We start from the raw sequence: 57,671 nt of genomic DNA on the forward strand, positions 1-57,671 counted from the left end.
GAAAATAATGTGTCTTTATATCCAGAAAATAGTTTTGGGCGTAATGCTCATGTGTTCTAGACGTTCTGGTGCTGTAATCGCGCCAATGCAACAAGACTTTATCACAAGGAATGCACTTATAATTGGCTCTGTAAAACCGAAAAGTTAAATCGTAATCTTCAGGATAGCGATTGGGTTCAAAACTTTCACAAGCTGTAAAATCATCTCTATGAAGTAACCAACAAGGCGAAGGAATGACACATTCTTTATAGATTTCAGAATAATTGCTTCCAGTTTCAGTGAGTTGATTAATCCAACGCTCGTAGCGCGCGTAACCATCACTAACACCATCTGTTCTAAAATATTTTACTTGTCCAACAGCAAGGTGTTTTTTGCCATGTTTTAATAAGCTGTTCAGCATTACCTCCAAACGGTCTGGAGTCATAATATCATCACTGTCCATTCGTGTTACATAGTGGCCAGAACTGAGTCTAAAAGCCATTCTTAAAGCTTCAATAATTCCAGAGCCTTCATTTTTATAAAGTTGAATTCGCTCATCTTTTTCAGAAAATTGTTTCACGGTTTTATAGGAGTCATCTTCAGAACCATCATCTACAAAGATAGCCTCCCAATTGGTGTAGTTTTGAGCTAATATTGAATTGATACATTCGGGTAAGAATGCCGAAGTGTTCTTAAAGGGAACAAAAATGCTTACTAAAGGTTTTGCCATTGTGCGAATTTAACAAAACCTTTAGGTTTAAAATAGTAACAGATTGTAGATTTGCCGATCTAGTAAAAAAACTAAAATTTAAAACATGAAGAATTATTTAGCCATTCTTGGCTTAAGTATCATTTTAGTTGGTTGTGGTTCAGCAAAGCCAACTGTAGATGATTTAGCAGTTAACAACCCAATTGTAACAGCTTTAGATTTAACAGCAGTAGATAATGATAGAGTTCCTGTGACTATTAATCCTGGTCGTTTTACTACAGAAACCGTAACCTATAGATTACCTCGTGTGGTACAAGGTACTTACTCTGTTAGTGATTTTGGAAAGTATGTAGATGATCTAAAAGCTTTGGATTATGATGGTAATGAATTGGAAGTTACTAAAGTTGATGATAACACTTGGACTATTGCAGAAGCTAAGAAATTAGATAAAATTACCTATTACGTTAATGATACCTTTGATATAGAATCTAATGGTGGTATTGGTGGTGAACAACCATTTTCACCAGCAGGAACAAATATTGAAGAAGATAACTATGTATTGAATCTTCACGGATTTATTGGTTATTTCGATTCTTTAAAGAATAACCAATACGCTTTAGATGTAACGGCTCCGGCAACATTTGTTAGAACTTCTGCTTTAGAAAATAAAGGTATGAAGTCTAGTGCAGATGGAAAATCTATCACTAGCAGCTATTTTGCACAACGTTATTTCGATATTACAGACAACCCAATGATGTACGGTAAATTGGATGTTGAAGAATTTATGGTAGGTGATATCAAAATTGTGTTGAGTGTGTATTCACCAAACGGTGTACATACAGCAGCCAGCCAAAAAGAGACTGTTTTTAAAATGATGCAAGCTCAAAAGGCGTATTTAGGAGATGTAAACAGTACTCCACGTTACGATATTTACTTGTATTTATCAGAAGGTACGGAAACTTCTCCTAAAGGTATGGGAGCTTTAGAACACCATACATCTACGGTTGTGGTATTACCAGAGTCTTCAACTAAAGAAGGCTTAGCAGCGTCTATTGTAGATGTTGTAGCACATGAGTTTTTTCATATTGTAACTCCTTTATCTGTGCATTCTGAAGATGTACATTATTTCGATTATAACAAACCAACATTTTCTAAGCATTTATGGATGTATGAAGGTGTAACGGAATATTTTGCACAGCACTTCCAAGTGTATGAAGGTTTAGTGGATAGTGAAACGTTCTATAACACTATGTTAGAAAAAATCAACATTTCGAAGCGTATGGACGACGCTATGAGTTTCACTATTATGAGTGAAAACGTGTTGGAAGAGCCTTATGCCTCTAATTACTACAACGTGTACCAAAAAGGAGCATTAATCGGTATGTGTATTGATATTTTAATGCGAAAAGAAAGTAATGGTACAAGAAGTATGTTATCATTAATGAAGGAACTTTCAGCGAAATATGGAAAGGACAAACCTTTTGATGATGATACCATCATTGCTGAAATCACTAAAATGACTTACCCAAGTGTTGGTGAATTCTTAAAAACACATGTAGAAGGTGATGTACCAATTGATTACACTGAATTCTTTACTATGGTTGGTTTAACAACAGGTGAAGTAGAAGTACCAACGAATTTTATTTTTGCTGGTGGACAAAATATCATTTTTGATGCAGACCAAGAAAAAGGGTCTATTTTCTTCTCAGAAATGGCATTAAAGAACTCATTCTGGAAATCTCAAGGAGTTCAAGCTGGTGACGTGATTAAGAAAGTTAACGGACAAGAATTGACCTTGCAGAATGCACAAATGGTTATTGGTAGTATGTTCGGATGGCAAGCTGGTCAGGATATCACTATGGAATTAGAAAGAAATGGTGAGGCAATTAAAATTGAAGCAAAACTGACTCAGCCAACAGCTATGAGTGAAGGTTTAACTGAAGATGAAAACGCTACAGCTGAACAAATCGCAACGAGAGAAGCTTGGTTGAAAGGTTAATTAATATTGTATAAGCATCCTGAATTGTCACGCTGAGCTTGTCGAAGTGTCGTTGTGGGATCTTATTTAAAGTTTATAAAATAAAAAGGCTTCCAATTTGGAAGCCTTTTTGTTTTTTGTAATGTTTGTAACAACTTTGTCTTTCCGAACTTGGTTCAGGATCTTATTAGTGTTGGTGTGTAAGATTATATAGTTTAGATGCTGAAATAAATTCAGCATGACACATCGCGACGAGGTTTGGCACTATAAATTAAAACCCCTCAAAAACTCCCAAGCCAAACAATGCAAAATCATATTTCACAGGATCGGTTGGGTCTAACCGTCTTAAGGACGCATCGAGTTCTGCTAAGGCTTTAGCATCGTTTTGTTTTCGTTTTAATAAGCCTAGTTTTCGTGCTACATTACCAGAATGCACATCCAAAGGACAACTCAATTGCGCTGGACGTAATGACTTCCATATACCAAAATCCACACCATTATGATCGTTACGAACCATCCAACGTAGATACATATTGATACGTTTGGCTGCCGAATTTTTAAGCGGATCGCTCACATGCTTTTTGGTGCGTTCTAAATGCGGTAACTCAAAAAACAACTGTTTAAAATGATGAATACTATGCTGTAACGAATCTGCTGTAGCGTATTTTGCAAAAACAGCTTCTAAACCTTGAAGCTGCTGATAAATGTGTTGTAAGCTTTTTACAAACTGAATAAAATCCTCACCATTAAAGGTTCTATGTACAAAAGGCAATAGCTTTTCTAAGTCGCTATCTTGGTGCTGTGTCACAAACTCAAAAGGGGAGTGGTCTAACAACGTCATCATTTTGTTGGCATTGTTAATAATACTCTTACGATTGCCCCAAGCGATTGTAGCTGCTAAAAAACCAGCGATTTCTATATCCTCTTTTTTAGAAAACTGATGCGGTACTTGTATAGGATCACTCTCAATAAATTTTGGGTTGTTATAGAGTGCGACTTTAGTATCTAAAAATTCTTTGAGTGCTGCTTTTGTAAGTTTCAAAGGTTTGGTTTTGGTTTTAACTACAAAAATACAAGAAGTTTTAAGGAAACTACGTAAAGTTACGTATAGAAACTATGCTTAGAAAAAGCTAACTTCGCTTATCAATCGATATAGTTCATTGAAACGGAACTATATCTTAACGTTGGCAAACATTTCATCAGACAACCTTCTTGAATTCGACATCATCATAGGAGTCTGACAATGGATAATTATCAATTATAAGCTTACAATCTTTTGACAACTTTCTCGAAAAAGACCTAATCGCAGTATTTGGGCTCTCATTTTCTTTTAATGCAGGATTTTCATAAATTAAATCAGCGTGTGCAGGATTTCCAGGTGTATCAGTATAAACTTCAGCTTCTTTAGGCAAGTATTGGAATTTTTCATCTAAAGGCGTAGAGAAAATATCAGCTTCGAATTCATTTCTCTCATTTTGAATATAATTTTGTTTTACTTTCTCAAAATGAGATTTTCTAAAGACTATAAAACCTATGTAGACTTTTCCAATCGCAACACCTTTTGCGAAATCTTTACATTTACTCTCTTCACAATATAAATTCCGTTGAAATGAAACACCACCTTTATTAGGCAAAAAAATATCTTTGGAAACAAGCTTTTCCTCTGCTATAATTTTGTTTTTAAAATTTCGGTCAAAAATAAAATGAACCAAAATTTCATCATCGGCAATTTGTTTTGGTATTAGTATGGGCATTTAAACTGATAAGAAGCTAGATAAATCTTGTAGTAATTCGTTTTTAGATTCATCTAATACTAATGAATCTACTTGCTTGTCATCAGTTCCATTTACTTCTATGAAATATCCAAGTTCTTTAGCACCGATTTCTAATGAAAAAGCATTATCCACATCTTTTTCCCAGTCAAAAACGACAGTACCATATGGCGTACTATAAACATCATCAATTTCTAATTGTTCTAAAACACTCGGGTAAAGATTATCGATAAAAGAATAACATTGAGCTAGAACATCCGCAGATATCTTGACATTGGCATCGGCTGAATTAAAAAAATCTAAAATATGACTTTTTAAAAAGTCTGACTTTTCATTACTTGTAATTCCTGTAAAATGATAAGTATGCTTCAAGTCAACAATTTCTTCTTCAAGGTAACAACTTTCCATTTCGATATTACTTCGATTTAAAAAACTAAACTTTTCGACTTCTGGATTTAAAGTAAACAAACTAGTTAATAATGCCATAATTACTTTAATTTTATTAAATTCTGACTTTCTGCTGTCAATATATCTTTAAGAATTTTTTTGTTCTCTAAATGTGCTGAATCATAAAGAGAGCTAAAATTCTTATGTTCGTTTAAGTTACTAAATAATTTTATATCACCAAACCTTTGAGCGTATTGATGGTCAATTATTATTCTTTTAATATCATTGTTGAAAGTTATTTCAGTTCTTTCTTCATATGTAAAACCACCTTCTTCATTTCCTTGAGAAACTAAAACTAAAGTTCCGTTTTTAGAAGATAAAAATTTCTTGTTTAAAAGTTCTGAATCAATATTAAAAATATCAGCGACAGGTATAGGTGAGTTTCTATCAGTCCATATAAATTCATCTCTATAATTTAAACTTATTGCTTCAACATAGAAGTCATTCACACCAGAGAACGAATTCAAATCTGAACCTAGCTGATTTTTAAATGTATCCCAATCCTTATATTTTCTATTCTCTAATGACAGAACAGATTGATTTTCTTTACTGTTTTCTAATTTAAAAACATTATTTATCGAACCTTTTTCATCATAGCTTTCAAATATAAAACCTTTAATTTGCTCGTTAGTAATTCCTAAATTGTTGTTATTAATATTAATGGTTGTAGCCTTCAACATTCCTTTTTTAGGATAACTCTTAAAACCTTGAACTTCCTTTGTTTTTTCAAAGACATCTTGTGGTTTTAAAAAAGCTTGTGGTATGAATACAGATGCTACAGCTCTACTAATCGAATGATTTTCAGAAATAGGCTTTAAAAATTCTAACATTTAAATTTAAAAATGATTTTGTTTACAAATGTAGGTTTTTATTTGAATTTAATTAAAATATTGAATGAGTTTTAAGAAAGTAATAACTAAAAAAAACGATTTGCCAACACCGTGTAAAATTAATTGCTAGTTTTTGGCTTAATTCCGAAAATTCTTCCGAATTTTCTATTCAGTTTTTATTTGCTAATTTAGGTGCTTAAACACGCAACTAATCTTACACAAACACGATAAGCGCAATCTCCAAACCTACCCATTATACACTTGATTTTCCTGTTCCGCGACACGTATAAAAGTAGTGCGTTTGGTGAGTTCTTTTAAACGTGCCGCACCAACATAGGTACAAGTGCTACGTATGCCTCCCAAAATATCTTGTAAGGTATCTTTAACATCACCTTTGTAAGGCACTTCTACAGTTTTGCCTTCACTGGCTCTGTATTCGGCAACTCCACCAACATATTTATCCATAGCAGTGGCAGAGCTCATACCATAAAATTGTTTGTAGCGTTCTCCGTTACGTTCTATAAGTTCGCCACCACTTTCGGTATGGCCAGCAAACATGCCACCTAACATTACAAAATCGGCACCAGCACCAAAAGCCTTGGAAACATCACCAGGTGTGGTGCAACCACCATCGCTAATAATTTGGCCTCCCAAACCGTGAGCTGCATCGGCACATTCTATAATGGCAGAGAGCTGCGGATAACCCACTCCGGTTTTTACACGTGTCGTACAAACGCTACCAGGACCAATGCCTACTTTTACAATATCGGCACCAGAGAGTAGGAGTTGTTCTACCATTTCGCCTGTCACCACATTACCAGCAATAATGGTTTTGTTAGGGTAAAGATTACGGGTTTTGTTTACAAATTCTACAAAATGCTCAGAGTAACCATTGGCGACATCAATACAGATGAATTTTAATTCAGGATGTTGGTTAAAAACGGTTTTTAGTTTATTGGCATCATCTTGTCCTGTACCAGTACTTATGGCAATAAAGTCTGTAATATTGGTTGGAGCATTGCTTAAAAATGCGTGCCATTGCTCTGGCGTATAGTGTTTGTGTATGGCTGTAAAGAGTTTATGGTCGGCAAGTACTTTAGCGATTTCAAAAGTGCCTGTGGTATCCATATTGGCAGCCATAATTGGGACGCCTTGCCATTCAGCTTTACTGTTTAAAAAGGTGAAATCGCGTTCTAAAGTGACTTCAGATCTACTTTTTAGGGTAGAACGTTTGGGACGAAACATTACATCTTTAAAGCCAAGTTTTACATCGTGTTCTATACGCATCTTTGGAGAAATTTGGTTACTCTCAAAAATACGAGTTCTGTAAAAAAGGAAATCATCAAAAGCACAGAAGCCTTGGTGATTTTTATTAACAATTGTTTATAGTTGGTTTGCTTATAATATGGTTCTCGATACAATTTCTCATGCTACTTCGACAGGCTCAGCAGCCATTCGAAATCACTCGAACTGACGTAAGGCTTTCAATCTATATATACTATTGTTTTATTATTAGGTTACCGTCACTTCGAGTGGAATTCTGGAAGAATTTTGTATCAAGAAGTTATTAATGGTAACCAAATAGTTCTCGATACAATTTCTCATGCTACTTCGACAGGCTCAGCAGCCATTCGAAATCACTTGAACTGACGTAAGGCTTTCAATCTATATATACTATTGTTTTATTATTAGGTTACCGTCACTTCGAGTGGAATTCTGGAAGAATTTTGTATCGAGAAGTTATTAATGGTAACCAAATAGTTCTCGATACAATTTCTCATGCTACTTCGACAGGCTCAGCAGCCATTCGAAATCACTCGAACTGACGTAAGCCTTTCAATCTATATACACTATTGTTTTATTATTAGGTTACCGTCACTTCGGGTGGAATTCTGGAAGAATTTTGTATCAAGAAGTTATTAATGGTAACCAAATAGTTCTCGATACAATTTCTCATGCTACTTCGACAGGCTCAGCAGCCATTCGAAATCATTCGAACTGACGTAAGCCTTTCAATTTATATATGCTATTGTTTTATTATTAGGTTATCGTCATTTCGAGTGGAATTCTGGAAGAATTTTGTATCGAGAAGTTATTAATGGTAACCGAATAGTTCTCTATTCAATTTCTCACATTTATAAATAATCTGAACAGGTATATAATAAGAATTACAACGCCGCAATCATGCTAATTTCCACATTCACAAACTTAGGCAGGTTAGCCACTTCTACCGTTTCTCTGGCAGGAGCTGTATCTTCATTAAAATAGCTCCCATACACCTCATTGATTTGCGCAAAGTTGTTCATATCACTGATGAAAATTGAGGTTTTAATGACGTTGTCAAACGTCATGTCAGCAGCTTCTAAAACAGCTTTCATGTTTTCCATCACTTGTTTAGTCTCGGTTTTAATATCGTCTAAAACCAATTCCATAGTTTCAGGATTGAGAGCAATTTGCCCAGAGGTATATAAGGTATTTCCGCTTAAAACAGCTTGATTATAAGGTCCAATAGGAGCAGGTGCTTTTGTAGTGTTGATTATTTTTTTCATACTATGCTGAACTGTTTCTGTAAAACAGCATTTTTAAAGATTAAACAATAGGTAAATTTAAAAGAAAAATCGGATTAATTTCCAACACGTTGATCTGGTTGACGACGTTGATCGTACTTAAGATCTTTAAGTAGGTTAGAGGAAATCCCAATAAAGAAATTCCAAGAGGCTCTAGTACTAAAAGGTACCCAAGTAAAATTCATTCTCCAGCTTAAAAGGTCACGCTCAAAGCGTAATTGTGTATAAGTGAACCCTTGGTTTAAAAAGTCGTAACCAGACGAGGCACCTATTGTCCATCGAGGGGATAAATCTATGTCTCCTGAGAACATCAGAGAGTGCGAGGAAATCTCATTTTCTCTTCGTGTGTTGTTGTAGTTGGCAGCATAGGCTAGTCGTAAAGACCAAGGCATTTTATAATTGTACAGCTCGTTGTTTTCTTCTTCGTTTTCAGTTCTATCATCATCTGTGAGTCTCCTATCTGCAAAGTCTTCTGTTTTACCAAAGAGTCCGTCGGTTCTACCACCTGAGCGTGCTGCTTCTTGGGCTGAAGCTTTGTCTTTTTCAGATTCCGTACCAGAAAAACTATCATTAGATAACGTATAGCTCATATTGATATTAGCCGAAGTTAATCGGAATAAGCTTCCACCGTTATTGATGTTGTAGGTATTAATTACTCTATTGTTATTATCTAACGCATAAGGATTTAAAGTCATTCCGAAGTTAATACTCATTTTTTTATTTAAAATTTGAGTACCACCAGAAACTCTCACAGGACTCCAGTTTAGTGAGTCGGCAGCAAGGTTGTAAGATGTAGAAAAGTTTAAGTTGTTTAGGATGAAAACTTTTTCAGCTTCTGTTTTGGTTGAATCTTTAGAGCGTACTTTAGCTTCAATATTATTACCTATAGTAATACCCAAACTACTAGAGTAGCGGTTTCCTGGAACACCATAGAGAGAATTTTCAAAACGTGTGTATTCTTCGGTGGTTGTACCGTCAGCATCAATAACCTCATAAGTTTCGTAGTACTGATCGAATGCTGGACTTACAGAATAACTCAACGATGGTCTAATAACGTGCCTTATCGCTTGTATTTTTGGGTCTTTACCTTCACGTTGAAAATTGTACATACCGTATAATGTTGTACCAACACTAGCACCAAAATTATAAGTTAAAAAACGATCGAATCCATTTTGTTCAATATCGATGACTTCATCTTCTATAGGATCGTAGGTTTTTCTTATGGTTTTTAAAGTCCAAGTTTCCTCAAAATTCGCGCTTGTACTTACACTAAAATGGTCAAAGACTTTAAAGTTGGTCGTAACAGGAATACTGTGGCGCATACCAGTAACAGCATCATCAAACATTTCACTTTTTCCAAAAAGAGAATCCGTGGTATTAATGCGGTATTCAGCTCTACTATTCAGCTGAAAATTTATATTTTGAATAGCACCTTTCTTAGTTCCAGTTTTAGGTTCAAAAGGATAAATTCTACTCATAGAACCTTGAAAGGTTGGTAGAGTAAGATTGATAGCTTCTGTTCTTGTATTCTGCGAATGCGTAGCAGACATACTAATGTTTACTTGTGGCTCGCCTTGAAAGGATTTTGAATACGATACTGACGATGCTAAAGTATTATTCAAGAAGTTTGCTTGATTTAGCTGGTTTACCGATTGTTGGTAATATTGACTACTACCCAAGTTTACTGAAGCCGAAAAACGTGAACTAGGATTAGCTTTGGCATCTTGGCTATGTGACCATCTAATGTTATAAATTGTGTTTTTAGCAAAATCAGGGAAGCCACGTTCGCTAGTCAATAAGTTCTCATACCTAAAACTCATATTTCCACGAAACTTATAGCGGAGAGCATAATTACTTTCCATTCGTATACCATAACTACCATTGGTGTAATAGTCTCCTAGAACCGCTAAATCTACATAATCGCTAATAGCAAAATAGTAACCACCATTTTGTAAAAAGTAACCTCTGTCGTTACCAGTATCTTCACCAAACGAAGGAAAAATGATTCCAGATGTTTGCTTTTTAGACATAGGAAAAAAGGCAAAAGGCATTACTAAAGGTGTCGGCACATCATAAATATACATTTGACTCAAGCCTGTAACCACCTTTTTATTAGGAACAATTTTGGCTTTATTCATCTTAATGTAGTACTCAGGATCATCTAAATTTTCAGAGGTAGTAAACTTACCGTCCTTAATAAAATATACCGAATCGTTTTCTTTTTTTGTGGTTTCGGCAATAATGGTTCCACCACTTTGTTCAGTAACCGAGTTGTAAATAAGAGCCTTTTTTGTATCTGTATTAAAGATAATTGAATCTGGCTCTATAACATTAGCACCTTGAGTAAAAACAGGTTTTTGTGAGTAGCCTGTAGAATCTTTTAATCGACCAGCATATACCAAGTTTTTACTGTAATCTATAACAATGATGCCCGATTTAATCTCCATGTCTTGATAGAGAACAACGGCTTCATTGTACATGTATATTTTCTGTTCCTTTTGGTTTATAGAAACATAATCTTTGGCCTTATAGGTTACAATATCTTTAAGGAAAGCATCTTTTTTAACCGAATCTTGATCTGTAGAATCTACTACTTTAGTGTTTACAGGCACATTTAAAAGTGAATCTATAGCAATATTTGTAGAGTCTGCTTTTTGCTTTGCAGGAATTGAAGTACTCTTTTTTGGTAATTCTTGTGCAAAGCTAAAAGTGTTGATAAACACTGTAAAACTCAGGGCAAAAAGTATGTGTAGACTATTTGTACGCAATCCTTTTAAATGTATTTTTGTAAAAGTATGGCTCGGTTTTTGAATCGCAAAAGTACAGATATTTTTTTGTGATTAATTTATTAAAATAATAAAGTTTAAAAATACAGTTTACTTAATAGCACGAGTAATAATCCGAGATTAAAAAACGTTAAATTCAATATGCAAACGACGCGTAAATATATAATAGTATTTCTAGTTTTTACATTTATCACTTCTTTAACATCTTTTGAAGGCTTAAATGCTCAAGATGATAAATTTGTAGTGGTTTTAGATGCTGGTCATGGTGGACATGATTCTGGGAATTTAGGAAATGGCTACAAAGAAAAAAACATTGCACTCAACGTAACCTTGCAAGTAGGGAAAGAGCTAGAAAAGGATAAAAACATCAAAGTGATTTATACTAGAAAAACCGATGTTTTTATAGAATTGCACGAGCGTGCCAATATAGCAAATAGGGAAGATGCGGACTTATTTGTATCTATCCATTGTAATGCACACAGCTCTCAAGCAAGTGGTACAGAGACTTTTGTTTTAGGTGAAAAGAATACAGGACGAAATTTTGAGGTTGCCAAGCGTGAAAACGAAGTAATTTTTCTTGAGGAAAACTATAAAGAAAACTATTCAGGTTTTGATCCAAGTTCACCGGAATCTACTATTGCCATTGGTATAGAACAAGAGGTTTTTGTAGAGCAAAGTATTGTTTTAGCCAGAAAAATAGAAGACAATTTTATTAAAGATGCTAAACGAAAAAGTAGAGGATTAAAACAAGCAAGTCTACTAGTCATTAGAAACACCTACATGCCTAGTGTTTTGGTTGAAGTAGGATTTTTAACTAATAAAAGTGAAGGCGCTTATCTTAATACTAAAGCAGGTCAGTCTAAAATGGCAAATTCTATTAGAGATGCTATTATTTCATATAAAAAAGAACTAGACCAAAACGTTGGTGCGCATCTTTTTGATGTGGGAGTGCCAGAGGTTACTGAAGTAGAAACCAAGCCTATGATTGTTGAAGGAGTAATTTTTAAGGTACAGATTGCCGCAAGTTCTAACGAATTAGAGCCAAAATCTTATAACTTTAAAGGTCTTGAAAATATTTCCCGAGAAAAAGAAGGAACTATCTACAAATATTTTACAGGAAGTACATCAGATTATAACGAAGCCAAAACACTTCAAGATAAGGCGCAATCAGCAGGTTATCCCGATGCTTTTGTTGTGGCTTACAGAGATGGAAAAAATATTGATGTTTCCGAAGCGTTAAAATCTGCTTCTAATTAAAAACATTATTAATATATTTATTCCTAATTTTGTTTTTAATCAAACTATTGCCCATTGAAAGTCTCAAGAGAAGTCAAAGTAGCATTACTAGTTTTACTAGGGATTGCTTTATTTTTATATCTATTTACATTCTTAAAAGGAAAGAATATTTTTTCCGACAACAACACGTACTATACGCAATTCGACTATAATGCTTTAAGCCCTTCATCACCTGTAACTATAAAAGGTAATAAAATAGGTAAGGTAGAAGATATAAGTTATGATTACCAAACTGGTAAAACTATCGTTGAGTTTTCCGTAAATCCTAAATTAAAATTTTCAAAAAATAGTATTGCAAGATTATATCCAACAGGTCTTATGGGAGGCAATGCGCTTTCTATTGTAGATGCCAATGATGGAGATTTAGCAAAACCTGGAGATTATATTCAGTCGGAAGTAAAACAAGGTCTTATGTCATCTTTAGAAAGTAGTTTACCAAAGGTAACTTCTGGATTGGATGGAACTTTGGAGTCTACAGATACGCTGGTGAATAATCTAAATGCACTTTTACAAGATGATTCTGAGAAAGGGCTAAAAAATGCCATTGCAGAATTAAACACAACATTGAAATCTTTCGCAAGTACATCATATTCTGTTCAGGGTATGATAAAGAATAACGAAGAAAAAATTTCATCAATTCTCGATAATTTCGATAAAACCAGTAAAGATTTAAATGCATTAACTACGGAGCTTAAAGATGCTGGGCTTTCTAATACAATAGGTGAGTTAAATAAAATCATCAGCTCACTACAAAATTTATTAGCAACTATTGATAATGGTGAAGGTACTCTAGGAAAATTAATGAAAGATGAAGCGCTTTACGATAATTTAGAAGCAGCCTCTAAAGAATTACAATTATTACTTCTCGACATAAAGTTACATCCTGCAAGATACAGACGTATCCTCTCTAAAAAAGAGATTCCTTACGAGGAACCAACCGAGGAGCAAATAAATAATAATTAGACTGTTTTATTATGGACTACATTCCAAATATTCTTTTTGCAATAATACTAATAGCTGGTATTGGTTACTTTGCTCGTAATATCAAAAAACTCATCCGAAACATTAAGCTAGGAAAAGACGTTGATGTTAGTGATCATAAATCTGAACGTTGGAAAAATATGACACGTATTGCATTAGGGCAAAGTAAAATGGTAAAACGTCCTATTGCTGGTTTTCTTCATATTGTAGTCTATGTTGGTTTCATTATTATAAATATTGAAGTTTTAGAAATCATTATCGATGGTATTTTTGGTACGCATCGTATAGGTCTTCAAGTCTTACCAACATCTGTTTATGGCTTTTTAATAGGTGCTTTTGAAGTTTTAGCAGTTCTAGTTTTAGTATCTGTAATTGTCTTTTGGATACGTAGAAATGTCATAAAACTAAAACGTTTTCTAAGTTCTGAAATGAAAGGCTGGCCAAAAAGTGATGGTAATATCATTCTTTATTTTGAAGTCGTCTTAATGTGTTTATTCTTAGTGATGAATGCTACAGATACTTCATTTCAGAGTATGGCTTCAGGGAATGTTATTTCTCAATTTATTTCACCATTATTTGAAGGTTTTTCAGAAGGAACACTTCATGCCATTGAGCGTACAGCTTGGTGGTTACATATTGTTGGAATTTTAGTATTCTTAAATTATTTATACTATTCTAAGCATTTACATATTTTGTTAGCGTTTCCAAACACCTATTTTGGAAGTGTTGAGCCAAAAGGAAAATTCAATAATCTTGAAGCTGTAACAAACGAAGTAAAATTAATGATGGATCCAAACGCAGATCCGTTTGCCGCTGCACCAGAAGGAGCAGAGGACGAAACTCCTGCAAAATTTGGAGCAAGTGATGTTATGGACTTAAGTCAGGTACAATTACTAAGTGCATATACGTGTACGGAGTGTGGTCGTTGTACATCGGCTTGTCCAGCGAATCTAACTGGTAAGAAGTTATCTCCAAGAAAAATCATGATGGATACACGTGATCGTTTGGAGGAAGTCGGAAAAAATATTGATGCCAATAATGGTGAATTCAAAGACGATGGCAAACAGCTTTTGGGAGATTACATCACTAACGAAGAGTTATGGGCTTGTACTACTTGTAATGCCTGTGTTGAGGAGTGTCCTGTAAGTATTAATCCATTATCTATCATTTTAGAAATGCGTCGCTATTTGGTTATGGAGCAAAGTGCTGCACCAATGGAGTTGAACAATATGATGACCAATATTGAAAACAATGGAGCACCATGGCCGTATAATCAAATGGATCGTTTAAACTGGGTAAATGAATAAATTATGAGCGAAGGACTAAAAGTGCCTACAATGGCAGATTATATGGTAGAAGGAAAACAACCAGAAATCTTATTCTGGGTTGGTTCTGCTGGTAGTTATGACGATAGAGCAAAAAAAATATCAAAGGCTTTTGTAAAGATTTTAAATAAAGCCAATGTAGATTTTGCTGTTTTAGGAGCAGAAGAAAGTAATACTGGTGATGTGGCTAAACGTGCAGGAAATGAGTTTTTATTTCAAATGCAAGCCATGATGAATATTGAAGTTCTTAATGGCTACGAAGTAAAACGTATAGTAACTTGCGATCCACATTCATTTAATTGTCTAAAAAACGAGTATCCTAGTCTTGGAGGAAATTATGATGTTATTCACCACACTCAGTTTATTCAAGAGTTAATAGAAAGCGGAAGATTAAAAGTCGAAGGAGACACTTATAAAGGTAAACGCATCACATTCCATGATCCTTGTTATTTAGGACGCGCGAATAGTGTTTACGATGCACCTAGAAATGTACTTAAAAGTACAAATGCGAATTTAACGGAAATGAAACGCCATAAAAACACAGCCTTATGCTGTGGAGCTGGTGGTGCGCAAATGTTTAAAGAACCTGAAAAAGGAAATAAAGATATCAATGTTTTAAGAACAGAAGATGCTTTAGAAACCCAACCAGATATTATAGCTACAGGTTGTCCATATTGTAATACAATGATGACGGACGGTGTTAAGGCTAAAGAAAAGGAAGGAGAGATTTCTGTTTTGGATATAGCAGAACTCATAGCAAATTCCTAAATGTCTTTTACCAATCATCAAATACAAATTGAAGATCTTCCAAAGATTGAAAATATAGAGTACCATGCTGTTTCTAAGCGGTACTTAACCATTCTTTTTATAAACGCGTTTCTGTTTTTTGGAGCTTTTATTGCGGCTGCAATTGCCATCAAGATCTTTGCTGTAAATGATAGTTCTTTCCACAATGTTTTTTGGTATATTATTTCAGGAATAGTACTATTACTGATTCTTCAAGTTGTAATTCTGAAGCTTGGATTTAAAAAACGAAAATATGCCCTAAGAGAAAAGGATATTATTTACTCTCAGGGTTTATTTATTAATAAAACAACCTCATTACCTTTTAATAGAATTCAACATATAGAAGTATCTCGAGGCTTATTGGAGCGTAAACTGAATATCTCTACTTTAAAAATGTATTCTGCAGGAGAATCTGGAGGAGATATCTCTATTAAAGGACTACCTAAGGATGTTGCCGATGCTCAATACGCTTTTTTAACCAATATTATTAATGAGCGCTCATAATTTTGACACACCTTCACGTCAATCAGCAAAAGGGATTATCGTAATTCTTGGCGTAAGTGCTTATAAATTTATCAGAGCTACAATAATTCTAGTCATAGCTTTTTTATTAAAGTATTTCCAAGGTGATAAATCTATTGATCTAACGAGCCCAATAGTTTTAGCTTCCTTAATTGGAGTACCTTCAATTTTGATTTTAATAGCAGTACTTCGTTACAGAAATTTTGTCTTTCATGTTAGTAAAGACTATTTCATTTTGAAAAAAGGTATACTAAAGAAAGAAGAGATATCTGTTTCAAAGCGAAAAATTCAAAATGTTTACATCAAACAAAACTTACTTCAGCAATTTATAAATGTGGTATCACTCTCTATTGAAACCGCAGGTGATGACAAAACAGAAATTGAAATTATGGCTTTACCTCGTGATAAAGCTAAGGCTTTAAAAAGTTTGTTGTTATCTGATAGTAAAGTAGAGCAAGTAGAAGATGTAGAACAAGAAACTGAAGACAGGGTTTACTTTAAAGCATCCTTAAAACGTATAATTCTGGAAGGTATTAGCGAAAACCATTTAAAAAGTTTTATTCTGGTTTTTGGTTTCCTAATTGGTATATATAATGATGTCAAGGATTTTGTTGAACAACTTAGTATAAACGACCAATTAGAGGAAACATTCAGCTTAGACAGCCAATCTTTAATGGGTTTAATACTGTTTAATGTTACCATTGTTGTAATACTTTCAATAATATCCTTTCTGTTTTCATTGGTTAAGGTTTTAATTCAAAATTTTGATTTAACCGTTACCAAAACAGAAAAAGGTATGGAAATCGCCAAGGGCTTGTTTAATAAAATCAATCTAGGTTTAATAGCTTCGAGAATACAAACTACAACAGTTTCTACAAACCGTTTTAAAAAAGCTTTAGGGTTATACCAATTGGCATTCACACAAGCCATGGTGAATAAAAAACAGCGCCAGAAGTTTAATATTATTGCTTTGAGTTATGATCAAATTCATGAGCTGTTAGATAAATTTTATCCTCAAATAGCTTTGAATAACGAAAAGCATAAACCACACAACTATTATATATACAGAGCCGCCTTTTTAAGTGTTATACCATTAGTAATCATAAATATTGGTTTAGCTTTTTTACCGACAACCTATTTGTTTTTGAATATACCTATAGTACTATTCATTGGTTTTAGTATTTACTTTTCATACAAGAAAAAATATTACAGTATTGATGATCGATACATCACTGTTGGAGGTGGAGGATTGATAGATTTAACCACAAGTTATTTAGAAATTTCAAAAATTCAAGCGGTATCCATTCGGCAGACTATTTTTCAAAAAAGAAGACAATTGGCAAGTGTGAAAATCTTTTCAGCTTCAAAATCACTTACTATTCCACAGATATATTTAGCAACTGCTAATGACATCAATAACTATTTATTGTATAAAGTAGAATCTGAGGACAAAGATTGGATGTAAATCTTTATTTTTGGGGTATATAAATATTATGTATTTGTAGCTAAAGTTTTATAGAGCTTACAGTAACAAAAGCCTTGTAAATCCTATGGAAAGAGAAAAATTGCCTTTAAATATTTTAATTAGAAACGGTATTCTTTTTGGGGTGTTTTTTGCAGTGATTATGGCTTTATTCGACTTTTTTAATCATAAACCATTTTCTGTAAAGCAGTTTATATTTTATGCCATTAGTTATGGTTTTTTTATGTCATTAGCCTTTAGATATAAATACACAAAGAAAAAAGAAGACTAATGTTAGTAGATTTTGATACATTACCAGACGAATCTCGCGTTTGGATTTACCAAGCCAATCGTTCTTTTTCTGAGGAAGAACTTATAGAATTAAACAAACAACTCGATACTTTTATAGAAGCTTGGACAGCACATGGTAAAGATTTAGAAGCAGGTTATAAAATTGTATACAAGCGTTTTATAATAATAGCTTTAAATCAAGATTTGAACAAAGCAACAGGCTGTTCTATAGATGCTTCAGTGCATTTTATTCAAGAACTAGAGAAACAGTATAATGTTGACCTCATGGATAAAATGAACGTATCTTTTAAACAAGGGGAGTTTGTTGCCTACAAGCCGTTATTAGACTTTAAAAAGATGGCGCAACAAAAAGCAGTTTCTAAAAACACCATAGTTTTTAATAATTTAGTAACCAACATTGCGGAATTCAAAGAAAATTGGGAAGTACCTGCAAGTGAAAGTTGGCATAGTCGATTCATTAAATAATTTTTTGAAACACTGATTTGTAAAATTCTTAGTGTTTAAAGTAAATAATTATAATATTCGCAAGCCTAATTATTTTCTTTTCTCAGATAGAATAGTCATTTTTACAACAACTTAATCGTCTTATAATCCATCAATTAATTGTGGCTACAGATATTTTCTTATTAAACATTTCAGGACAAGATAAACCAGGTTTAACTTCAGGATTAACAAGTGTTTTAGCAGAATATGGTGCTAAAATCCTAGACATTGGTCAAGCTAACATTCACGATACCCTATCTTTGGGAATGCTGTTTGAGATTAGTTCAGGGAAAAAATCTGCAGCTGTACTCAAGGATTTACTATTTAAATCTTATGAATTGGGCATTACGGCTAAGTTTACTCCAATTTCTGGTGAAGACTATGAAAAATGGGTAAATCTTCAAGGAAAGGATCGATATATTGTAACGATTTTAGGAGAAAAGCTCACGGCCGAACAAATTTCTGAGGTTACAAAAATCATTTCAGATAAAAATCTAAACATTGACTCCATAAAGCGCCTTACAGGAAGAACATCTTTGGTGAAGGAAGATGAATATCCTAGAGCATCTATTCAACTATCCATAAGAGGAAAAATTGACGATAAAGAAGCGTTTACGTCAAGATTCTTGGAAGTCTCTAAAACTTTAGATGTCGATATTGCTTTTCAGGAAGATTCCATGTTTAGACGCAATAGAAGATTGGTTTGTTTCGATATGGATTCTACACTTATACAAACTGAAGTTATTGATGAATTAGCAGATAGAGCAGGAGTGGGAGAAGAAGTTAAGGCCATTACAGAGTCTGCTATGCAAGGTGAAATAGATTTTAATGAAAGTTTTAGAAAACGTATGAAACTTTTAGAAGGTTTGAGTGAGGATGTACTACAAGACATTGCAGAAAATCTTCCAATAACTAAAGGCGCACAACGTCTAATAGATACCTTGCATTATTATGGCTATAAAACCGCAATTCTATCTGGTGGATTTACCTATTTCGGACACTATCTTCAAAAGAAATTAGATATTGATTACGTCTTTGCGAATCAATTAGAAATTGTTGATGGAAAACTTACAGGTGGTTACATTGGTGAAATTGTTGATGGTGCGAAAAAAGCAGAATACTTGCAAAAATTAGCTGATGATTTGGCTATTGATATCAGACAAACCATAGCCGTTGGTGATGGAGCAAATGATCTTCAAATGTTGAATTTAGCTGGATTAGGTATTGCTTTTCATGCTAAACCAAAAGTTAAGGACAATGCACAAAGCTCTATTTCTAGTATAGGTTTAGATGGTGTTCTATATTTATTAGGTTACCATGATAGGCATATTGATTTGGTTGATTAAAATCTTAAAATCAACATGATGAATAAACGTAGAAAAGTATCTGCAAGCATTGGTTTTAAGAAATACTTCTTGTCTTGGTTTATTTTGGTTGTCGTTTTTCTAATTACATCATATTTTAGTATTGGTAAATTTTGGAGTTATATAGCTTGGATTATCGGCTTTTTTGTGGCTGCTTTATATAGTTCTTTGAAAAAAGTTGAGTTCGATGAAGAAGGAGTGTTTTTTAATAATAAAAAATATAAATACAGTTCAATAATTGGTTTTAAATCATTTGAAATTAATAATAGACTATTTTATATTTTTAAAACAGACTCAAAAAACATATTAAAAAAATACCACTTCACTCAATTAGCTGGATTGAATTATTTTTCATTAGCTAAGACTTTGTTTTCAAAAAAGCGAGTTGAGGACTTACCAATATCTGAATTCTTATCTTTAATAGATGAAAAGTCTAACGTTAAAAAATATAAGAGTTTTTAGTTTTTTTAAAAGTTGAAAAGTGTAACATATATCACATAATTATTTATAAAAAATTACGTTATTTACAGGTATTAATCATTCTGTAAATGAAAAATCTATTCTCTTTCGTCGTGTTGGCAATGATGTTTTCGCTACAAAGCTTTTCGCAAGAATGGCAAACAGATTTCGATACTGCAAAAAAAATAGCTTCAGAACAACACAAAACTATTGTTTTAGTCTTTCAAGGTTCCGACTGGTGCGCTCCTTGTATTAAGCTAGACAAGGAAATCTGGAGTACTGAAGAGTTTCAAAAATTGGCAAAAGATAAATTTGTAATGCTTCAAGCTGATTTTCCTAGAAGAAAAAACAACAAGTTGTCAGAAGAACAACAGCAACATAACAACAAATTGGCCGAAAAGTATAATAACAACGGTTACTTTCCTTATGTGGTAGTTTTAGATGCTCAAGGAAATCAATTAGGGAGTTTAGGATACGAAAAATCCACACCAAAAGAATACTTCAATAAACTTTTAGCTTTTGAAAAGTAAGTTTCTATTATTAATGTGTTTTGTTAGTGCAGTTGGCTATAGTCAAAATGTATATAATAGAACATTGAAGCTAATGGGAAGTCGTTTTGATATAACAGTTGTAGCTAGTGATTCAATTCAAGGGAATAATTATATTGATAAAGCTATTGGTGAAATTAAAAGAATAGAAAGTTTAATTTCCTCTTGGGATGCTAAATCTCAAACTTCAAAAATTAATAGCGCTGCAGGCATTGAAGCGGTAGAGGTTGATAAAGAATTATTTCAATTAATAGAACGAGCTTTAAAAATTTCTAAATTAACAGAAGGAGCTTTTGATATCAGTTATGCTTCTATGGATAAAATATGGAAGTTCGATAGCTCTATGACTGAAATGCCTTCAGAGGAAAGTATTAAAAAGTCTGTTGAAAAAGTAGGTTATAAAAATATTGTGTTAGATGCTTCTAACTATTCTGTATATCTAAAACAAAAAGGTATGAAGATTGGCTTTGGAGCTATAGGAAAAGGTTATGCAGCTGATAAGGCTAAAGCTTTATTAATGAGCGAAGGTGTTGTTGCGGGAATTATAAATGCTTCTGGAGATTTAAATACTTGGGGAACACAGCCAGATGGTAAGGATTGGATGGTTGCCATTGTAAATCCTCTAAATAAAGAAAAAGTGTTTTCTTGGATGCCTGTAAAAAATAGTGCAGTAGTCACCTCAGGAAATTATGAAAAGTACATCAAGTTTGGTGATAAACTTTATACACATATTATAGATCCTAGAACAGGCTATCCAGCATATGGCATTTTAAGTGTAACCATTTTTACTGCAACTGCTGAATTAGCTGATGCTTTAGCAACATCAGTTTTTGTAATGGGAGTAGAAACAGGCCTAGATTTTATAAATCAACTTAAGGGAGTTGAATGTGTCATTGTAGATAAGGATAATAAAATTATTACTTCAAATAATATAGAATTAAAATCAACAAATTAATCATGAAAAAAATTGTTGTATTACTGTTAATAGCTTTTTTCTTTACATCTTGTAATGTTGTAAAGGAATATGAAAAAGTTAATTTAAATGATCCTGATATGACTTTAGCTCAAAAAAAATTGAAGCGTTTTTCTACAAGCTATCAAGTTTATAGAGAAGGAGCCTCAGGAGCTAATGGAGGAAAGTCTGGTGGTGGATGTGGTTGTAATTAATAAGTTATTACAGGTGAAAAAGCTCTCTTTAATACTATTGTTTTTTGTTGTGGCAATTACCAATGCGCAACAAGATTCTACTAAAGTCTATAAAAAGAAAGTGTTAGAAACTACTGAGGTAGATTTTCTAAGTACGTATTATTCTCAAGATGGTAATAATGCCTCGGTTACTGGAGGTGTAGGGACTGAAGAACTAACGGATTTAACAGGAACCATAGTAGTAAGCATACCTTTGAATGCAGATGATGTGTTAACTGTAGATGCTGGTTTTTCTGCGTATACCTCTGCGTCTTCTAGCAATACTAATCCTTTTGATTTATCTAATGGAAATAATTCTGGTAATAAAATAGGAAGTCCTTGGGTAGCTTCTTCCGGAGCTTCAGGTTCAGATGTTTGGTCTAATATTAATATAGATTATTCGCATAGTTCAGATGATAGAAATACTATTTGGAATGCTGACGCTTCCTTTGCTAATGAGTATGACTATAGTTCAATTGGTTTTGGTGGAGGTTTAACAAAATTATATAATGACAAAAATACCACTTTGGGCTTAAGTGCTAATGTATATTTAGATACCTGGAACCCTGTTTACCCAATAGAATTAAGATCGTATAGAGATACAAACGGAAATCTCAATCAAGGATTTTTTCAAGGTATAACTATTATGGATGAATCTGGTAACACATCAACAAATTGGAGTCCTCTTAATGGTTTCGAATCAATAGATAATAAATCCAGAAATTCTTATTCCGTATCGTTTAGTTTCTCACAAATTTTAAGCAAGAATTCACAATTCTCAATCTTTTTAGATGTAGTACAGCAACAAGGTTGGCTAGCTAACCCTTTACAAAGAGTTTATTTCTCTGACATTGACAACTATTATGTAGGAAATGCAGCAAGTATTCCTAATTATATGTCTGCGTCTAATAAAGATGTATTCATGTTGGCTGACGATATAGAAAGACTTCCTGATAGTAGATTAAAGTTACCATTTGGTTTTCGCTTCAATTATTACTTGAATGAAATGTTTGTCATTAGAACATATTACAGATACTATTTTGATGATTGGGGAATAAAATCCAACACATTTAATATTGAAGTTCCTATCAAAATTTCAGAGAAATTTACATTGTATCCTTCATATCGATTTTATAATCAAACAGCAGCAGACTATTTTGCACCATTTGATTCACACTTGTCAACGGAAGATTATTACACTTCTGACTATGACTTATCTAAATTTAACGCCAACCAATTTGGTTTTGGAATCAATTACACAGACATATTTACAAAAGCACATGTTTGGAAGTTTGGTTTGAAGAGTATAGATTTTCAATACAATAATTACAAGAGAAATACAGGCTTGTCCGCTAATTACTTTGGTATAGGGTTTAAATTCATAAAAGACTAGTTTTAGCTTCTATATAAATCTGTCTTAAAGCTTTTCTATTTTCTATTAAATATGCTATTTTGGCATAATATTCGTTGACCTATAAACGATAAAAGATTATACATGCGATATTTTGCCCTCATTCTTATATGTTCATTTTTTCAATTTAATTTCTCTCAAGAAATTATCAATAACCCTTTGCTTTCTGAAGATCCAATTCAACAGAAAAAATGGGTAGATAGCCTATATGGTTCAATGACCATTGAAGAGAAAATAGGTCAGTTGTTCATGGTTCAAGTGTTTTCTAATAAAGACAAAGCACATGAAGCTGAAATAGCAAAACTTATACAAAATCAACATATTGGTGGTTTAATTTACTCTAATGGTGGACCTGTAAGACAGGCTAAATTGAATAACGAATTGCAAGCAGCTTCAAAAATCCCACTTTTAATAGGTATGGATGCAGAATGGGGTTTAAGTATGCGCTTAGATTCTACCTATGCTTTTCCATGGAATATGACTTTAGGCGCAATTTCCAACGACAGTCTTGTGGAAGAAACAGGGCGTTTTATTGGTGAGCACTGTAAGCGATTAGGTGTGCATTTTAATTTTGCACCAGTTGTGGATATTAACACCAATCCTAAAAACCCAATTATTGGAAATCGCTCTTTTGGTGAAGATAGAGACAATGTTACAGCTAAAGCTTTAGCGTTTATGAAAGGTATGCAAAGTGCTGGTGTACTTGCCAATGCTAAGCATTTTCCAGGTCATGGAGATACAGAACAAGATTCTCATAAAACATTACCATCTGTATCTTTTAGTGAAAGTAGAATTGATTCTGTAGAACTTTATCCATACAGAGAACTTATAAAACAAGGCTTGTCTAGTGTAATGGTAGCACATCTTAGTGTACCAAGTTTAGAGTCGCGCAGAGATTTTCCATCGTCACTTTCTAAGCATATCGTCACTGATATTTTAAAAAACAGATTACAATTTAATGGTTTGATTTTTACTGATGCGCTCACAATGAAAGGAGCTGCAGATTATGTGGCAAAAGATGTTGATGGCTTAAGTAAAAAGACCTTGTCTGAAGGTGGTGAGATAGATTTAATGGCCTTTTTGGCAGGAAACGATGTGATGCTCATGTCTGAAGATCCTGAAAAAGGAGTTGCTAAATTTATAGAAGCATACAACAACGGTGTCATTACAGAAGAACGTTTGTCACATTCAGTGAAGAAAATTTTAATGGCAAAATATAAGGTAGGCTTAAATGATTATTCACCTGTTGGAATTTATAATTTAGAAAGCGATTTAAATCGTTTAAAAGATGATTTGCTTTACGAAAACCTAATGGAAAATGCCATTACTGTAGTTAAAAACAATGAAACATTACTTCCGCTAAGGGATTTAGAAACCAAGAAGATTGCCTATGTTACACTTGGTGACGATGACGGATCTGTGTTTTTAGAAGAATTAAAAAAGTACACTAAAGTTCACGAAATAAAGGCTGAGAAATTAGATGATTTAATCGAAAAATTACAAAACTATAATACTGTAGTTGTAGGCTTTCATAAGTCTAATGTCAATCCTTGGAAGTCTTATGAATTTTCACAAAAAGAAATGGCTTGGTTGTACGAGATTGCACGAACTAATACAGTTGTTTTAGATGTTTTTGCAAGACCTTATGCTTTAAATGATTTATTGACTATAGAAAATATAGAAAGTATTGTTGTTAGCTATCAGAATAGTAAAATATCTCAAGAAAAATCGGCTCAAATCATTTTTGGAGCCGTTGGTTCAAAAGGACATTTACCTGTAAGTGCTGGTCAATTTTTTCCTGTAGGTACAGGTGAAACATTTAATTCAATTTTGAATTTAAGTTACGGACTGCCTGAGCGTGTTGGTATGGATTCCGAATTACTTAAAAAGTTAGATTCTATTTCCAACTATGCCATCGATAATAAAATGACACCAGGTATTCAATTGTTGGTTGCCAGAAAGGGTAAAGTCATTTACAATAAAAATTTTGGTTATCATACTTATGAAAAAAAGAATAAAGTTGATTTTGATGATCTCTATGACGTAGCATCCTTAACTAAAATATTAGCAACATTACCTGTGGTAATGGAATTAGAGCAACAAGGATCTATTTCTTTAGATTCTAAGTTGGGTGACTTAATACCTGAGTATAAGAATTCTAACAAACGAAATGTTACTCTAAAAAAAATGTTGTCGCATTATGCGCAGTTAAAACCATGGATACCGTTTTATTATGCAACTTTAGATTCGGTTACAAAAAAACCTGATCCTAAATATTATAGGTCTAAAAAATCAAAAGAGTTTAGTGTAGAAGTAACTAACACACTTTTTATGAGAAATGATTATGTAGATTCTATCCAAAAAATAATTCGTGATACAGATTTGCTACCGTCATTACGTTACCGTTATAGTGATTTACCGTATTACATTCTTAAAAGTTATTTAGAGGGTTTTTATGATAAATCGTTGCAAGAAATTACTCAAGATAGGTTTTACAGATCATTGGGTGCCAACAACACAACCTACAATCCAAGAAAGAAATTCAGTTTAAAAGATATTGTTCCAACAGAAGAGGATGACTATTATCGTTACAAAAAAGTTCACGGTTATGTTCATGATATGGGAGCGGCTATGCAAGGTGGAATTGGTGGACATGCAGGTATTTTTAGCAATGCCAATGATGTTGCCAAGATTATGCAGATGTATTTACAAAGAGGGTTTTATGGTGGCAAACGTTATTTTAAAAGTGAAACCATAGACAAATTTAACACTTGTTACTTCTGTGAAAGTGATAACAGAAGAGGTATAGGTTTTGATAAGCCACAATTAGGTGAAGAAGGCCCAACTTGTGGTTGCATTTCTATGACAAGTTTTGGACATTCTGGATTTACAGGAACCTATGCTTGGGCAGATCCTGAAGAAGAAATAGTCTACGTCTTTTTAGCAAATAGAACTTATCCTCAAGCAGGAAAAAATCTTTTGTTACGCGAAAATATCAGAACTGAAATACAACGATTGATATACGAAGCTATAATAGAATAAACTTTTAAACTGTAAGGATTCTAAATTTCTACAGACTACTCTTGTCATACGTTAAAAAGTACTTAAAATTTTGAAGTGAGCTTAGTAGAAGCAGTAACTTTAAAATCTCAAAAAAGTAAGACACTTATATTTTATAATGAAAATAGGAATTGTTTGTTACCCAACATTTGGTGGTAGTGGAGTAGTAGCTACGGAATTAGGCTTAGAGTTATCAAAACGAGGTCATGAGATTCATTTTATAACCTATAAACAGCCAGTAAGATTAGAGTTGTTGAGTAACAATGTTCATTTTCATGAGGTTCACGTTCCAGAGTATCCTTTATTTCACTATCAACCCTATGAGCTTGCTTTGTCTAGTAAATTAGTAGATATGGTGAAGCTTCATGGCATTCAACTTTTACATGTACATTATGCTATTCCCCATGCTTATGCCGCTTATATGGCGCAGCAAATGTTGAAAGATGAAGGTATTCTTGTGCCTATAGTTACAACACTTCACGGAACGGATATTACTCTTGTGGGTAGTCACCCTTTTTATAAACCAGCGGTAACATTTAGTATCAATAAATCAGATGCAGTAACTTCGGTTTCAGAGAGTTTGAAATACGATACCAATCGTCTTTTCAATATTAAAAAAGATATTTACGTTGTGCCAAATTTTATTGATTTAGAAAAGCACAGAAATAATTTTACAGATTGCCAAAGAGGTATGATGGCAAGCGACCATGAGCGTATTGTGACGCACATTAGTAACTTTAGAAAGGTAAAACAAATTCCAGATGTTATAAAAATCTTTAATAACATTCAGAAGGAAGTGCCAGCTAAACTGATGATGGTTGGTGAAGGACCAGAAAGGGAAGCTGCAGAAAACCTAGTTGAAGAATTGGGGATTGAGGATAAGGTCATTTTCTTAGGAAATAGTAACGAGATTGATCGTATTCTGTGTTTTAGTGATTTGTTTTTATTACCATCTCAAACCGAAAGTTTTGGTTTAGCAGCTTTAGAGGCTATGGCAAGTGGTGTTCCTGTAATATCTACAAATACTGGTGGTTTACCAGAAGTTAATATAGATGGTTTTTCAGGTTATACTAGCGATGTTAGCGATGTTGAAGAAATGAGTGCCAATGCTATAAAGATTCTTTCAGATTTGAATGTTTTAGAAGCCTTTAAAGCGAATGCTAAAGAGCAGTCTAATAAGTTTGATCTTCATAACATAGTACCAATGTATGAAGCCATTTATGAGAAAACCTTGAATAAGTTTTTAGTGTCTTAATTATACCAAACAGCATAACGCTGTCTTCTCAATTCTAATGCGAGTTTTTCTTCAGCTTTTAGGGCTTCGGCTCTAGATGATATAGGTAAAATATGATTGTAAAGACTTGGGCGTAAATATGAACCATATTTTTCTACAATGTTAGAAGAAATTTTATAGCCTTTTTTGTTTCTGCGACCTGTTTTGTGTTGTAAAAATCGTTCTTTGGGAGTTTTACTGGTCATGCCTACATACAAACATTCTAAAACACCATTAAACTGAGGGTTGGCTGCTCTAAACTTTCCATTTTCTGTAAACACACGTTTTGAAAGTTCAACTACATATATGCGATATTCAACTTTAGGCATTTATTTTAGTCTTTCCAGTTTTCCTTTTCGCTTAACGATGTTTTTGTAATCCCATTGTATGATAATGGATTGTTCTAACCAATGTTTTAGTTTATTCTCATCAATCTCATTAACTGAATTGTAAAAGATAGAAGCATCCTTAAACTTTTCTCCTCTGACATTTAAATCATCGGCTCCAAAATCAGATCCACTCCAAAACATGAGTCTAATTCCTGCTTTTTGTTTGCTATAACCAACAATAGGATTGCCATCTAAAAACCAAACAGGATGCGCATGCCATATTTTAGATTCAGCATTTTTAAGAACATTATTGATAGAAAGCGCTAACAAATCACAAATAGTCTTATCACTTTGGGAAAGTTCGTTATAGTAATCTTGAATACTCTTAGACATTTATTTTACTAATTAATGGATCAAAATTTTGATATATTTATAACAATTTTAAAACGTCATAGACATACCTAAGCCAAAATTTTCGCCATTGTAATAAGGCATAACTACACCGTTGAGTTTTTCTTTCTCATTAAAGATAGTCTTTTTCAAAATGGGGTGTAACCAATAAGCAATTTTAGTGCTCAAAATACCTATACCAGCACCAGCAGCTACATCAGTTAACCAATGACGATCATTATACATTCTGAAAAAACCTGTTCCTGTGGCTATTAAATATCCAGAAATGCCATACCAAACAGAAACATCTCTATATTCTTGATAAAGAAATTCTGCTCCCATAAATGCTGTTGCTGTATGACCTGAAGGAAAAGAATTGGTAGATGAACCATCTGGTCTTTCTACATTACCAGTTGATTTTAAAATATTTACTGTAGAACCCATAATTAAATATGCTGTTCCAAGAATTATAGTTCTGTCTTTAAAATTATTTTTGCCTTTTATTCCGAAAGCATTGAGGCCATAAACCGTTAAAAATGGTGTGTATTGTGAAATATCATCAATTGTAAATTGATTGTCTATGTGCTCTCTTAATTCACTACTTGTACTATTATTTATGTTTTTTAAGGTATGACTTTCAAGTCCGATTACTCCATAACCGATTAATACGGTTGGTATTATTAACGATTTAGGTTTAAACTGTATCTGCTTTTTTTGTGTAGCTAATGTATCTTGTTCTTTTTTTTGTGCAGCAAGGTTTAAGCTTAAAAGCAATGTAAGGATTAAGAGAGCGAGATTCCTGATAAATGATTTCAAAATAAGCTTGAATGTATAGAAATAATAAGTGATGCTAACTTACAAAATTTGAAAAATTAAGAAAGCAAAAAGTTTTTTAATTCTTCATAATCACTAATAGATATAGCCTTCTTTTTCTTGTCCATAACAGCTTCAATTTGAGGTGGTAAATCAATGTTTTCTCTAATAGTATCCTCAACGATGTCTAAAAATTTGGTAGGATGAGCCGTTTCCAAAAACACCACATGTGCTTTATTGTTTTTTAAATAATCCTTTGCCCCTAAATAACCAACAGCTCCATGAGGGTCTGCAACGTAACTGTACTCATTGTAAAGCTCTAGCAATGCTTCTTTGGTCTCATCGTCGGTGTAACTATATGACGATAAATTGGATTTTAAACGTTCAAAATCATTATGATGTAACTCTTGAATTCTAATAAAATTGCTTGGATTACCCACATCCATGGCATTACTTATGGTTTGTACCGAAGCTTTAGGTGTATATGATTGGGTGTTCATGTAATTAACAACTGTATCGTTAGCGTTGTTAGAAGCTATAAAATGTTTTACTGGAAGTCCTAATTTCTGAGCAACCATACCAGCGCAAACATTCCCAAAATTGCCACTTGGTACTGAAAAAGCAATGTCTTTATATTTTGATTTTAACTGCTTATAAGCAAACATATAATAGAATAATTGCGGTAACCAGCGTGCTACGTTAATAGAGTTTGCTGATGTTAACTGCATTTTACTTGTCAATTCTTCATCTAAGAAAGCACGTTTTACCATGTCTTGGCAATCATCAAAAACACCATTTACTTCTAAAGCCGTTATATTTTTGCCTAGAGTAGTTAATTGCTTCTCTTGAATATCGCTTACTTTTCCACTTGGATAAAGAATAACAACATTAACGCCTTTTACTTTTAAAAAACCATTAGCTACAGCTCCACCAGTATCTCCAGAAGTTGCCACCAAAACGGTTACATCATTAGTGTTAGATGTATTAAAATAACCTAAACACCTTGCCATAAAACGGGCACCAACGTCTTTAAACGCCATGGTTGGTCCATGAAAAAGCTCTAATGTAGATATGTTTTCATTAATTTCTACTACAGGAAAATCAAAACTCAGCGTTTCTTCTATAATTTGTTTTAATTCTTCTTCAGGAATTTCTGGAAGGATAAATTGTTTAATAGCTTCAAAAGCAATCTCAGTATTGGATTTACTTTCAATAGTCTCAAAAAATGAAGACTCTAAAGGTATTATAGACTCAGGAAAATATAAACCTTTATCAGGAGCAAGACTTCTCACAACAGCGTCTGCAAATGTTGTGTTAGGGGCTTTTTTATTTAAAGAATAGTAGTTCATTTACTTAGCGTTTTTATGCCTTGAGTATTGATTTTTGAAACATAGGTTTCGAATTTTATAGCTGTTTTAGAGTAAATAGCTTTCATAGCATTTTCGACAGTTTTAGCTGTGGCTTCATTTTTACTCAAAGCGAAAATAGATGGTCCAGAGCCAGAAATAGCACAACCCAAAGCTCCAGCCTCTAAAACGGAATTCTTTACAGCGTCAAAATGAGGAATAAGTTGTTTTCTATAAGGTTCTATAACCACATCATTTAGTGCATTTTTGATTAGTTCATAATCAGAAGTGTGAAGCGCATGTACCAAACTACCAACATTAGCCCATTGCGTTATAGCATTTGCTAACGGCACTTCTTTTGGTAGAATGGCTCTCGCCTCAGAGGTTTTTATTTCGATTTGCGGATGAATTAGCGTTGCATATAAATCTGATGGAGTAGGGAGCTCTAAAATTTGAATGGGATTTACGCTTTTTACTAAAGTAAAACCACCAAAGATAGCTGGAGCCAAATTATCTGCATGTTCACACTGGCTTGCTAAAGCTTCCCCTTTCATAGCATAATAGGTAAGTTTAGCTTTATCTAAAGGTTGCCCGAGAAGTTCATTCATTCCGAAAACACTTCCAGCTGCACTAGCCGAACTACTACCAATACCACTTCCTGGTTTTATGTTTTTATAAATTTCAATTTCAAATCCGCAGTCTGGTTGTAGGTCGTTATACATGGCTAAAGCAGATACTCCAGCGACGTTCTTTTCGGCTTCAAAGGGTAAATCGTAACCCTCAATTTTTGTGATTTTAATACCTTTTTCATCTGTTTTTCTAATGACCATTTCGTCACCAATAGTATCGAGACAAAACCCTAGTACATCAAATCCACAGGCTACATTGGCTACAGTTGCAGGTGAGAAAATTTTAATTTCGTTGTTCATTTTCTATTCTGACCTTTAATTATTGGCAACTCTAATGATATCTGCAAATAAACCAGAAGCTGTAACATCAGCACCAGCACCAGCTCCTTTAATAATCATTGGTTGTTCCGGATAACGTTGTGTGTAAAACATTACAATATTGTCCTTTCCTTTAAGGTTATAAAATGGATGACCTTCAGGAATTTCCTTTAAGCCAACTTTAGCTTTGCCATTATCAAATTCGGCAACAAATTTTAGCTGACAATTTTTATCATTTGCTGATTTATATAAGTTTTGGTAGTAGGCTTCGTCATCCTTCAACGTATTGAAAAAATCATCTACAGTCTTAGCTTTCATAGCATTTTCTGTTAGGAAATTATCACTTTCTAAATCAGATAATTCAATAGAATGGCCACTTTCCCTAGCAAGAATCAGAACTTTTCTTGCAACATCAATACCACTTAAATCTATTCTTGGATCTGGTTCTGTGTAGCCTTCTTCTTGTGCTTGTTTTACAACATCATAGAAGGTTGTTTTGTCATTGAAATTATTGAAGATAAAATTCAAACTACCAGAAAGCACCGCCTGTATGGTATTGATTTTGTCACCAGAGGCAACTAAATGATTTAAAGTATCAATAACTGGTAAACCTGCACCAACATTGGTTTCAAATAAGAATGATGAGTTATATTTTCTTGACAATTCTTTCAACTCATTGTAATAGGCAATATCACCAGAACAAGCAATTTTGTTACAAGCTACAACAGAAATACTTTCTCTTAAATAGCCACCATAAACCTTTGCTACATCTTCATTTGCTGTGATATCTACAAAAACAGAATTCCTAAGATTGAGTCGTTTGGCATATTGAAAAAAGGTATACAAACTAGCTTCTTCTCCTTTTGCTAAATCCTCTTTCCAGTTTTTTAAGTTAATACCATCATCATTGATAAGCATAGTTCTAGAGTTAGAAAGCCCTATAATTCTAAGGTTTATTTTAAGGTTTTCTTTAACGTAGGATTTTTGCTGTTTTATCTGTTCGATAAGGCGTTCTCCAACATTTCCTACACCAGTAATAAATAAATTAACTTGTTTGGTTTTAATTTCAAAGAACTGTTCGTGTAAGCTGTTCAGTGCTTTTTTTACATCATTTTTATGAATAACTGCAGATATATTTCGTTCAGAAGCACCTTGCGCTATAGCTCTAATATTCACATTATTTTTACCAAGTGTACTGAACATTTTTCCACTAATACCTTGGTGACTCTTCATTTTGTCACCTATAACCGCGATAATAGATAAATCAGTTTCTACAACTATAGGATCTAATTTTTGAAGTGCAATTTCATATTCAAAAACAGTATCAATAACTTCTTTAGCGCGTTTGGCATCAACATCTGAAATACCAAAACAAATAGAATGTTCTGAAGACGATTGCGTGATAAGAATAATGTTTATTTTCTCCTGAGCTAAGGTTTCGAATAGTCGTTTGCTAAAGCCTGGAACACCGACCATTCCATTGCCTTGCAACGTAAGTAAGGCAATGTTGTCTATATTACTAATACCTTTTACAGGTGAGCCATTGGCTTTGATGTCTTCTGTAATTGTTGTTCCAGAAGCATCAGGATCCATAGTGTTTTTTATAACTATTGGAATTTTCCTTTTAAGTACAGGCATTACAGTTGGTGGATATAAAACTTTCGCCCCAAAATGAGATAATTCTACAGCTTCCTGATAAGAAAGTTCAACAATAGGCGCAGCTTGTTTTACAATTTTTGGATTGGTGGTAAACATACCACTAACATCGGTCCATATTTGTAATTCTTTCGCATTGATAGCAGCGGCAACTATTGCTGCCGTGTAATCTGAGCCACCACGACCTAAAGTCGTAATCTCATCGGTTATAGATTTTGAAATAAAACCTGGTAATAAAACAATGGAGTTGGTATTGTGACTGAAAAACGATTTGATGTTTGAATTGGTAATTTCAAAATTTACCGTAGCATTGTTGAAATTATTATCTGTAATAATTAATTCTTGAGAATTTTTTAAGAAAACATCAGAATTTCTAGATTTCAGTGTGTGAAATATTATAGAGGAAGATAAAGATTCACCAAAGCTCAGAAGTTTGTCTTTAGTTTTTGGAGATAACTCATTGATAAGATAAACACCATCTAAAAGGTTTCTAAGGTTATTAAGTTTTTCAGTGATGAGTTCTTGTAATTCCTCTTGCGCTTCTTTTAATTCTTTAGAAGTATTTAAAAAAAGACCTTCAATAACCTTATTGTGAATAGACCAGATTTTATTGTATTTCTCAATGTAATCTTTATTACTGCTACAGGCTAAATTTGCAGCTTCTAATAATTTATCTGTTACAACACCAACAGCAGAAACTACCACGGCAATGTTTGAGTCTTTAGATTGTTGATCTAAAATTGAAATAACTTTATTTATATTTTCGGCTGAACCTACAGATGTTCCACCAAATTTGAGAACTTTCATGTTTTTTGAATATGTAAATTAACTTAGGATAAAATGTCAATGCAGACAAATGGGAACGGAAGAATATATTATAAATTACCCCAAGGGGTAATCATCGTAGAAAAAATAGACATAGAAATAGCAGCACACATAATGCACATTGTATTTTCTGATATGTTGATTTTTTTCTTCATTACTATTCAAATGTATTATTTTTACAACAATAAAAAAACAATTCATTCCTTTTTAGGGAATTAGTAAAATAGAGCTATTTATTTTATTGAAAATTAAACAGAAATAGCCATTTACAAAAATTTTAAGAGTTAAATGAAATTATTTTCAAAAGAACAAATTTACGAAGGTGATAAACTCACCACAGAGCGTCAAAATATATCCTCGACCGACTTGATGGAACGTGCAGGAACGCAAATTTTTAATTGGATTCATATGCGTATGCAGGGAGCTCAAGTTCCGGTTCATGTGTTCTGTGGTATTGGTAATAATGGTGGAGATGGCTTGGTTTTAGCCAGACACTTAATTCAGCATGGTTATAATGTGTTTACATACATTGTAAATTATAGTGATAAGCGCTCAAAGGATTTTCTCATAAATTACGACCGTATCAAAGAGGTTACAAAGGAATGGCCAGTAATGCTTACAAGTGATAACGATTTTCCTGAAATTCATCCAGATGATATTATTGTTGATGCTGTATTTGGTATTGGTTTAAACAGACCTCCTGCAGATTGGGTACAAGGAATTTTTCAAAAATTTAAAGCTTCTAAAGCGTTTACGTTAGCCATAGATATTCCTTCTGGACTTTATACTGATAAACCTGTTGAAAATGAGGGTGCTGTTGTGTATGCAGGTTTTACTTTGAGTTTTCAATCACCAAAATTGGTTTTCTTTTTACCAGAGACTGCAAAATATACAATTCAGTGGGAAGTTTTAGATATTGGGATTGACAGAGAATATTTAGCTAAAACAGAAACAGAAGCAGAATTAATTTCAAAGTTTGAAGTATTACCACTATATAAGCCAAGAGACAAATTTGCGCATAAAGGAGATTTTGGACATGCTCTAATTTTAGGTGGTAGTTATGGAAAGATAGGTGCTGTAAACTTAGCGAGTAGGGCAGCTTTATCGTCTGGATCAGGTTTGGTAACAGCTTACATTCCAAAATGTGGTTACCATAGTATTCAAGCTTCAATTCCAGAAGTTATGGTGATAACGGATGCTGAGGAAGAAAACATCTCAAAAATAGAATTTGATATTACACCTACCGTTATAGGAATTGGCGTTGGATTAGGTACAACGAAAACTACTGCAACTGCTTTTGAAGCTTTCCTAAAGACAAACAAAACACCTTTAGTAATAGATGCTGATGGCATAAATTTATTATCTAAAAATAAAGATTTATTGAGTTTATTACCAGAGATGACAGTATTGACACCGCATCCTAAGGAATTGGAACGATTAATAGGAGAATGGTCAGACGATTTTGACAAGTTGAATAAAGTAAAAGCTTTTTCTAAGCAATATAATCTTATCGTTTTAATAAAAGGTGCTAATTCAATTACTGTTTTTCAAGATAAATTATATATCAACACAACAGGAAACCCAGGAATGGCGACTGCTGGAAGCGGTGATGTGCTCACTGGAATTATTACAGGTTTAATATCGCAAGGTTACGAGGCCTTGACTGCTACTATCTTTGGTGTTTATCTTCATGGGAAATCTGCAGATATTTCTTTAGAAGATTATGGGTATCAAAGTCTAATAGCAAGTCATATTATCGAAACTATTGGTGAAGCTTATATAGACTTATTTAAAAAGCCTGAGCAACCAAGTGAACAATCCCAAGATGAGGGAAATAAGTAAATAAAGACAATAAAAAAGCCTTCAAATGAAGGCTTTTTTATTTCTATGTGTTTCGAAATCTTAAATTCCTAATTCATCAAATAACTTAACTAATGCAGGACTTGATGGTCTTGGTGCATCAGAGCTCACGATATTTCCATCCGGATCTATTAAAATAAATCTTGGTATACCATTGATTTTATAATCTTGAACAAATTGAGATTGAAAGCCATTATCCGCATAAAGTTGAATACCACCTAAATCTTTGTCTACAACCATTTTTTTCCAGCCTTCATGAGCTGCTTCAGGATCATTTTTATAACCTCTACCGTTATCTACAGAAATACTTACAAATGCAATGTTTTTGTCATGATATTGCTCTTCAACTTTTTTAAGTGAAGGAATTTCTCTTATACAAGGTCCACACCAAGTTGCCCAAACATCAATGTATACATATTTTCCTTTAAAATCTGACAGAGACATATTTCCACCTGCATGATTTTCGTAGTTAACAAAATCAGGCGATTTAGCCCCTTTCGGAAGCGCAGCTTTAGTAGCTAACCTTCTAGACATATAGCTTTGTACTTGGCCTTCTGTTCTTTTTACGTTTTGATCTATAATAGCAACATGTGTTGAATCGACATCACTATATTTATTTTTTAAATCACTGTAAGCATCTTGATAATTCTTTATAGCAGAATCTAAATCTTCCTTAGTTCCACTTGTCATAAGGTCTCTAGTGAAATAATCGTTAGCAATTAAAAACGACTGAACAGAAAAGTTATTAGTGTCAGAATCATCACCTTTGAATTCAATAGTCTTTACTAGAGAATCATATTCAGCAGTGAAAGACGACTCATTATCATTCTTTAAGTATATTTGACCGTATTGATTACCTACTTGAAAAGTATAATCTCCTTCTTCAACTTTTAAGGTATCTTTAAAAGTGCCATCATCATTTATAGTAATGGTTTTCTCATATTTACTTTGTCTATTAAAGACTTTTAAAGTTTTATTCTCCTTAATATTTTCAATTTTCCCAGAAAGGGTAGCGTAGTCTTTAGGTTCACCTTTACATGCTAGTAAAGTTCCAGCAATGCAAAGCGTTAGTAATCGTTTCATAAATAGTTTTTTGTTCATCTTCAAAAATAAAAATTTAATAGGAAATTTAAAGCTTTAATGAATTATTAACAAAATATTGTCAACTCCATAATAATTCGCAATTTTGGGCAACAACAAATCTATATATAATGAGTCAATACCATATAATTTCTTCTGAACCGTTAGATATCGTTACGATTTATAATATTTTTCATGAAGATAAAAAACTAAAATTATCAGAGGATGCCATAACAAAAATTACAAACTGTAAAGCTTATCTAGATGCTAAGCTAGCGGATAATAAAAATCCAATGTATGGTATTAACACAGGTTTTGGTTCATTATATAATGTGAAAATTTCGGATGAGGATTTAACTAAGCTTCAGGAAAATTTAGTGATGTCTCATGCTTGTGGAACAGGTGAACGTGTACCGGAATCTGTTGTAAAAGTGATGCTACTGCTAAAAATACAGTCATTAAGTTATGGCCATAGTGGTGTGCAACTTCAAACTGTAAACCGACTTATAGAGTTTTTTAATCATGATATTTTTCCATTTGTATATACTCAAGGTTCACTGGGTGCTTCGGGTGATTTGGCTCCATTAGCCCATTTGGCTTTACCATTATTGGGTGAAGGAAAAGTGGTGCATGAAGGTAAAGAGTTTGAGGCGTCAGAGCTTTTAGAAAAATTCAATTGGGAACCTATAAAGCTAGAAGCTAAAGAAGGTTTGGCTTTGCTTAACGGAACACAGTTTATGAGCGCTTATGGTGTTTATTTGCTTTTAATGTCTCATAAAACTTCTTATCTAGCAGATATTATAGCAAGTATTTCTTTGGATGCTTTTGATGGAAGGTTGGATCCTTTTCACGATTTGGTACATGCTGTAAGACCTCATCCAGGACAGCGAAAAGTAGCAAGACGTTTTAATGAACTTCTTAAAGGAAGTGAACTTATAGAGCGACACAAAGAGCATGTTCAAGATCCTTATTCTTTTCGTTGTATTCCGCAAGTTCATGGAGCTACGAAGGACACTTTAGATTTTGTTGAAAAAGTCATATTAACGGAAATAAACTCAGTTACCGATAATCCAAATATTTTTTCAGAAGAAGATCTGATTATTTCGGGTGGAAATTTCCATGGACAACCTTTAGCCTTAGCTTTAGATTATTTAAAAATCGCCATGGCGGAAATAGGTAATATTTCTGAACGGCGCATCTTTCAATTGGTTTCTGGTTTACGAGGATTACCAGCCTTTTTGGTGGATAATCCAGGTTTAAATTCTGGATTTATGATACCTCAATATACAGCAGCAAGTATTGTAAGTGCTAATAAGCAAATGGCGACTCCAGCGAGTATAGACAGTATTGTGTCTAGTAATGGGCAAGAAGATCATGTGAGTATGGGAGCAAATGCGGCAACTCAGGCTTATACTTTAATTAAGAACGTAGAACGTGTTATAGCGATAGAATTAATGAACGCCTCTCAGGCATTAGAATTTAGAAGACCAGCAAAAACTTCACCTTTATTAGAATCTTTTCTAGAACACTATAGAAGTGTTGTACCATTCATTAAAGAGGATAAAGTTTTACATTATGATATTGAAAACTCTATTCAATTTTTGAAGGATGTAGAAATAGAAGTAGAGGAGCTGTTTTTAAATCACTATGGATTGAAATAGTTCAAATTAGTTTTTTTCGAATAATTGATCTTTCCACTCGATAGCATCTTCTAATGTTGTAAATATTTCGAAGGGTTTTCCGAAAAACATTTTCTCAATCTGAGCATTGATTTTTGTTTTATACTCTTTGGAAACGACAGCAAAACCAGCTAAGTTTTGAACTTCAGAAGCTCTATGATATATGTTTGGGTCTACAGAGTAGGAGTTGATTCTATTAGTTATATAAACATATGGCTTTTTAAAATGAAGCTCAATGTTTTCAATAAGGATTTCGTTAAGTTTATGGTCTACATGCTCCCCTTCATTGATAACTGCAATAACATAATTATCAAAGAAAGTAAGCGTGCAAAATTTTAATCTTATTATTGTTTCTTCCAATTTTTTGATTGTTTCTTAGACCATTAAGGTAAAAAAAAACTCCTCAATTTTGAGGAGTTTTTTCAATAAATTTATCAAAAGCCTAAGACTCAGTAGCTTTTCCTGAAGTTTTTATTTTGATTTTTAAAGCATCATTTTTTTCATCTAAATCCATAGAGATGGTATCTCCTTCGTGGATTTTTGAATTTATGATTTCCTCTGCTAAAGCATCTTCAACATATTTCTGAATAGCTCTATTTAGAGGTCTAGCGCCATACTGCTTATCAAAACCTTTCTCAGCAATATAGTCTTTTGCTTTATCTGTAAGCTCTAGTTCGTAACCCAAATCTTTGATACGCTTAATAAGCTTCACTAACTCGATATCAATGATTTTATTGATATCTTCTTTTTCTAAAGCATTGAATACAATAACATCATCAATTCTGTTTAAGAACTCTGGCGCGAATGCTTTTTTAAGAGCATTTTCTATAACACCTTTGGCATATTCAGTTTCTTGAGATTCTTTTGCAGAAGTTCCAAAGCCTACACCTGTACCAAAATCTTTAAGTTTACGAGCACCAATATTAGACGTCATAATGATTATAGTATTTCTAAAATCGATTTTTCTTCCAAGACTATCAGTTAAATAACCGTCATCTAGTACTTGCAACAACATGTTGAATACATCTGGATGAGCTTTTTCAATCTCATCTAAAAGTACTACGGCATAAGGCTTACGTCTAATCTTTTCAGTAAGTTGTCCACCTTCTTCATAACCTACATATCCTGGAGGCGCACCAATAAGTCTAGATACAGCGAATTTTTCCATATACTCACTCATGTCTATACGTACAAGTGCATCTGTACTGTCAAACAACTCGTTAGCTAAGACCTTAGCTAATTGTGTTTTACCAACACCTGTTTGTCCCAAAAAGATAAACGAACCAATAGGCTTGTTAGGATCTTTAAGACCAGCTCTATTACGTTGAATAGCCTTTACAACCTTTGCGACAGCATTATCTTGTCCTATAACTCTACCTTTAATAAGTTCTGGTAATTTTGCTAATTTGTTGAGTTCTGTTTGCGCTATTTTGTTTACAGGAATACCTGTCATCATAGAAATAACGTCAGCAACATTATCTTCTGTAACAATTTCTCTATGTTGTTTGGTTTCTTCTTCCCATTTTTCTTGCGCTGTAGCTAATTCTTTTTCAAGACGTTTTTCATCATCTCTAAGTTTTGCTGCTTCCTCATACTTTTGTTTTTTAACAACACTGTTCTTAGTTTCCTTAACCTCTTCAAGTTGTTTCTCTAATTCTATGATTTGCTTAGGAACATCAATATTTGTGATATGCACGCGAGATCCAGCTTCATCTAAAGCATCGATAGCTTTGTCTGGTAAGAAACGTTCTGTCATGTAACGGTTAGTTAACTTCACACACGCTTCAATAGCTTCGTCGGTATAATCAACGTTGTGGTGTTCTTCGTATTTAGCTTTTATGTTATTCAATATCTCTATCGTTTCCTCAACAGAAGTAGGTTCAACAATAACCTTTTGGAAACGACGCTCTAAAGCACCATCTTTTTCAATATATTGTCTGTACTCATCTAATGTTGTTGCTCCAATACATTGAATTTCGCCTCTTGCTAATGCAGGTTTAAACATGTTAGAAGCATCTAAACTTCCTGTAGCTCCACCAGCACCAACAATGGTATGGATTTCATCTATAAATAGAATAATGTCATCATTCTTTTCAAGCTCGTTCATTACGGCTTTCATGCGCTCTTCAAACTGACCTCTGTATTTTGTGCCAGCAACTAAGCTTGCTAAATCTAAGGTAACCACACGTTTGTTAAAAAGTGTTCTTGACACCTTTCGTTTTACAATACGTAGTGCTAAGCCTTCAGCAATAGCAGATTTACCAACACCAGGTTCTCCTATTAGAAGAGGGTTATTCTTTTTACGTCTACTTAATATCTGAGAAACACGTTGTATTTCTTTTTCTCGACCTACTACAGGGTCTAATTTGCCTTCTTCGGCAAGTACTGTTAGATCTCTACCAAAGTTATCTAAAACAGGTGTTTTAGACTTTTTATTTGTTTTACCAGACTGGCTACCTCCAAAAGGATTTTGCTTTGCATCCTCTTCTTCATTCATTTCATCATCAGAATATGATTCGGCTTTAGGCTCGTCTAGATAATCGTCTTCACTTGTAATCATAGATTTAAATTCGTCTTTTACATTATCATAATCAACTTTAAGTTTGTTTAATAACTTAGTAGTTGGGTCATTTTCATTTCTTAATATACACAATAATAAATGTGCTGTATTTATTGAGGTGCTTTGAAACAACTTAGCTTCTAAAAATGTTGTTTTTAAAGCACGTTCAGCTTGCCTTGTTAAGTGCAAGTTTTTCTTTTCGTTAGATGTTGATATAATATTAGGATTAGCCGGACTTAAAATCTCTACTTTGCGTCTTAAGTGATTTAAATCAACGTCTAATGCGCTTAATATATCTATAGCTTTTCCGTTGCCATCTCTTAATAAGCCAAGCATTAAATGCTCTGTACCTATAAAATCATGGCCTAAGCGTAAAGCTTCTTCTTTGCTAAATGCTATAACATCCTTAACTCTTGGGGAAAAATTATCATCCATAGTAAACTCCTTTCTGCATTAAAAATAGTAAAAACATATTATCTACAAGGCAAAAACCATACCTTAAATAAAATGGTTTAACGAATAGACTAAAAAAGCATTTTAAATCAAAGCAAATTCAATGATACTTATTAACGAAAAAGATATTAAAAATTGTTAATAAAAACTCCTAAATTAGACTTTTAAAAGTGCTTTAAACACTACTAAATTGGTTATATTAGCACGTTTTGAAAACTTATAGGAAATTAGCGTTTATTAAGTAATAAAATTTATTCAATAACTTGAATCAATTAACTATTTCTGTCAGTTTAATTTTAAAAAAAATTAATAAAGAATTAATGAAGAAAACATTTTTAATATTACTAATTGTGCCTCTATTATCGTTTTCGCAAAAAAACATTGGAATAGAAGATAAATTTAAAATAACTGAATCTATAGAAGCTTTTTCTACAGGTATATTATTCAGCAAAAGAGTTGAAATAAGTACAACACCTACAGGGACTAATGTGGAAAAGGCAGAAAAAGGTTATAAATTTTTGGAGATGATGATTAGGATGAAAAATATCACTAAAATTACACAGAGTTTAGATTTAGCAAAGTTTCAGCTAGTAGATGAGAAATCAACTGTTTACACCCCAAATTTATGTCAGGCTAATAACCTGAACAAAATTTATTGTGATAAATTTGACTTCAAGCTAAAAAAGAATAAAAAAAAGTTTATTCTAATTACTTTTTCACCTTTAATTCCTGATGATATTTCTATTAAAACTATTCGATATGATGGGGTTGATATCTATGATTTTAAAGAATAAAAAATATTAATAACAATACAGTATACAAGTATTTAGTCTTGTATATATACAAAAAAATCTAATAAATTTTATATATGGCAGAAGGAGAAAAACTCATTCCGATTAACATTGAAGATGAAATGAAATCAGCCTACATTGATTATTCAATGTCGGTCATTGTGTCACGTGCGTTACCAGATGTAAGAGATGGCCTAAAACCTGTTCACAGACGTGTACTTTACGGTATGCACGAACTAGGTGTTAGAGCAAATTCAGCACACAAGAAATCAGCAAGAATCGTAGGTGAGGTTTTGGGTAAGTACCACCCTCACGGAGATACTTCGGTTTATGATACTATGGTACGTATGGCTCAGGAATGGAGTTTACGATATATGTTAGTAGATGGTCAGGGTAACTTTGGTTCTGTAGATGGAGATAGTCCTGCTGCAATGCGTTATACAGAGGCTAGAATGCAGAAGATTTCTGAAGAAATGTTAGCAGATATTGATAAAGAAACTGTAGACCATAAACTTAATTTTGATGATACCTTAGAAGAACCAACAGTTTTACCTACACGTATTCCAGGTTTATTAGTTAATGGTGCTTCTGGTATAGCCGTTGGTATGGCAACCAATATGCCACCTCACAACCTTACTGAAGTTGTTAATGGAACCATTGCTTATATCGACAACAATGATATTGAAGTTGATGAGTTAATGCAGCACATTAAAGCGCCAGATTTTCCAACAGGAGGAACAATCTATGGCTACGATGGTGTTAAAGAAGCATTTCATACTGGTCGTGGTAGAATTGTAATGCGTGGTAAAGCCAATATTGAAGAAGTAAACGGACGTGAGTGTATTATTGTAAATGAAATTCCTTACCAAGTTAATAAAGCAGATATGATTAAAAAGACTGCTGACTTGGTTAATGATAAAAAGCTTGAAGGTATATCTACCATTAGAGATGAGTCTGATAGAAAAGGGATGCGTATTGTGTACGTTTTAAAGCGTGATGCCATTCCTAACATCGTACTTAATAAATTATATAAGTATACGGCTTTACAGTCTTCTTTTAGTGTAAATAACATTGCATTAGTAAATGGTCGTCCACAACTTTTAAATCTTAAGGATTTAATTCACTATTTCGTAGAACACAGACACGAAGTGGTTGTAAGACGTACAAAATACGAATTACGCAAGGCAGAAGAAAGAGCTCATATATTAGAAGGATTAATCATCGCTTCTGATAATATTGATGAAGTAATTGCTTTAATCAGAGCATCTGCAAATGCAGAAGAAGCTAGAGAAAAATTAATAGAACGCTTTAAACTTACTGAAATACAAGCTAAGGCTATCGTAGAAATGCGATTACGTCAGTTAACAGGTCTAGAACAAGACAAGTTAAGAGCAGAGTATGAAGAGTTAATGAAAACCATTGAAGACCTTAAAGATATTTTAGACAAAAAAGAACGTCGTATGGATATCATTAAGGAAGAGCTTGAGGTTATCCGTGATAAATATGGTGATGAGCGTCGTTCTGTAATTGAATATGCTGGTGGAGATTTAAGCATTGAAGATATGATTCCAGATGAAAAAGTAGTGATTACTATTTCTCACGCTGGTTATATTAAACGTACCTCTTTAACAGAATACAAAACTCAAAATAGAGGAGGTGTTGGGCAAAAAGCTTCAACAACTCGTAATGAAGATTTCTTAGAGCATCTATTTGTTGGTACAAACCACCAGTATATGTTGTTCTTTACTCAAAAAGGAAAATGTTTCTGGATGCGAGTTTATGAAATTCCGGAAGGTTCTAAGACTTCAAAAGGTAGAGCTATTCAAAACCTTATTAATATAGAACAAGATGATAAGGTAATGGCATTTATCTGTACACAAGATCTTAAGGATGAAGATTACATCAACAGTCATTATGTCATAATGGCAACGAAAAAAGGTCAGGTTAAGAAAACATCATTAGAACAATATTCTAGACCTCGTACTAATGGTATTAACGCAATTACTATTCGTGAAGATGATGAATTGTTAGAAGCAAAATTAACAACTGGCGAAAGTCAGGTAATGTTAGCACTTAGGTCAGGTAAAGCAATTCGTTTCGAAGAAGCTAAAACCAGACCAATGGGAAGAAACGCTTCAGGTGTTAGAGGTATAACTTTAGCAAATGATAACGATGAGGTAATAGGAATGGTTGCTGTTGATGACTTTGAAAGCAATATCTTAGTGGTTTCTGAAAATGGATATGGTAAACGCTCTAGTTTGGATGATTACAGAATCACAAACAGAGGTGGAAAAGGTGTAAAGACCATATCTATTACAGAAAAGACAGGTAACTTAGTATCTATAAAGAACGTTACGGATGATGATGATTTAATGATTATTAACAAATCAGGAATCGCTATTCGTATGGAGGTGGCAGATCTTAGAGTTATGGGAAGAGCTACTCAAGGAGTTAGATTAATTAATCTAAAAGGTAACGATTCTATCGCTGCGGTTGCTAAGGTTATGAAGGATGACGAAGAGTCTGAAGAGCTTGAAAAGGGTGAACTTAATGAGGATGGCACGGCTATTGATAATAATGAAACTGAAAACTAAAATTAACAATAAAATTATTTAATACGAGATGAAAAAATTAATGACATTAATGCTATTATTAGCAGTAACATCAATGTCCTTTGCACAGAAAAATGAAATTAAGGATATAGAAAAAGCGCTTAAGAAATCGAATTTCGCTGACGCTAAGTCTGCAGTTGCTGCAGCAGAAGCTTTGGAAGGCAATATGGACGATAAGTCAAAAGCAAAATTCTATTTCCTAAAAGCACAAGCATTATATGCTAACGGTGCAGGATCTGATGCTGACATTGATAAAGCAATAACAAGCTTAGATAAGCTTAAGGATTTAGAATCTTCAATGGGTAAGTTAAAGTATACTGATGAAGCTAATGAAATGAAAAACAATATGGTTAATTCTTTTCTAACAAAAGCTAATAAAGATTTTGAAAATAAGAATTATAAATCTGCTGCAACTAAATTCGAAAAAGTGTATAAGATGTCTCCTAAAGATACGCTTTATTTGTATTATGCTGCATCTTCAGCTGTTACCGATCAAGACTATGATAGAGCTTTAGATTATTATATTCAGCTTAAAAACTTAGGCTTTAAAGGGGAAAGAACAGATTATTATGCAACAAATACATCAACTGGCGAGGAGGAATTATTTAGTAGTAAATCAATGAGAGATATAGCAGCTAAAGGTAGTAGCTATAGTACACCAAGAGATGCTAAAAGTGAATCTAAGACAGCGGAAATAGTTAAGAATATAGCTCTGATTTACGTTCAGAAAGGAGAAAATGAAAAAGCACTAGGGGCAATGGCTGATGCTAGAGCTGAAAATCCTGATGATTTAGGTCTTTTATTGTCTGAAGCGAATGTATATCTTAAAATGGGCAATAAAGAAAAGTTCAAAGCTTTAATGGAAGAGGCAACAAAAAAAGATCCTAATAATGCAGAGTTACAATATAATTTGGGTGTTTTAGCAGCCGAAGGTGGAAATTTAGAGGCTTCAAAAAAATATTATAATAAAGCTTTAGAAATTGACCCTAATTATATTGATGCATATAATAATTTAGCTGTAGCTATATTACAAGGTGAAGCAGCTATAGTTGAAGAGATGAATAATCTTGGTACTAGTTCTGCTGATAACAAAAGATATGATGAATTAAAAGAAAAACGTTCTGAACTTTATCATGAGGCCATTCCTTACTTAAAAAAAGCTTTAGAATTGAAAAAAACCAATATTAATGCAGCTAGAACATTAATGAACATATATAGTGCATTAGGAGAAACTGAAAAATTTAAAGAAATGAAAACTAAAGTTGCAGAAATGGAAGCTTCGGCTGCTGGTAACTAATTAGAAATTTCAATTATATAATAAAAAAGCGACTTAAAACTAAGTCGCTTTTTTATTATATAATTTTCTTAATGACCCGCAACTTATGAGTATGGGTATTTTTGTCTACGTTATAAATACCACTATGATCTAATCGGTCAATACGAACTTTACCATGTGCATGAATGATGTAATTATCTTCCATAATAATACCAACATGAATAATATTACCTTCGGCATTATCAAAAAAGGCTAAATCCCCAGGTTCGCTTTCTTCTATAAAACTCAAAGCTTCACCTTGAGTTGCTTGTTGAGAAGCATCTCTTAAGAGTTTATGACCATTAAGCTTGTAAACCATTTGAGTAAAACCAGAGCAATCAATACCGAAAGGTGTTTTTCCTCCCCACAGATATGGGGAGTTTAAAAATAAAAATGAGGTTTTAATAATTTCAGATTTATCTTTTTTACCTGTAATTGCTGTACCATCAAATTCATGACCCAATAAGGCTAATCCTCGTAAGTTTGAACCAATAGGAATTGGGTATAATTGATTATTACTAGGATTTGAAACAAACTCTATTAAGTCTTTTGAAAGCTTTAATTCTGAATTTAATAATTCATCATAGTCGGATTCTTGGATTTCTAGATATTGTTTGTTATCAATCCAACCCTCATACTTATCAAAAGTAAATCGTATACGACTCCATTTTTTTCTTTGCTCCAATACTTTAAAAGCATCACCATATAGGGCTTGCGTTACCATTTCACTAGTATCGCTAGGCTCTAATCGAATAGGTACAATCCCGAGATTGCAGATGCCGTATTGCATAAAAGAAATTTAAGCGCGTTCTAATACCATTGCTGAAGCACCACCACCACCATTACAGATAGCTGCAGCACCATATTTGGCATCATTTTGTTGTAAAACATTAATTAGAGTAACAAGAATTCTTGCTCCTGAGCATCCAAGTGGATGACCCAAAGAAACAGCACCACCATTGACATTAACATTGCTATCTTCTAATCCTAATATTTTCATATTTGCTAATCCAACAACTGAAAAAGCTTCGTTGAATTCAAAATAGTCAACATCTTTAATATCTACATTAGCTTTAGCTAAAGCTTTTGGTAATGCTTTTGCAGGAGCTGTTGTAAACCATTCTGGTTCATGAGCAGCATCAGCATAACTTTTAATAGTCGCTAAAGGTTTAAGTCCAAGACTTTCAGCTTTTTCTTTACTCATTAACACTAGTGCAGCAGCACCATCATTTATTGTAGAAGCATTAGCTGCTGTTACGGTACCATCTTTTGTAAATGCAGGACGTAAAGCAGGAATTTTATCCATTTTTACATTAGTGTACTCTTCGTCTTTGTTAAATATAATAGGCTCTCCACGTCTTTGAGGAACTTCAACAGAAATAACTTCATCTTTAAATTTTCCATTATCCCAAGCAGCTTTAGATCTCTCATAAGATTGAACAGCAAAAGCATCTTGATCTTCTCTAGAGAAATTATATTCAACAGCACAAGCATCAGCACAAACACCCATAGCGTTATTGTCGTATGCATCTACTAAACCGTCTTTCTGCATACCATCCTCAAGAGTAGCGGGACCGAATTTTGTAGCACTACGTGCATGGTAATAATGAGGTATTAAACTCATGTTTTCCATTCCGCCAGCAACAATCACTTCAGCATCACCTAGTTGTATGGCTTGGGCAGCTTGCATAACAGCTTTCATTCCAGAAGAACAAACTTTATTAATAGTTGTACAAGGTACTGTATTAGGTATGCCAGCATAAATAGCAGCTTGTCTTGCTGGTGCTTGACCTGTTCCAGCTTGGACAACGTTACCCATTAAAACTTCTTCTACCATTTCTGGTTTTAAGTTTATTTTTTCTAGTGCAGCTTTTATTGCTACTGCTCCTAATTTTGGTGCAGGCACGCTAGATAAACTTCCCAAAAAACTTCCTATTGGTGTTCTAACGGCAGAAACTATTACAACCTCCTTGTTCATTATGTTTGTGTTTATATTAGTAGCTGCGAAATTAATCATTTTTTAAGAGAATTCGGAATGTATTACATATTATAGCGTTCTAAAATTTTATTATTTATTACATTTGATTGTATATGAATACACTTCTAAATAAATGGTATAAAAATCATGCCTTAATATACAAGGTTTTGTTGTTTGTAGTTACCACGTTTTTTATTGTTTACCTTTTTCCAAAAACAGGAAAATTTAGGTATTCTTTTGAAAAAGGAAAGCCATGGCAATCTGAAAATTTATATGCACCATTCAATTTTGCTATTAAAAAATCACAGCAAGAAATTGATAAAGAAAAGGTTGAAGTAGAAAGAAATAGTCCTGTTTATTTCGATGCAGATCTTGAAGTAAAAAAGGAAGTGGTATCTGATTATGTTCAGTATTTTAATCAGACATTTAAAGACTCTAGTTATTTGAAAATTCAAGATGCTGAATTATATGTTAAGGGAAAAGAGTTCATTAATAAGCTTTACAACAATGGAGTTTTAGATTTTGAATATAGTTATCCGGATAAAAAACAGGTAATTCTAGCGTCTTCTAATACAGTGCAAAAAGAGTTGCTATATGGTGATCTTTATGAATTAAATAGCTTAAGAAAGCTTATAGATCAAGAGTTTAGTAAAAATATTTCAGATGACAGAAAGAAAAAAATGATATCTGTTTTTTTTGATGTCGTTAAGCCTAATGTTACACTCAACGAGAATCTTACCAAACAGGTTTTAGATGAAGAATTATCAAAAATTTCCCTGACTAGAGGAAGTATAGAGAAAGATCAGCTCATTGTTTCAAAAGGACAAGTTGTAGAAGATGACCAATTCGATATTCTTGATTCTTTAAAGTCCGAATACGAATCACAAACATGGAATACCGCTAATTATAATTGGGTTTTGGTCGCTTACACCTTACTGGTGGCTTTAACACTTCTTATGCTTCTGTTATTCCTAAGGAAATACAGGATTGAAGTATTTCAAAACAATACCAAAGTAACATTCATATTCTTCAATATTGCGTTAATGATAACCTTAACAACTGTGGTTATCAATTACAATTCGCAATATATCTATGTTGTACCACTATGTATATTACCTTTGGTTTTAAAGGCCTTTTTTGATGCGAGACTTGGTCTGTTTTCTCACGTACTTACAGTGTTGCTTTTAGGTTTTATAGTACCGAATAGTTACGAATATATGTTCTTACAGATTATTGCTGGAATCGTAACTATACTCACCGTATCAGAGCTGTACAAAAGAGCAAATCTCTTTATTTCTGTAGGACAAATTACTTTTATTTATATTATAGCTTATTTTGCATTCTTTGTTATTCACGAAGGACAACTAACAGGTATGAAATGGGAAACATTTGGCTTGTTTGTACTTTGTGGTTTAGCAACGCTTTTTGTTCAGCCGCTAATATATATGTATGAAAAGATTTTTGGATTAGTATCTGATGTATCTCTTTTAGAACTTTCTGATACAAATACCAAATTACTAAAGGAACTTTCAAACAGAGCACCAGGAACATTTCACCATTCATTAAATGTAGCTAATTTAGCAGAAGCTTCTGCAAATGAAATTGGAGCTAATGCAATGCTTGTAAGGGTAGGAGCTTTGTATCATGATATTGGTAAAATGAAAAATCCAACGTACTTCACCGAAAATCAAAGTACCGGAATCAATCCACATAATGAATTATCGAATTTAGAAAGTGCTAAGATTATTATTGGTCATACTATAAAGGGTATAGAAATAGCTAAAAAAAATAACTTACCAGATAGAGTAATTGACTTTATAAGAACACATCACGGCACAAGTTTGGTTTATTATTTCTATATGAAAGAAAAATCTGTGAATGAGAATGTAAATGTTGAAGATTTTAAATATCCTGGACCAAAACCATTTAGTAAAGAGACAGCAATTTTAATGATGTGCGATAGTTTAGAGGCTGCATCGAAAAGCTTGAAGGAGCCAACAACCACAAAACTCAATGAATTTGTAGAAAACATAATTGATAAGCAGATGGAAAGTGGACAATTTTTGAATGCTAATATTACTTTTAAGGAAATTCAATCCATAAAAAAAGTATTAAAACATAAGTTAGCAAACATCTATCACCTTAGAATTGAGTACCCTGAATAGCAAGATTAAATATATATTGACAAGTCATAATATTTAATCCAAAAAAACTCAGAAAAATTGTTGCGAACTTTAATATGAAAGTTTACATTTGCATCCGCAATTTCAGGATAAGTTCTTTAAATATTGCAAGGAGAGGTGCCAGAGTGGTAATGGAGCAGATTGCTAATCTGTCAGCGCGTAAGTGCTGCCCGGGTTCGAGTCCCGGTCTCTCCGCAACAGATAACCAATTTCGGGGTGTAGCGTAGCCCGGTTATCGCGCCGCGTTTGGGACGCGGAGGTCGCAGGTTCGAATCCTGCCACCCCGACTTTTATGAGTTTTCATCACTTTTGTGATTGAATGGTCGCGTAGCTCAGCTGGATAGAGCATCTGCCTTCTAAGCAGACGGTCACAGGTTCGAATCCTGTCGCGATCACAAAAAGCCTTACTAATTACAGTAAGGCTTTTTTTTTGATTACACTCTCAATATTTAAATCATTATTTATCAATGTTTTTTGTTTGTTAATTCTTGATAATGTAAGTTTACAATATATTAACCAAAACTTATTCACTATGAGGAAATTACTCTTCTTTATGTCAATTTCATTTTTTTTCCAAATTTGTGTAGGGCAAACTACAATGACGGAATATAATTATCTTACTAAAGGATATAAATTAGATTTAGAAACAGGAAGAGATATTAAGAATGGTTATCGTATTTCATTAGCTTGTCCAACGATAACTCAAAAATTAAATGGAGCTGAAAGATCAATTACAATATATAAATTTATCCTATTAGAAGAAGAAAGGACGGTTGCCTTACTTGTTAAATTGGGAAGAACAGATACAAATTATATAGGTTATTATTGCTTGCCTGATAATAAAAGTGATATTGAAGTTTTAGAAAAAGCTACCAAAGATTTTTTCGATGATAATCAAAAATTAAATGATTTGGAATTTGCCAAAACACACTACTTATGGTTATCATTAAATTCTTTAAAATATGCCTTTTTAAAATAAATTTTGCTATTTGAAAAACAAGAGTAATAAAATCTTTACGTTCGATCACAAAAAGCCTTACTAATTCTAGTAAGGCTTTTTTGTTTTTATAACTTAAATAGCTTTACTTTAAGAGCTAGATGTCTAAGTATAAAAACGATAGAGCTTTTACAGATTATGTGCACCAAAAATTAGCACTGCCACTTATTTATAAACCTATAGATTGGCAAAAAGTTCAACTTAGAAGAGATTATGCTAAATATATTGATATGACAGACGGTATCGATTATATTTTTAGAAAGGATAATCAAATCAAAACAGTTCAAGAACGTTTTAGAGAAAGTAAGTACCAAGAGTTTTCAGATTTTACAATTCGATACCGACGCGATGAAAACAAAATTGAAGACCGTCAAGAATCGGAATATTACAAAATGAAAGCCCATTATTTCACTTATGGAATAATTGACGCTTCTAAATCTGAAGTGAAATCGGCTTCAGACTTTCTGAAATTTGCTATTATAGATCTTCAAAAAGTATATCAAAAGTTGGACTCTGAGGATATTATCATTTCGGATAATAACCAGAACAAATGTAGAATTATTGATAATGCTAGGATTGAATGTCCAGTAAAATATAATCCTGATGGCTCTTCATCCTTCTTTCCAATAGACATATCATTCCTTGTAAAACTTTGGGGTGATGATATGCTCATCGCTCAAAAAGGCTTTCTGTAAATGAATTAAACTTTAACTCTAATTTACTAATTACTATTAGCCATTTTTTATAGCTTGTAGCTTCTAATTGTTATTATGAATTTAGTAAAATTCACACAGAAAGGTATCTATTGTCCAAAAGGAAAATTTTATTTAGACCCTTGGCAACCGGTCAACTACGCTATAATTTCTCATGGACATGCAGATCATGCACGTTGGGGAATGAAGAACTATTTATGTACGTATGAATCTAAAGCCATTTTGAAACATCGTTTAGGCGGTGATATAAAAGTAGAAAGTCTGCCATACAACGAGTCTATAACTATCAATGGTGTTAAAGTAAGTTTTCATTCTGCAGGACATGTTATCGGTTCTGCTCAAATCCGATTAGAGTATCAAGGTTATGTCGTGGTGTTTTCTGGTGATTATAAAACACAGCCAGATTTTATTACCATACCATTTCAGCCAATAAAATGCAATACTTTTATAACGGAAAGCACTTTTGGATTGCCTATTTATAATTGGAAATCAGAAACACAGCTACGAGAAGAATTACACAGCTGGATATTGAATAATCAAGCCAATAATAGAACTTCAGTCTTGTTTGGATATTCTTTAGGTAAGGCTCAGCGTTTATTATCGCTTGTTGATGGAGTGGATGAGATATTTGTTCATAGGTCTATACATAATCTTAATGAAGCTATAAAAAGTTCAGGAATAGATTTGCCTGAAACTAAATTATGGTCAGCTGATTTAGACAAAAAAGTTTTGCAAAATAAGATAATCATTGCTCCTCCGGCTTTGTTGGGTTCTCGTATGTTAAAACGTGTACCTAGTGCAGCTACAGCAAGCTGTTCTGGTTGGATGCAAATACGAGGTAATAAGCGCTGGCAGTCTGTAGATGCAGGTTTCGCTATTAGTGATCATGCAGACTGGAACGGACTGATTTCTGCTGTTAAAGCTACCGAGGCAGAACAGGTTTATGTCACACATGGTTCTCAGGCTGTTTTTTCAAAATATTTAAACGAAATAGGAATTAAAGCCAATGAACTAAAGACTGAATATGGAGATGAAGCGCTAAATGATGCTGTTTTAGAATCTGAAAACTCTAATCCAGAATGAAACAGTTTTCTAATCTCATAAGTTCAATTGAAATCACAAACAAGACCAATGCAAAAATTGATGCATTGGTGGAGTATTTTAAGGTTGCACCAGATAAAGATAAGCTTTGGGTCATTGCGTTGTTCTCAGGAAAACGTCCTTCAAGACCAGTAAAAACATCCTTAATGAAACAGTGGTGCATGGAAATAACGGAATTGCCAGAATGGTTATTTCTTGAGAGTTATAGTACTGTTGGTGATTTGGGAGAGACTATTGCTTTGCTTTTACCAGAACCTACTCATAAGTTAAACTTATCATTATACGAATGGATGAAAGAGCTCAAAGCTTTAAAACCTAAATCTGAAGAAGAAAAGAAAGCTTTTGTTTTAGAGGCTTGGTCTGGTTTGAATCAACAAGAACGATTGATTTTTAATAAGTTAATCGGAGGAAGTTTTAGAATTGGAGTTTCAAAAAAAACATTGGTTAATGCTTTGGCGAAGCTCACTAATATAGAACCCAACCGGTTGATGCATAGTATTATTGGCCAATGGCAGGTGGAGGATATTTCATTTGAAGAGTTAATTCATGGTTCACATATAAATTATGATAATTCTAAACCTTACCCTTTCTGTCTTGCTTATGCTTTAGAAAAAGAGCCAAATGAATTAGGAAATCCAGAGGATTGGATTGTTGAACAAAAATGGGATGGTATTCGAGGGCAAATTGTGAATAGAAATAACGAAATTTTTATTTGGTCTCGAGGTGAAGAGTTGGTCACTAAACAATTTCCTGAATTGGTTGAGGCTTTTTCAAATTTTAAAGACGACTTTGTAATCGATGGAGAAATTTTGGCTACAAAGGATAACGATGTTTTATTATTTAATGATTTACAAAAGCGTTTGAATCGAAAAAACGTCACTAAGAAACTTTTAGAAGAAGTGCCTATTGGTTTTTATGCTTATGATATACTTGAATACAATGAAGAAGATATTCGAAGTGAAGCTTTCGTAAAAAGACGTCATATTTTAGAACAAATATTTCAGTTAGTTGCACTTCCGAATTCAGTGAAATTATCGTTTTTGGTGAAATTTTATAAATGGGAAGATTTACATGATATCAGAAACAATTCTAGACAAATCAACAGTGAAGGATTAATGCTAAAACAAAAAGCATCTCCATATCATACAGGAAGAAAAAAGGGAGATTGGTGGAAATGGAAGGTAGATCCACTAACTATTGATGCTGTTATGATTTATGCCCAAAAGGGTAGTGGTAGACGCAGTTCAAAATATACAGATTATACTTTTGCGGTTAAAAACGATGATGGTTTAGTTACTGTGGCAAAAGCCTATTCAGGATTGACAGATAAAGAAATTACCGAAATTTCTCGTTGGGTTAATAAAAATGCAATTGAAAAATTTGGACCAGTAAGAACTGTAAAACCAGAACTGGTTTTTGAAATTGCTTTTGAAGGTATCGCTTTAAGCAATCGACATAAATCTGGTGTCGCTTTACGTTTTCCAAGAATTTCTAGATGGAGAAAAGACAAGCCTGTAGAAGAGATAGATACTATAGAAACAGTAAAACAATTAATCACGGCATCTTGAGTAATTTTAAGGAAAGTACAGGTCTGCAAATTATAAACAAGTGGATGGTAGAACAAAGCCAAACACCATTTCCTTTCCAGTTAAAAACTTGGGAGCGCTATGCTAATGGTTATAGTGGTATGGTTGTAGCGCCTACTGGTTTTGGTAAAACGTTTTCCGTTTTTTTAGCTGTTGTAATAGATTACCTAAATCACCCTGAAAAATATGAAAAAGGCTTAAAATTATTATGGATAAGTCCATTGAGGTCTTTAGCTAAAGATTTAGCAAAAGCCATGACAAAGGCTGTTGAGGATATTGGTTTAGATTGGTCTGTTGAAGTTAGAAATGGAGATACTCCAACTAAAATTAGGCGACAACAAGAACGTTTAATGCCAGACGTATTACTTACCACTCCAGAAACCATGCATTTGCTTTTTTCTCAGAAAAAAAATTCAAGATGGTTCAAAAATGTAAAGTGTGTCGCTATTGATGAATGGCATGAATTGCTAGGAAACAAGCGAGGGGGTTTAACCGAGTTAGCGATTTCTCAATTAAGACAATATTCACCAAAACTCAAGATTTGGGGAATTACAGCAACCATAGGGAATTTAGAGGAAGCTAAAAACGTTCTGTTACCTTATTCTAATCTTAAAACAACACAAATTGTAGCTAAGCAAAAAAAGAAATTAGATGTTATTTCGGTATTACCGGATGAAATAGAAGTTTTGCCTTGGGCTGGACATTTAGGAGCCAAAATGGTAAATAAAATTCTACCAATTATAGAGACTAATACCACAACATTAATTTTTACCAATACTAGAGGACAAGCCGAATTATGGTACCAATTATTATTAAATGCTCAACCAGATTTAGCGGGTTTATTGGCTATACATCATGGATCGATTGATAAAAAATTACGAAACTGGATTGAAGATAGTATTTCTTCAGGATATCTAAAGGCAGTTGTTTGTACATCTTCACTAGATCTTGGTGTAGATTTTAAACCCGTTGATTGTGTTATTCAAATTGGTTCTGCAAAAGGTATCGCTAGATTTATACAGCGCGCAGGTCGTAGTGGTCATTCGCCTTACGAACGCTCAAAAATATACTTTGTACCAACACATTCTTTAGAACTGGTTGAAGTTTCTGCATTAAAAACAGCTATAAAAGAGCAACAAGTGGAAACTAGAGATCCCATGGTCTTAACTTTTGATGTTTTGGTTCAATTTATGGTAACGCTTGCCGTTGGTGAGGGATTTGATAAAGACTTACTATTTCAGAGAATTAAAGAGACACATGCGTTTCAATATTTGACAGAAGAGGAATGGCTTTGGTGCCTTCATTTTATAACTAAAGGAGGTAAAACCTTATCGTCTTACGAAGAGTTTCATAAAGTTATTCGAGAAGAAAACGGTAGGTATAAAGTAAAAAGTAGACGAATTAGCATGCTCCATCGGATGAATATAGGTGCCATTGTGAGTGAAGTTAATCTTAAAGTGAAATACTTTTCTGGTGGTTATGTTGGTATGATTGAGGAGTTTTTTGTTTCTAAGCTAAAACCAGGCGATAGCTTTGTCTTGGCTGGCCGAATTCTTGAATTGGTTACCATTAAGGATATGACGGTTTTGGTTAGAAAAAGTAAAGCGAAAAAGGCTGTGTCTCCAAGCTGGCTTGGTGGACGTTTACCGTTAACATCTAATTTGAGTCATTACTTGAGATTAAAGTTATCAGATGCACTTCAACCTGGAAGATTAGAGAAAGAATTACGATTTCTCAATCCCTTAGTCGCTAGACAGGAAAATCATTCGCACATACCTAAAAATGATGAATTTTTAGTAGAAATGATAGAAACTAAGGATGGATATCATTTGTTTATGTATCCATTTGAAGGTCGGTTGGTTCATGAGGTCTTTTCGGCTTTAATGGCTTATAGAATTAGCAAAATAAAACCAATGACTTTCACTATTGCTATGAATGATTATGGTTTTGAATTGCTGAGCGATCAGCCTATTCCTGTTTCAAAAGAAAATATAGAGATGCTTTTAAGCAAAGAAAATCTTATGGATGATGTTATAGCAAGTATCAATGCTTCAGAAATGGCATCACGAAAGTTTAGAGATATTGCTGTAATTGCAGGACTTGTGGTACAATCGCAACCTGGAACACGAAAAAAAAATAAGAGTTTACAGTCTTCTTCGGGTTTGATTTTTAGAGTTTTAGAAGATTACGAGCCAGATAATTTACTTTTAAAACAAGCCTATACAGAAGTATTCAATCAACAATTGGAAGAGGTTAGACTGCAAGCGGCTTTTGAGCGCATATCAAAAAGTAAAATAATTATAGAATTTGCTAAATCTTTTACACCTTTGAGCTTTCCTTTAAAAGTCGATAGTTTGAGAGGAACGATGAGTAATGAAAGTTTAGAAAAACGTATAGAGCGTATTAAAGCCCAAGCGTTGAAAATAGATTAAATGATTGTTTGTAAGGATATTTTAGTCAGGAATGAGACGCTAACGTTAACAACACAGCGAGCCATCTTTTGGAAACGTGAAAATGTACTTATACTATCTGATCTTCATATTGGTAAAACAGCTCACTTTAGAAAACATGGTATTCCAATTCCAGATGATATCTTAAAAAAAGATTTAGAAAGATTGGATGCGCTTCTGATGAAATTTAAGCCAGAGAAAATGATTGTTGTGGGTGATTTATTTCATGCTGAAGCTAATGTTGACTTAAAATCATTTAAAAGATGGTTGCTAAAACATCAAAATCTTGAAATCATTTTGGTAAAAGGAAACCATGATAGATTACCAGATGTTTTGATGGATGATTTCAGCATTAAATTTGTGAATGAATTAGAGTCTACACCATTTACTTTTTTGCACGACCCTTCTCATAAAAGAGATGAAACTATTAAAATATCCGGTCATCTGCACCCTGGAGTGCTAATTAAGGGTA

48 protein-coding genes and 3 tRNA genes (2 of these 51 only partly in view) are annotated in these 57,671 nt (G+C 33.3%); 32 read left to right on the forward strand and 19 right to left on the reverse strand.

Translation table 11 applies throughout. The features are described from left to right. A protein-coding gene (locus AC2H4K_RS15570; RefSeq protein ID WP_281139612.1) for a glycosyltransferase family 2 protein crosses the window boundary here: on the reverse strand, positions 1–709 show its 5' portion. The gene continues 299 nt to the left of window position 1, outside the view; the window shows 709 of its 1,008 coding nt (coding positions 1–709); the start codon lies at positions 707–709; the stop codon falls past the left edge of the window. A gap of 85 nt (positions 710–794) precedes the next feature. Between AC2H4K_RS15570 and AC2H4K_RS15575 the strand changes: the two genes are divergently transcribed. Continuing rightward, positions 795–2,687, forward strand: coding sequence for a M61 family metallopeptidase (locus tag AC2H4K_RS15575; protein WP_281139611.1), 1,893 nt, complete (start codon positions 795–797; stop codon positions 2,685–2,687). Between the two features lie 250 nt (positions 2,688–2,937). On the opposite strand, the gene AC2H4K_RS15580 is transcribed toward AC2H4K_RS15575, so the two are convergent. From AC2H4K_RS15580 to AC2H4K_RS15610, 7 genes are all read right to left on the reverse strand, one after another. Continuing rightward, complete coding sequence (locus tag AC2H4K_RS15580) at positions 2,938–3,708, reverse strand: TIGR02757 family protein (RefSeq protein ID WP_493742589.1); 771 nt, start codon at positions 3,706–3,708, stop codon at positions 2,938–2,940. Between the two features lie 157 nt (positions 3,709–3,865). Continuing rightward, positions 3,866–4,420: a hypothetical protein gene (locus tag AC2H4K_RS15585; RefSeq protein WP_493742590.1), complete on the reverse strand. Its 555-nt coding sequence runs from the start codon at positions 4,418–4,420 to the stop codon at positions 3,866–3,868. Beyond that, the gene (locus tag AC2H4K_RS15590) at positions 4,421–4,924 is read right to left on the reverse strand and encodes a hypothetical protein (protein WP_493742591.1); all 504 of its coding nucleotides are present in this window, start codon (positions 4,922–4,924) and stop codon (positions 4,421–4,423) included. A 2-nt stretch (positions 4,925–4,926) separates the two neighbouring features. Then, positions 4,927–5,715 carry a TIGR04255 family protein gene (locus tag AC2H4K_RS15595; RefSeq protein WP_493742592.1) on the reverse strand — a complete coding sequence of 263 codons (789 nt, stop codon included), beginning with the start codon at positions 5,713–5,715 and terminating at the stop codon, positions 4,927–4,929. Between the two features lie 246 nt (positions 5,716–5,961). After that, positions 5,962–7,002, reverse strand: a complete 1,041-nt coding sequence (locus AC2H4K_RS15600) for a GMP reductase (protein ID WP_493742593.1) — start codon at positions 7,000–7,002, stop codon at positions 5,962–5,964. An 881-nt stretch (positions 7,003–7,883) separates the two neighbouring features. Continuing rightward, the gene (locus AC2H4K_RS15605) at positions 7,884–8,264 is read right to left on the reverse strand and encodes a RidA family protein (protein WP_281139606.1); all 381 of its coding nucleotides are present in this window, start codon (positions 8,262–8,264) and stop codon (positions 7,884–7,886) included. 74 nt (positions 8,265–8,338) lie between these two features. Further along, entirely contained in the window at positions 8,339–11,050 is a 2,712-nt protein-coding gene (locus AC2H4K_RS15610; protein ID WP_493742594.1) for a putative LPS assembly protein LptD, read from the reverse strand. Between the two features lie 159 nt (positions 11,051–11,209). Here AC2H4K_RS15610 and AC2H4K_RS15615 point away from each other — a divergent pair, with 159 nt between their 5' ends. The 16 genes from AC2H4K_RS15615 (at position 11,210) to bshA (ending at position 27,517) form a co-directional block, all read left to right on the forward strand. Next, positions 11,210–12,325 (forward strand): N-acetylmuramoyl-L-alanine amidase, encoded by a 1,116-nt coding sequence (locus AC2H4K_RS15615; protein WP_281139604.1) that lies wholly within the window; start codon positions 11,210–11,212, stop codon positions 12,323–12,325. A 54-nt stretch (positions 12,326–12,379) separates the two neighbouring features. Beyond that, entirely contained in the window at positions 12,380–13,327 is a 948-nt protein-coding gene (locus AC2H4K_RS15620) for an MlaD family protein (RefSeq protein ID WP_493742595.1), read from the forward strand. 11 nt (positions 13,328–13,338) lie between these two features. Continuing rightward, the gene (locus AC2H4K_RS15625) at positions 13,339–14,652 is read left to right on the forward strand and encodes a 4Fe-4S dicluster domain-containing protein (protein ID WP_493742596.1); all 1,314 of its coding nucleotides are present in this window, start codon (positions 13,339–13,341) and stop codon (positions 14,650–14,652) included. A gap of 3 nt (positions 14,653–14,655) precedes the next feature. Beyond that, complete coding sequence (locus AC2H4K_RS15630) at positions 14,656–15,438, forward strand: (Fe-S)-binding protein (protein ID WP_493742597.1); 783 nt, start codon at positions 14,656–14,658, stop codon at positions 15,436–15,438. Next, the gene (locus AC2H4K_RS15635) at positions 15,439–15,960 is read left to right on the forward strand and encodes a PH domain-containing protein (protein WP_493742598.1); all 522 of its coding nucleotides are present in this window, start codon (positions 15,439–15,441) and stop codon (positions 15,958–15,960) included. After that, positions 15,947–17,443, forward strand: a complete 1,497-nt coding sequence (locus AC2H4K_RS15640) for a PH domain-containing protein (RefSeq protein WP_493742599.1) — start codon at positions 15,947–15,949, stop codon at positions 17,441–17,443. The genes AC2H4K_RS15635 and AC2H4K_RS15640 overlap by 14 nt, the downstream gene beginning before the upstream one ends. Before the next feature lie 85 nt (positions 17,444–17,528). Next, positions 17,529–17,732, forward strand: coding sequence for a hypothetical protein (locus AC2H4K_RS15645; protein WP_281139598.1), 204 nt, complete (start codon positions 17,529–17,531; stop codon positions 17,730–17,732). After that, positions 17,732–18,217: an ABC transporter ATPase gene (locus tag AC2H4K_RS15650; protein WP_281139597.1), complete on the forward strand. Its 486-nt coding sequence runs from the start codon at positions 17,732–17,734 to the stop codon at positions 18,215–18,217. Before AC2H4K_RS15645 ends, AC2H4K_RS15650 begins: the two co-directional genes overlap by 1 nt. 140 nt (positions 18,218–18,357) lie before the next feature. After that, positions 18,358–19,581 carry a phosphoserine phosphatase SerB gene (gene serB, locus AC2H4K_RS15655; protein WP_281139596.1) on the forward strand — a complete coding sequence of 408 codons (1,224 nt, stop codon included), beginning with the start codon at positions 18,358–18,360 and terminating at the stop codon, positions 19,579–19,581. An 18-nt stretch (positions 19,582–19,599) separates the two neighbouring features. Then, positions 19,600–20,061 carry a hypothetical protein gene (locus AC2H4K_RS15660; RefSeq protein WP_281139595.1) on the forward strand — a complete coding sequence of 154 codons (462 nt, stop codon included), beginning with the start codon at positions 19,600–19,602 and terminating at the stop codon, positions 20,059–20,061. 86 nt (positions 20,062–20,147) lie between these two features. Next, positions 20,148–20,588, forward strand: coding sequence for a thioredoxin family protein (locus AC2H4K_RS15665; protein WP_281139594.1), 441 nt, complete (start codon positions 20,148–20,150; stop codon positions 20,586–20,588). 13 nt (positions 20,589–20,601) lie between these two features. Further along, on the forward strand, positions 20,602–21,561 hold the full coding sequence (locus tag AC2H4K_RS15670) for an FAD:protein FMN transferase (RefSeq protein ID WP_281139856.1): 960 nt from the start codon (positions 20,602–20,604) through the stop codon (positions 21,559–21,561). A 2-nt stretch (positions 21,562–21,563) separates the two neighbouring features. After that, the gene (locus tag AC2H4K_RS15675) at positions 21,564–21,773 is read left to right on the forward strand and encodes a DUF4266 domain-containing protein (protein ID WP_281139593.1); all 210 of its coding nucleotides are present in this window, start codon (positions 21,564–21,566) and stop codon (positions 21,771–21,773) included. Continuing rightward, positions 21,736–23,184, forward strand: coding sequence for a DUF3570 domain-containing protein (locus tag AC2H4K_RS15680; RefSeq protein WP_281139592.1), 1,449 nt, complete (start codon positions 21,736–21,738; stop codon positions 23,182–23,184). The genes AC2H4K_RS15675 and AC2H4K_RS15680 overlap by 38 nt, the downstream gene beginning before the upstream one ends. A gap of 102 nt (positions 23,185–23,286) precedes the next feature. Next, positions 23,287–26,244, forward strand: a complete 2,958-nt coding sequence (locus tag AC2H4K_RS15685) for a serine hydrolase domain-containing protein (protein WP_281139591.1) — start codon at positions 23,287–23,289, stop codon at positions 26,242–26,244. A gap of 136 nt (positions 26,245–26,380) precedes the next feature. After that, positions 26,381–27,517 (forward strand): N-acetyl-alpha-D-glucosaminyl L-malate synthase BshA, encoded by a 1,137-nt coding sequence (gene bshA, locus AC2H4K_RS15690; RefSeq protein ID WP_281139590.1) that lies wholly within the window; start codon positions 26,381–26,383, stop codon positions 27,515–27,517. Here the strand turns inward: bshA and AC2H4K_RS15695 are convergent. From AC2H4K_RS15695 to thrA, 6 genes are all read right to left on the reverse strand, one after another. Beyond that, positions 27,514–27,864: a ribose-5-phosphate isomerase gene (locus tag AC2H4K_RS15695; protein ID WP_281139589.1), complete on the reverse strand. Its 351-nt coding sequence runs from the start codon at positions 27,862–27,864 to the stop codon at positions 27,514–27,516. The genes bshA and AC2H4K_RS15695 overlap by 4 nt on opposite strands. Continuing rightward, positions 27,865–28,257, reverse strand: coding sequence for a DUF1801 domain-containing protein (locus tag AC2H4K_RS15700; RefSeq protein ID WP_281139588.1), 393 nt, complete (start codon positions 28,255–28,257; stop codon positions 27,865–27,867). 48 nt (positions 28,258–28,305) lie between these two features. Next, the gene (locus tag AC2H4K_RS15705) at positions 28,306–29,028 is read right to left on the reverse strand and encodes a phosphatase PAP2 family protein (protein WP_281139587.1); all 723 of its coding nucleotides are present in this window, start codon (positions 29,026–29,028) and stop codon (positions 28,306–28,308) included. A 98-nt stretch (positions 29,029–29,126) separates the two neighbouring features. Further along, the gene (gene thrC / locus AC2H4K_RS15710; protein ID WP_281139586.1) at positions 29,127–30,416 is read right to left on the reverse strand and encodes a threonine synthase; all 1,290 of its coding nucleotides are present in this window, start codon (positions 30,414–30,416) and stop codon (positions 29,127–29,129) included. Continuing rightward, positions 30,413–31,342 carry a homoserine kinase gene (locus AC2H4K_RS15715; RefSeq protein WP_281139585.1) on the reverse strand — a complete coding sequence of 310 codons (930 nt, stop codon included), beginning with the start codon at positions 31,340–31,342 and terminating at the stop codon, positions 30,413–30,415. Before AC2H4K_RS15715 ends, thrC begins: the two co-directional genes overlap by 4 nt. 15 nt (positions 31,343–31,357) lie before the next feature. After that, positions 31,358–33,823: a bifunctional aspartate kinase/homoserine dehydrogenase I gene (gene thrA, locus AC2H4K_RS15720; RefSeq protein ID WP_281139584.1), complete on the reverse strand. Its 2,466-nt coding sequence runs from the start codon at positions 33,821–33,823 to the stop codon at positions 31,358–31,360. A 306-nt stretch (positions 33,824–34,129) separates the two neighbouring features. On the opposite strand from thrA, the gene AC2H4K_RS15725 reads away from it, so the two are divergent. Then, positions 34,130–35,683 (forward strand): NAD(P)H-hydrate dehydratase, encoded by a 1,554-nt coding sequence (locus tag AC2H4K_RS15725; protein WP_281139583.1) that lies wholly within the window; start codon positions 34,130–34,132, stop codon positions 35,681–35,683. A gap of 60 nt (positions 35,684–35,743) precedes the next feature. On the opposite strand, the gene AC2H4K_RS15730 is transcribed toward AC2H4K_RS15725, so the two are convergent. Further along, complete coding sequence (locus AC2H4K_RS15730; RefSeq protein ID WP_281139582.1) at positions 35,744–36,784, reverse strand: TlpA family protein disulfide reductase; 1,041 nt, start codon at positions 36,782–36,784, stop codon at positions 35,744–35,746. 128 nt (positions 36,785–36,912) lie between these two features. Here AC2H4K_RS15730 and hutH point away from each other — a divergent pair, with 128 nt between their 5' ends. Beyond that, positions 36,913–38,442, forward strand: a complete 1,530-nt coding sequence (gene hutH, locus AC2H4K_RS15735) for a histidine ammonia-lyase (protein WP_281139581.1) — start codon at positions 36,913–36,915, stop codon at positions 38,440–38,442. A 6-nt stretch (positions 38,443–38,448) separates the two neighbouring features. On the opposite strand, the gene AC2H4K_RS15740 is transcribed toward hutH, so the two are convergent. Together AC2H4K_RS15740 and AC2H4K_RS15745 are read right to left on the reverse strand one after the other, a co-directional pair. Beyond that, positions 38,449–38,820, reverse strand: a complete 372-nt coding sequence (locus tag AC2H4K_RS15740; protein WP_281139580.1) for a hypothetical protein — start codon at positions 38,818–38,820, stop codon at positions 38,449–38,451. Between the two features lie 82 nt (positions 38,821–38,902). Beyond that, on the reverse strand, positions 38,903–41,455 hold the full coding sequence (locus AC2H4K_RS15745) for an ATP-dependent Clp protease ATP-binding subunit (protein ID WP_493742600.1): 2,553 nt from the start codon (positions 41,453–41,455) through the stop codon (positions 38,903–38,905). Positions 41,456–41,736: 281 nt separating this feature from the next. Here AC2H4K_RS15745 and AC2H4K_RS15750 point away from each other — a divergent pair, with 281 nt between their 5' ends. From AC2H4K_RS15750 to AC2H4K_RS15760, 3 genes are all read left to right on the forward strand, one after another. After that, positions 41,737–42,267: a DUF4352 domain-containing protein gene (locus tag AC2H4K_RS15750; protein WP_281139578.1), complete on the forward strand. Its 531-nt coding sequence runs from the start codon at positions 41,737–41,739 to the stop codon at positions 42,265–42,267. Positions 42,268–42,341: 74 nt separating this feature from the next. Next, positions 42,342–44,858, forward strand: coding sequence for a DNA gyrase subunit A (gene gyrA / locus AC2H4K_RS15755; RefSeq protein WP_281139577.1), 2,517 nt, complete (start codon positions 42,342–42,344; stop codon positions 44,856–44,858). A 28-nt stretch (positions 44,859–44,886) separates the two neighbouring features. Beyond that, positions 44,887–46,173, forward strand: coding sequence for a tetratricopeptide repeat protein (locus AC2H4K_RS15760; protein WP_281139576.1), 1,287 nt, complete (start codon positions 44,887–44,889; stop codon positions 46,171–46,173). A 55-nt stretch (positions 46,174–46,228) separates the two neighbouring features. Here the strand turns inward: AC2H4K_RS15760 and AC2H4K_RS15765 are convergent, their stop codons facing one another. Together AC2H4K_RS15765 and AC2H4K_RS15770 are read right to left on the reverse strand one after the other, a co-directional pair. After that, positions 46,229–46,981 (reverse strand): C40 family peptidase, encoded by a 753-nt coding sequence (locus AC2H4K_RS15765; RefSeq protein ID WP_281139575.1) that lies wholly within the window; start codon positions 46,979–46,981, stop codon positions 46,229–46,231. A gap of 9 nt (positions 46,982–46,990) precedes the next feature. Further along, a complete protein-coding gene (locus AC2H4K_RS15770; protein ID WP_281139574.1) occupies positions 46,991–48,169 on the reverse strand; it encodes an acetyl-CoA C-acyltransferase in 1,179 nt (392 codons plus the stop codon). A gap of 113 nt (positions 48,170–48,282) precedes the next feature. On the opposite strand from AC2H4K_RS15770, the gene AC2H4K_RS15775 reads away from it, so the two are divergent. The 10 genes from AC2H4K_RS15775 to pdeM form a co-directional block, all read left to right on the forward strand. Next, on the forward strand, positions 48,283–50,334 hold the full coding sequence (locus tag AC2H4K_RS15775; RefSeq protein ID WP_281139573.1) for an HD family phosphohydrolase: 2,052 nt from the start codon (positions 48,283–48,285) through the stop codon (positions 50,332–50,334). 129 nt (positions 50,335–50,463) lie between these two features. Beyond that, positions 50,464–50,547: transfer RNA gene (locus tag AC2H4K_RS15780), tRNA-Ser, on the forward strand. Positions 50,548–50,564: 17 nt separating this feature from the next. Then, positions 50,565–50,639: transfer RNA gene (locus tag AC2H4K_RS15785), tRNA-Pro, on the forward strand. Positions 50,640–50,673: 34 nt separating this feature from the next. After that, positions 50,674–50,747 (forward strand) — tRNA-Arg (locus AC2H4K_RS15790). Between the two features lie 137 nt (positions 50,748–50,884). After that, a complete protein-coding gene (locus AC2H4K_RS15795; protein WP_281139572.1) occupies positions 50,885–51,331 on the forward strand; it encodes a hypothetical protein in 447 nt (148 codons plus the stop codon). 119 nt (positions 51,332–51,450) lie between these two features. After that, positions 51,451–52,044 (forward strand): hypothetical protein, encoded by a 594-nt coding sequence (locus AC2H4K_RS15800; RefSeq protein ID WP_281139571.1) that lies wholly within the window; start codon positions 51,451–51,453, stop codon positions 52,042–52,044. Positions 52,045–52,119: 75 nt separating this feature from the next. After that, entirely contained in the window at positions 52,120–53,145 is a 1,026-nt protein-coding gene (locus AC2H4K_RS15805) for a ligase-associated DNA damage response exonuclease (protein WP_281139570.1), read from the forward strand. Further along, positions 53,142–54,731 (forward strand): ATP-dependent DNA ligase, encoded by a 1,590-nt coding sequence (locus AC2H4K_RS15810; RefSeq protein WP_281139569.1) that lies wholly within the window; start codon positions 53,142–53,144, stop codon positions 54,729–54,731. The genes AC2H4K_RS15805 and AC2H4K_RS15810 overlap by 4 nt, the downstream gene beginning before the upstream one ends. Next, complete coding sequence (locus tag AC2H4K_RS15815; protein ID WP_348634892.1) at positions 54,659–57,181, forward strand: ligase-associated DNA damage response DEXH box helicase; 2,523 nt, start codon at positions 54,659–54,661, stop codon at positions 57,179–57,181. The genes AC2H4K_RS15810 and AC2H4K_RS15815 overlap by 73 nt, the downstream gene beginning before the upstream one ends. Then, positions 57,182–57,671 carry the 5' portion of a ligase-associated DNA damage response endonuclease PdeM gene (gene pdeM, locus AC2H4K_RS15820; RefSeq protein WP_281139568.1) on the forward strand. It continues 149 nt past the right edge of the window, so 490 of the gene's 639 nt are visible here — the first part of the coding sequence; its start codon is at positions 57,182–57,184; its stop codon lies beyond the right edge, outside the window.

The sequence above is a fragment of the Winogradskyella sp. 266wxhm genome (assembly GCF_058964685.1).

What these genes read in the sequence shown, in the direction of transcription:
- AC2H4K_RS15745 (WP_493742600.1), bottom strand. Translation starts at nt 41,455, where the DNA reads ATGGATGATAATTTTTCCCCAAGAGTTAAGGATGTTATAGCATTTAGC.
- AC2H4K_RS15810 (WP_281139569.1), top strand. Translation starts at nt 53,142, where the DNA reads ATGAAACAGTTTTCTAATCTCATAAGTTCAATTGAAATCACAAACAAG.
- AC2H4K_RS15775 (WP_281139573.1), top strand. Translation starts at nt 48,283, where the DNA reads ATGAATACACTTCTAAATAAATGGTATAAAAATCATGCCTTAATATAC.
- AC2H4K_RS15625 (WP_493742596.1), top strand. Translation starts at nt 13,339, where the DNA reads ATGGACTACATTCCAAATATTCTTTTTGCAATAATACTAATAGCTGGT.
- AC2H4K_RS15800 (WP_281139571.1), top strand. Translation starts at nt 51,451, where the DNA reads ATGTCTAAGTATAAAAACGATAGAGCTTTTACAGATTATGTGCACCAA.
- AC2H4K_RS15630 (WP_493742597.1), top strand. Translation starts at nt 14,656, where the DNA reads ATGAGCGAAGGACTAAAAGTGCCTACAATGGCAGATTATATGGTAGAA.
- gyrA (WP_281139577.1), top strand. Translation starts at nt 42,342, where the DNA reads ATGGCAGAAGGAGAAAAACTCATTCCGATTAACATTGAAGATGAAATG.
- AC2H4K_RS15590 (WP_493742591.1), bottom strand. Translation starts at nt 4,924, where the DNA reads ATGGCATTATTAACTAGTTTGTTTACTTTAAATCCAGAAGTCGAAAAG.
- hutH (WP_281139581.1), top strand. Translation starts at nt 36,913, where the DNA reads ATGAGTCAATACCATATAATTTCTTCTGAACCGTTAGATATCGTTACG.
- AC2H4K_RS15700 (WP_281139588.1), bottom strand. Translation starts at nt 28,257, where the DNA reads ATGTCTAAGAGTATTCAAGATTACTATAACGAACTTTCCCAAAGTGAT.
- AC2H4K_RS15805 (WP_281139570.1), top strand. Translation starts at nt 52,120, where the DNA reads ATGAATTTAGTAAAATTCACACAGAAAGGTATCTATTGTCCAAAAGGA.
- AC2H4K_RS15585 (WP_493742590.1), bottom strand. Translation starts at nt 4,420, where the DNA reads ATGCCCATACTAATACCAAAACAAATTGCCGATGATGAAATTTTGGTT.
- AC2H4K_RS15575 (WP_281139611.1), top strand. Translation starts at nt 795, where the DNA reads ATGAAGAATTATTTAGCCATTCTTGGCTTAAGTATCATTTTAGTTGGT.
- AC2H4K_RS15770 (WP_281139574.1), bottom strand. Translation starts at nt 48,169, where the DNA reads ATGAACAAGGAGGTTGTAATAGTTTCTGCCGTTAGAACACCAATAGGA.
- AC2H4K_RS15795 (WP_281139572.1), top strand. Translation starts at nt 50,885, where the DNA reads ATGAGGAAATTACTCTTCTTTATGTCAATTTCATTTTTTTTCCAAATT.
- AC2H4K_RS15635 (WP_493742598.1), top strand. Translation starts at nt 15,439, where the DNA reads ATGTCTTTTACCAATCATCAAATACAAATTGAAGATCTTCCAAAGATT.
- AC2H4K_RS15715 (WP_281139585.1), bottom strand. Translation starts at nt 31,342, where the DNA reads ATGAACAACGAAATTAAAATTTTCTCACCTGCAACTGTAGCCAATGTA.
- AC2H4K_RS15765 (WP_281139575.1), bottom strand. Translation starts at nt 46,981, where the DNA reads ATGCAATACGGCATCTGCAATCTCGGGATTGTACCTATTCGATTAGAG.
- AC2H4K_RS15665 (WP_281139594.1), top strand. Translation starts at nt 20,148, where the DNA reads ATGAAAAATCTATTCTCTTTCGTCGTGTTGGCAATGATGTTTTCGCTA.
- AC2H4K_RS15815 (WP_348634892.1), top strand. Translation starts at nt 54,659, where the DNA reads ATGGAGAAAAGACAAGCCTGTAGAAGAGATAGATACTATAGAAACAGT.
- AC2H4K_RS15760 (WP_281139576.1), top strand. Translation starts at nt 44,887, where the DNA reads ATGAAAAAATTAATGACATTAATGCTATTATTAGCAGTAACATCAATG.
- AC2H4K_RS15725 (WP_281139583.1), top strand. Translation starts at nt 34,130, where the DNA reads ATGAAATTATTTTCAAAAGAACAAATTTACGAAGGTGATAAACTCACC.
- thrC (WP_281139586.1), bottom strand. Translation starts at nt 30,416, where the DNA reads ATGAACTACTATTCTTTAAATAAAAAAGCCCCTAACACAACATTTGCA.
- AC2H4K_RS15645 (WP_281139598.1), top strand. Translation starts at nt 17,529, where the DNA reads ATGGAAAGAGAAAAATTGCCTTTAAATATTTTAATTAGAAACGGTATT.
- thrA (WP_281139584.1), bottom strand. Translation starts at nt 33,823, where the DNA reads ATGAAAGTTCTCAAATTTGGTGGAACATCTGTAGGTTCAGCCGAAAAT.
- AC2H4K_RS15730 (WP_281139582.1), bottom strand. Translation starts at nt 36,784, where the DNA reads ATGAAACGATTACTAACGCTTTGCATTGCTGGAACTTTACTAGCATGT.
- AC2H4K_RS15695 (WP_281139589.1), bottom strand. Translation starts at nt 27,864, where the DNA reads ATGCCTAAAGTTGAATATCGCATATATGTAGTTGAACTTTCAAAACGT.
- AC2H4K_RS15670 (WP_281139856.1), top strand. Translation starts at nt 20,602, where the DNA reads ATGTGTTTTGTTAGTGCAGTTGGCTATAGTCAAAATGTATATAATAGA.
- AC2H4K_RS15660 (WP_281139595.1), top strand. Translation starts at nt 19,600, where the DNA reads ATGAATAAACGTAGAAAAGTATCTGCAAGCATTGGTTTTAAGAAATAC.
- AC2H4K_RS15595 (WP_493742592.1), bottom strand. Translation starts at nt 5,715, where the DNA reads ATGTTAGAATTTTTAAAGCCTATTTCTGAAAATCATTCGATTAGTAGA.
- bshA (WP_281139590.1), top strand. Translation starts at nt 26,381, where the DNA reads ATGAAAATAGGAATTGTTTGTTACCCAACATTTGGTGGTAGTGGAGTA.
- AC2H4K_RS15680 (WP_281139592.1), top strand. Translation starts at nt 21,736, where the DNA reads ATGGAGGAAAGTCTGGTGGTGGATGTGGTTGTAATTAATAAGTTATTA.
- AC2H4K_RS15640 (WP_493742599.1), top strand. Translation starts at nt 15,947, where the DNA reads ATGAGCGCTCATAATTTTGACACACCTTCACGTCAATCAGCAAAAGGG.
- AC2H4K_RS15685 (WP_281139591.1), top strand. Translation starts at nt 23,287, where the DNA reads ATGCGATATTTTGCCCTCATTCTTATATGTTCATTTTTTCAATTTAAT.
- AC2H4K_RS15600 (WP_493742593.1), bottom strand. Translation starts at nt 7,002, where the DNA reads ATGCGTATAGAACACGATGTAAAACTTGGCTTTAAAGATGTAATGTTT.
- AC2H4K_RS15605 (WP_281139606.1), bottom strand. Translation starts at nt 8,264, where the DNA reads ATGAAAAAAATAATCAACACTACAAAAGCACCTGCTCCTATTGGACCT.
- AC2H4K_RS15650 (WP_281139597.1), top strand. Translation starts at nt 17,732, where the DNA reads ATGTTAGTAGATTTTGATACATTACCAGACGAATCTCGCGTTTGGATT.
- AC2H4K_RS15615 (WP_281139604.1), top strand. Translation starts at nt 11,210, where the DNA reads ATGCAAACGACGCGTAAATATATAATAGTATTTCTAGTTTTTACATTT.
- AC2H4K_RS15675 (WP_281139593.1), top strand. Translation starts at nt 21,564, where the DNA reads ATGAAAAAAATTGTTGTATTACTGTTAATAGCTTTTTTCTTTACATCT.